Origin of the sequence: Advenella sp. S44, from assembly GCF_002810445.1 — a bacterium.
Classification (GTDB): Bacteria; Pseudomonadota; Gammaproteobacteria; order Burkholderiales; family Burkholderiaceae_B; genus Advenella.
The window spans coordinates 172,327-214,875 of record NZ_NEXS01000008.1 but is presented as its reverse complement, the minus strand read 5'-3'; the positions used below and the strand labels follow the sequence as shown (position 1 = coordinate 214,875).

37 protein-coding genes, 1 tRNA gene and 1 rRNA gene (1 of these 39 only partly in view) are annotated in these 42,549 nt (G+C 55.1%); 23 read left to right on the top strand and 16 right to left on the bottom strand.

The genetic code is table 11. From position 1 onward, the window contains the following. The first annotated feature begins 71 nt into the window (after positions 1 to 71). Both rrf and CAP48_RS13865 read left to right on the top strand, forming a co-directional pair. Positions 72 to 184 (top strand): 5S ribosomal RNA (rrf, locus tag CAP48_RS13870). A 659-nt stretch (positions 185 to 843) separates the two neighbouring features. Further along, positions 844 to 1,515 carry a cupin domain-containing protein gene (locus tag CAP48_RS13865; RefSeq protein WP_100697699.1) on the top strand — a complete coding sequence of 224 codons (672 nt, stop codon included), beginning with the start codon at positions 844 to 846 and terminating at the stop codon, positions 1,513 to 1,515. Positions 1,516 to 1,548: 33 nt separating this feature from the next. Here the strand turns inward: CAP48_RS13865 and CAP48_RS13860 are convergent, their stop codons facing one another. Continuing rightward, positions 1,549 to 1,941 carry a DMT family transporter gene (locus CAP48_RS13860; RefSeq protein ID WP_161495265.1) on the bottom strand — a complete coding sequence of 131 codons (393 nt, stop codon included), beginning with the start codon at positions 1,939 to 1,941 and terminating at the stop codon, positions 1,549 to 1,551. Positions 1,942 to 2,368: 427 nt separating this feature from the next. Continuing rightward, positions 2,369 to 2,536, bottom strand: coding sequence for a hypothetical protein (locus tag CAP48_RS20360; RefSeq protein WP_197707276.1), 168 nt, complete (start codon positions 2,534 to 2,536; stop codon positions 2,369 to 2,371). A 264-nt stretch (positions 2,537 to 2,800) separates the two neighbouring features. On the opposite strand from CAP48_RS20360, the gene CAP48_RS13850 reads away from it, so the two are divergent. Continuing rightward, entirely contained in the window at positions 2,801 to 3,766 is a 966-nt protein-coding gene (locus CAP48_RS13850) for an acyltransferase (RefSeq protein ID WP_100697695.1), read from the top strand. A 311-nt stretch (positions 3,767 to 4,077) separates the two neighbouring features. Here CAP48_RS13850 and CAP48_RS13845 read toward each other — a convergent pair whose 3' ends face one another. The 5 genes from CAP48_RS13845 to CAP48_RS13825 form a co-directional block, all read right to left on the bottom strand. Continuing rightward, entirely contained in the window at positions 4,078 to 5,361 is a 1,284-nt protein-coding gene (locus tag CAP48_RS13845) for an amino acid deaminase (protein ID WP_100697693.1), read from the bottom strand. Positions 5,362 to 5,403: 42 nt separating this feature from the next. After that, entirely contained in the window at positions 5,404 to 5,907 is a 504-nt protein-coding gene (locus CAP48_RS13840; protein WP_100697691.1) for a T6SS immunity protein Tdi1 domain-containing protein, read from the bottom strand. A gap of 67 nt (positions 5,908 to 5,974) precedes the next feature. Further along, positions 5,975 to 6,448, bottom strand: a complete 474-nt coding sequence (locus CAP48_RS13835; protein WP_100697689.1) for a TM2 domain-containing protein — start codon at positions 6,446 to 6,448, stop codon at positions 5,975 to 5,977. A 317-nt stretch (positions 6,449 to 6,765) separates the two neighbouring features. Continuing rightward, a complete protein-coding gene (locus CAP48_RS13830) occupies positions 6,766 to 8,019 on the bottom strand; it encodes a D-amino acid dehydrogenase (protein ID WP_100697687.1) in 1,254 nt (417 codons plus the stop codon). A gap of 81 nt (positions 8,020 to 8,100) precedes the next feature. Beyond that, positions 8,101 to 8,955: a ferritin-like domain-containing protein gene (locus tag CAP48_RS13825; protein ID WP_100697685.1), complete on the bottom strand. Its 855-nt coding sequence runs from the start codon at positions 8,953 to 8,955 to the stop codon at positions 8,101 to 8,103. A gap of 93 nt (positions 8,956 to 9,048) precedes the next feature. Here CAP48_RS13825 and CAP48_RS13820 point away from each other — a divergent pair, with 93 nt between their 5' ends. From CAP48_RS13820 to CAP48_RS13800, 5 genes are all read left to right on the top strand, one after another. Beyond that, positions 9,049 to 10,017, top strand: a complete 969-nt coding sequence (locus CAP48_RS13820) for a D-2-hydroxyacid dehydrogenase (RefSeq protein WP_100697683.1) — start codon at positions 9,049 to 9,051, stop codon at positions 10,015 to 10,017. Positions 10,018 to 10,154: 137 nt separating this feature from the next. Continuing rightward, on the top strand, positions 10,155 to 11,768 hold the full coding sequence (locus CAP48_RS13815; protein ID WP_100697681.1) for a GMC family oxidoreductase: 1,614 nt from the start codon (positions 10,155 to 10,157) through the stop codon (positions 11,766 to 11,768). A 561-nt stretch (positions 11,769 to 12,329) separates the two neighbouring features. Then, on the top strand, positions 12,330 to 13,124 hold the full coding sequence (locus CAP48_RS13810) for a phosphoadenylyl-sulfate reductase (RefSeq protein ID WP_369806358.1): 795 nt from the start codon (positions 12,330 to 12,332) through the stop codon (positions 13,122 to 13,124). Between the two features lie 55 nt (positions 13,125 to 13,179). After that, on the top strand, positions 13,180 to 14,130 hold the full coding sequence (gene cysD / locus CAP48_RS13805) for a sulfate adenylyltransferase subunit CysD (RefSeq protein ID WP_100697677.1): 951 nt from the start codon (positions 13,180 to 13,182) through the stop codon (positions 14,128 to 14,130). A gap of 18 nt (positions 14,131 to 14,148) precedes the next feature. Continuing rightward, complete coding sequence (locus CAP48_RS13800) at positions 14,149 to 15,459, top strand: sulfate adenylyltransferase subunit 1 (RefSeq protein ID WP_100697675.1); 1,311 nt, start codon at positions 14,149 to 14,151, stop codon at positions 15,457 to 15,459. A 235-nt stretch (positions 15,460 to 15,694) separates the two neighbouring features. On the opposite strand, the gene CAP48_RS13795 is transcribed toward CAP48_RS13800, so the two are convergent. From CAP48_RS13795 to CAP48_RS13775, 5 genes are all read right to left on the bottom strand, one after another. Further along, on the bottom strand, positions 15,695 to 16,777 hold the full coding sequence (locus tag CAP48_RS13795) for a sulfate/molybdate ABC transporter ATP-binding protein (protein WP_100697730.1): 1,083 nt from the start codon (positions 16,775 to 16,777) through the stop codon (positions 15,695 to 15,697). A gap of 97 nt (positions 16,778 to 16,874) precedes the next feature. Further along, positions 16,875 to 17,789: a sulfate ABC transporter permease subunit CysW gene (gene cysW / locus CAP48_RS13790; RefSeq protein ID WP_100697673.1), complete on the bottom strand. Its 915-nt coding sequence runs from the start codon at positions 17,787 to 17,789 to the stop codon at positions 16,875 to 16,877. Between the two features lie 10 nt (positions 17,790 to 17,799). Beyond that, entirely contained in the window at positions 17,800 to 18,636 is an 837-nt protein-coding gene (gene cysT, locus CAP48_RS13785) for a sulfate ABC transporter permease subunit CysT (protein ID WP_100697671.1), read from the bottom strand. A 25-nt stretch (positions 18,637 to 18,661) separates the two neighbouring features. Continuing rightward, entirely contained in the window at positions 18,662 to 19,678 is a 1,017-nt protein-coding gene (locus CAP48_RS13780; protein WP_100697669.1) for a sulfate ABC transporter substrate-binding protein, read from the bottom strand. A gap of 332 nt (positions 19,679 to 20,010) precedes the next feature. Beyond that, the gene (locus CAP48_RS13775) at positions 20,011 to 21,585 is read right to left on the bottom strand and encodes a TerC family protein (RefSeq protein WP_100697667.1); all 1,575 of its coding nucleotides are present in this window, start codon (positions 21,583 to 21,585) and stop codon (positions 20,011 to 20,013) included. Positions 21,586 to 21,791: 206 nt separating this feature from the next. On the opposite strand from CAP48_RS13775, the gene CAP48_RS13770 reads away from it, so the two are divergent. Beyond that, positions 21,792 to 23,597, top strand: coding sequence for an ABC transporter ATP-binding protein/permease (locus tag CAP48_RS13770; protein ID WP_100697665.1), 1,806 nt, complete (start codon positions 21,792 to 21,794; stop codon positions 23,595 to 23,597). An 11-nt stretch (positions 23,598 to 23,608) separates the two neighbouring features. Then, positions 23,609 to 24,082 carry a GNAT family N-acetyltransferase gene (locus tag CAP48_RS13765; protein WP_242444490.1) on the top strand — a complete coding sequence of 158 codons (474 nt, stop codon included), beginning with the start codon at positions 23,609 to 23,611 and terminating at the stop codon, positions 24,080 to 24,082. Positions 24,083 to 24,238: 156 nt separating this feature from the next. Here CAP48_RS13765 and CAP48_RS13760 read toward each other — a convergent pair whose 3' ends face one another. Continuing rightward, the gene (locus CAP48_RS13760; RefSeq protein ID WP_100697661.1) at positions 24,239 to 24,628 is read right to left on the bottom strand and encodes a SirB2 family protein; all 390 of its coding nucleotides are present in this window, start codon (positions 24,626 to 24,628) and stop codon (positions 24,239 to 24,241) included. Between the two features lie 220 nt (positions 24,629 to 24,848). Between CAP48_RS13760 and CAP48_RS20490 the strand changes: the two genes are divergently transcribed. The 8 genes from CAP48_RS20490 to CAP48_RS13725 all read left to right on the top strand — a co-directional run bounded on the left by CAP48_RS20490 (position 24,849) and on the right by CAP48_RS13725 (position 32,273). Then, the gene (locus CAP48_RS20490; protein WP_242444497.1) at positions 24,849 to 25,163 is read left to right on the top strand and encodes a TSUP family transporter; all 315 of its coding nucleotides are present in this window, start codon (positions 24,849 to 24,851) and stop codon (positions 25,161 to 25,163) included. After that, positions 25,048 to 25,617, top strand: a complete 570-nt coding sequence (locus CAP48_RS13755; protein WP_369806356.1) for a TSUP family transporter — start codon at positions 25,048 to 25,050, stop codon at positions 25,615 to 25,617. Before CAP48_RS20490 ends, CAP48_RS13755 begins: the two co-directional genes overlap by 116 nt. Positions 25,618 to 25,778: 161 nt before the next feature. Next, the gene (gene rnr / locus CAP48_RS13750; RefSeq protein ID WP_100697659.1) at positions 25,779 to 28,232 is read left to right on the top strand and encodes a ribonuclease R; all 2,454 of its coding nucleotides are present in this window, start codon (positions 25,779 to 25,781) and stop codon (positions 28,230 to 28,232) included. Positions 28,233 to 28,333: 101 nt separating this feature from the next. After that, positions 28,334 to 29,068, top strand: a complete 735-nt coding sequence (gene rlmB, locus CAP48_RS13745) for a 23S rRNA (guanosine(2251)-2'-O)-methyltransferase RlmB (RefSeq protein WP_100697657.1) — start codon at positions 28,334 to 28,336, stop codon at positions 29,066 to 29,068. Positions 29,069 to 29,087: 19 nt separating this feature from the next. Further along, positions 29,088 to 30,332 (top strand): cystathionine gamma-synthase family protein, encoded by a 1,245-nt coding sequence (locus tag CAP48_RS13740; protein WP_100697655.1) that lies wholly within the window; start codon positions 29,088 to 29,090, stop codon positions 30,330 to 30,332. A gap of 196 nt (positions 30,333 to 30,528) precedes the next feature. Continuing rightward, positions 30,529 to 30,801: an HU family DNA-binding protein gene (locus CAP48_RS13735; RefSeq protein WP_014751147.1), complete on the top strand. Its 273-nt coding sequence runs from the start codon at positions 30,529 to 30,531 to the stop codon at positions 30,799 to 30,801. 401 nt (positions 30,802 to 31,202) lie between these two features. Continuing rightward, on the top strand, positions 31,203 to 32,141 hold the full coding sequence (locus CAP48_RS13730) for a DUF808 domain-containing protein (protein WP_100697653.1): 939 nt from the start codon (positions 31,203 to 31,205) through the stop codon (positions 32,139 to 32,141). 56 nt (positions 32,142 to 32,197) lie between these two features. Beyond that, a tRNA-Val gene (locus CAP48_RS13725) sits at positions 32,198 to 32,273 on the top strand. A 287-nt stretch (positions 32,274 to 32,560) separates the two neighbouring features. Here CAP48_RS13725 and CAP48_RS13720 read toward each other — a convergent pair. Together CAP48_RS13720 and CAP48_RS13715 are read right to left on the bottom strand one after the other, a co-directional pair. Further along, on the bottom strand, positions 32,561 to 32,785 hold the full coding sequence (locus CAP48_RS13720; RefSeq protein WP_100697651.1) for a hypothetical protein: 225 nt from the start codon (positions 32,783 to 32,785) through the stop codon (positions 32,561 to 32,563). A 120-nt stretch (positions 32,786 to 32,905) separates the two neighbouring features. After that, on the bottom strand, positions 32,906 to 33,232 hold the full coding sequence (locus tag CAP48_RS13715) for a hypothetical protein (RefSeq protein WP_100697649.1): 327 nt from the start codon (positions 33,230 to 33,232) through the stop codon (positions 32,906 to 32,908). Between the two features lie 431 nt (positions 33,233 to 33,663). On the opposite strand from CAP48_RS13715, the gene CAP48_RS13710 reads away from it, so the two are divergent. The 5 genes from CAP48_RS13710 (at position 33,664) to CAP48_RS13690 (ending at position 41,879) form a co-directional block, all read left to right on the top strand. Beyond that, complete coding sequence (locus CAP48_RS13710; RefSeq protein WP_100697647.1) at positions 33,664 to 34,800, top strand: exonuclease SbcCD subunit D; 1,137 nt, start codon at positions 33,664 to 33,666, stop codon at positions 34,798 to 34,800. Then, positions 34,801 to 37,860 carry an SbcC/MukB-like Walker B domain-containing protein gene (locus tag CAP48_RS13705; protein WP_100697645.1) on the top strand — a complete coding sequence of 1,020 codons (3,060 nt, stop codon included), beginning with the start codon at positions 34,801 to 34,803 and terminating at the stop codon, positions 37,858 to 37,860. A gap of 279 nt (positions 37,861 to 38,139) precedes the next feature. Beyond that, complete coding sequence (locus tag CAP48_RS13700; RefSeq protein ID WP_100697643.1) at positions 38,140 to 38,826, top strand: response regulator transcription factor; 687 nt, start codon at positions 38,140 to 38,142, stop codon at positions 38,824 to 38,826. 66 nt (positions 38,827 to 38,892) lie between these two features. After that, a complete protein-coding gene (locus CAP48_RS13695) occupies positions 38,893 to 39,999 on the top strand; it encodes a HAMP domain-containing sensor histidine kinase (protein ID WP_100697641.1) in 1,107 nt (368 codons plus the stop codon). After that, positions 39,999 to 41,879, top strand: a complete 1,881-nt coding sequence (locus CAP48_RS13690; RefSeq protein ID WP_100697639.1) for a potassium transporter Kup — start codon at positions 39,999 to 40,001, stop codon at positions 41,877 to 41,879. Before CAP48_RS13695 ends, CAP48_RS13690 begins: the two co-directional genes overlap by 1 nt. Before the next feature lie 407 nt (positions 41,880 to 42,286). Here CAP48_RS13690 and CAP48_RS13685 read toward each other — a convergent pair whose 3' ends face one another. Beyond that, on the bottom strand, positions 42,287 to 42,549 hold the end of the coding sequence (locus tag CAP48_RS13685) for an argininosuccinate synthase (protein ID WP_100697637.1). 958 nt of this gene lie beyond the right edge of the window; 263 of the gene's 1,221 nt are visible here — the last part of the coding sequence; the start codon falls outside the window, past its right edge — the gene reads right to left on this strand; its stop codon occupies positions 42,287 to 42,289.

Below are 42,549 nucleotides of genomic sequence, written 5' to 3'. Positions count from 1 at the left end.
CAACTAGCTTGTGCTTCTTCCAAATTGCTAACGCATAGCAACCAGCTAGCGCTAAGCCATACCAGCTTACGCTTGACGACCATAGCAAGGTGGACCCACTCCTTCCCTTCCCGAACAGGATAGTGAAACGCCTTTGCGCCGATGATAGTGGATGGACATCTGTGAAAGTAGGTCATCGTCAGGCTTTTTATTCCTTCAAACGCCCCGCAATGTCGCCATTGCGGGGCGTTTGTGCGTTGGTCTCCAATTCGCGGTAGACCGCATGCTTGTAGACCGCATATCGTAAGCATCCGGTAAAACCACCTTGCGAGCTCTTATCAAGGATGCCAGGATAGCGTCCACGAATATAAGCGGACACGATGACAAACGAATAATTCTTATTAAACGCATTCGGCGCGCTTACTCAGCGACCTTCAAGGCTGGTTCCTCTTGAATGTAAGCGGTAAATCCGAGATCATAGGGGCTTCAGCAAATTCTTGGTGGACTAATTCATCCCAGACGGTGGAGTAAATGCGTCCTGACGAGTTTGGTGCTCAAAAAGCGCAGCGTGATCGCCGCAAAGTTCAGTCGGCAATTTAAAGTAGATCTTCAATCAGTGCCACAAGCGCGGCGTTTCAGTAACAGCATTGGCTCGCCAATACGATTTGCATCGCAACTGACTTCGTGGGCCTGCTCCTGTAATACAGAACAGAAAACGTAGAGCCGAGAAGGTAGAGCCGAAATCACAGGGCCGGAAGTATGAGTTATTTGCCGGCTATTACTTTTGCCGGGCCCATCAGGGCCGGGCTGTTCCGTCTCTGATCTTGTCGGACTTTTTTTCATGACTATTTTTTGACTTTCACTATGTTGATCCATTCCGATTTTTCACAGCGGGCAGCGTTGCGGTCACAACACTACCATTGGATTGCCTCGCCGCAGCCCGGTGTGGAGCGTGTGATGCTCGATCGTATCGGTCAAGAAAAAGCCCGTGCAACCAGCATCGTTCGCTATGCGCCGGCATCCCGTTTTCCTGGGCATCAACATCCGGGGGGTGAAGAAATTCTGGTGCTCTTCGGAACGTTTTCGGACGAGGGCGGTGATTACCCGGCTGGCTGGTACTTGCGTAATCCGCCCGGATCCCGCCATCAGCCTTTTACCAATGAGGGCGCCACTATATTTGTGAAGCTGCGACAAATGCTCGAAGGTGAGCACCGCAGCGTGCGTATCAACACACATGAACCGTCCGCGTGGATCCGGCACAGTGAGGGAGCGTCTTGCCCCTTGTTCACCGACGAACGTGAACGGGTGTCGCTTGAGAAGCCAGACGCCGGCGCACGGCTCTTCAGTCATTTCGTTGACGGGGCGGAAATGCTTGTGCTCGAAGGAAGCCTGCACGAGACCGTGCATGAGTATGGGCAGGGCAGTTGGCTGCGTTTGCCACCAGGCGAGCATCCTGAATTTGTCGCTGGTCCGGACGGTGCACTCTTCTATCTGAAAACGGGGCATCTCGGGAAATACCTGACCGGGGCGCGATAGTCCGTTTCGGGGCAATCGTTTTATTTATACCGATTATTTTATAGAATTGACAGACCGGCTATTGTGTGAAAAATGAAGCAAGCCGTTAGCGATCGAGATACACAGGACGATTAACATGCCGCCGAAGGGGGTGGAAGGCCCGGGTACTTCATGCAAGAAAACGAACGCGATAAGCGCAGCAAAAATGGGCTCGCTCAGTTCAAGAATTTGCACTTGTGATGGGCTAAGGTACTCGATGGCTTTGGTGTTGCAGTAAAACCCAAAGATGGTTGGAAATATCGCCAATCCAGGCAGGCATCCAATGACTGCATAATTTAATTCAAAAGCGGTGGGTTGTTCCATCACGACAGGTAGAACCAGAAATACACTTCCATATACCAGCATTTGCCGGGTAAGGGCTAAACCGCCTTCCAATTTAAAAACCATAGCGAAGTGCATTAACCTCTATCAAGTAAAGAGCGTATGCGTATGTTGCGCCGCTCATGCGAGCGCGGCTTGGCCCGGGCGCGCAGCCAGCCCGCCAGTGGGTGCAAAAACGTACGACCCGATGAAAGGCAAGGATGGCAGGGACAAACGCTGTCTGATGCAGCCATGCGGTGTTGCGTGCAAGCGGGTGCGTTGAACATAGCATAGACCCTGACAAAGGTCGTCCAGCATCGCTGACTGTTGGTCTGGTGCGCCCGCGACCTGGAATGACAGTGTGTGAATGACGGCACGCTGCGCATTGCGGCAACACACCCTGTGGTCGTCAATGACTCGTGCTGGCACTTGCTAAACAATGTGCTTTGCATTTCATGACGATTAAGCCCTTAGTAACGCGTGTCTTTTGGCTTTTTCCCATTAGGCCCGTCGTTCATTTTTCCGGCAAAATCAGGACGCTCCTGGTGGTGAAGAACTCGGCGGCGTCGATTGCCTGCTGGTTATATTCAGGCGCTTGTTTATAGAGCAATAGCTGCGAGCCTGTATAACCCACAGCTAACATTAATAAGAAAAACAAGAGTAGAGATTTCAATACTTTCATGGCGTTGACTTCACGACTATGATCGAACCAATTCAATCCCGTTTCACATACATGGTACTTCGATCACTTTGGTTTGTATTCCTTGCCGTTGTTTTGACTGACCGCAAACGCGGCTGCTCGTTGTGGTACTACGCCCATAATTGGCCGTCAGTGGCTCACCAGGCCGCTAACGCTTTCGGTTACATTCGACAGCAATTGGTAGGCATCCCTCATGACATGAAGGCCATGGATCGTTACAATGTCCGATTCAACAGAGGATGATACATGCAGCGTAACGCGGGAACAGATGGCCTGAAAATAGCATTGGCAATGATGGTGGTCGCTCTGCATGCGTCGTTGTTTACCGAAACCGCCGAGTATCTTAATTACATATTCGTAAACGGACTGCTGCGCATTGCCGTGCCGATTTTCTTTATCATCAATGGTTTTTATTTCTATCCTCTGATCGCGCGAAATCGTTCTTTTGGCAGTTGGGCCAAACGCCTGGCTGTGTTGTATGGCATCTGGATGTTGCTGTATTTGCCTTTCTACTGGCCAGTCCATTGGGAACTGGCCCGCGATCAGATCGGGCTGCTGGAAAAGCTGGTGTTTGGCTATCACCACCTGTGGTATCTGGTCGGCACCCTGGGCGCCGGGGCGGTATTGTATTTAATGCGCAGGCGTAGTGATAAACATATTCTTGTTGCCGCCGTCGCGCTCTTTGTGGCGGGCTACGTGCTGCAGGCACTCGGCAATTATGCGCCCATCGAAGAGGGGCTGGCGGGATACCTGTTGAATTCGGGCTGGATTTTTCGCAACTTTCTTTTCTTTGGTTTTCCCCTGTTTGCCATAGGCTACCAGATTGCCAAACACCGCTTGCACAAATTGCCGCGTCGGGATCCGCAATTGCTGGGCGCGATATTGGTGGCAGCCCTGTTGCTGGTACTGGAGAGCTCTGTCCATTATTTTCTGCATCCGGCCAAGGCGGGCGTGGATATGTATCTGTCGCTGCTGTTGCTTTGTCCGCTCATTTTTATTTTCTTTCACAGCCGCTCGGCAAGATTAAATACCGACTTTCTTTCCAAACTTTCGACTGCCATTTACCTGACCCATGTATTCTTTATCAATATTTTGCTAAACACAGGCTGGATGGAGCAGGGTACGCCATTGTTTGTCATGGTGATGTTTACCAGTACCATCGTGTCGGCTGTGCTGGTCTGGTCAGATCGCAAATGGAATATTTTGTTCTGAGCCAAATGTCGCGCTCGCCAATGGCATTTGTGATGTGCGGCTAATCTCTGAGCACCAACGCTTTTGCTCGTAGCACCTTGACGAGTTGCAGATGCCACCCACAACGCGAATGATGGCGGTGGCCGCAGCGACGCGGGAGTTACCGGATTAACTTGACAGCCGGCGACGTATCCGCCGCGCGCTGACGTATCGCAGCTGCTGCACGCCCAATGCCTGGCCCGCAACAACGACTGCGCGGAGTGGTTCGCCCGGCAACACTTCACCGCGAGCTAGTCGGTGAGCGGCGTGCAACGGGAGAATCGCGGCAGCATTCAAAAGCGGGTAGTAATGTAGGATAGCGCCTGGCCGTTTTCATCGATAATGGGCATCCATTTCCACTTATCGAATGTCGTGCAGGGATGGGAGATGCCCAAAATTACCCTGTCGCCCACAACCGGCGCAGGGCTGGTGGCATCAAAATGTAAATAGGCGTGCTGGTCGTTGAGCGCGGCAATCTGCCAGCTCGGTTGCGGCACGCTGCGAGCCTGCTCGCCTATCGGTGCGTAGCCAGTGACAAACGGCAGGGTCAGGTCATAGGAAATGTCCCGTTTACCGCAAGTGAGTAGTGCCAGCCCCGGCTCGGGTACCGATTGCACCATGGTCCACACTTCGAGGCCGGGCAGTAAACTTTCCTGCAGGCCTTCGCGCTCTTGAACTTTAGCCAGATGACGGTGATAGACACCATGATCGTGTGTAATATAGCATCCCGAACGAAGGACGCCGCGCACGGGCCGGCCCAGCTCGATTTTAAGACCGGGCACGACCAGATCAAAAATGGCCGAGCCGCCGGCCGAGATAATAATCTCCTCGGTATCAAACAGCTGTTGTTGATCGCAGGCGCGTGCGACTGCTTCGCAACGGCCCATGAGCGCGTCAACGGCAGGCTTGTCCTTTTCTGTATCAGTCGCCAGGTTGCCTTCATAGCATTCGATGCCACCCAGCGCAAGTATGGGTGATTGATGTATGCAGCGGGCCAGCGCCAGTGCCTGTTCAAATTGGCGACAGCCTGTGCGCTGGCCTGCGATACCAATTTCCAGCAAGCATTCAAAACGTAGGCTTTGTTGTTGATTGTTGTCCCTGTAACGTCTGGCCCAGGCTTCAATATAACGGACCTGTTCAATGGAATCGACCAGAAACCAGATCCGCAGGTCGGGATGCGTTTGCAATAGCGACTGCAATTGGTGCAGATCGGCATCACAAATAACCTGATTGGCAATAATAATACGCTTTGCACCGGCCCGGATCCCGGTCCGGGCCTGAAACACGGTAGCAAAGGTCAGTCCCCAGGCGCCGGCGGCAAGTTGTAGTTCAAACAGTTCAGGTGACATGGTGGTTTTGCCATGTGGTGCCAGGCTGACTCCCTTGTCCCGCGCAAAACGCTGCATCCATTGCACGTTGTGTTCCAGGGCGGACTGATTGAGCACCGCCAACGGGAAGGCAAAGGCGTTTTCGTAGACGTTAAGCCGGGCTGCGGCAAAGGTGTTGTGCTCGGTCGTGCCAAGTTCCGCCGGAAAATGCTTTAGTGTGCAAGCCTGGAACGCAAGGGAATCGCTCATTTTTGTCCTGCTTAAATTGACTGCAACGTTTGGTGTTGAATTTTATTCAGATTTTTGACTGTCGTTATTGCTATCCGACGGTAAACCAGGTTCATCGGCGGCGTCGTCAGGGATCTCGATCTGGCTCAGTTTTTGCCAGAGTGCACCCATTTCATCAAAATACTGGTAAATATCCACGGGCGTGAGTTCGTCAGTGTCGTACGACCCTCCCAGGACCGGCGGTGTGGCAAGTGCAAAAACGGCATTGTCAGGTAACTGCGTTTCCAGCAACGGTGCCATTACCAGCAGCGAAAAGTAGTCGGTAATGAATTCGGGATCGGCAAGCACGGCGCGAAATTCGTCAAAGTCAGCGGCAATGTGCTCCAGTTCACCGTCGTTGGTGTCCAGAAACAGAATATGACCGGTTTCAGGCTCAAGTAAAAAGCAGTCGGCCGTTTTGGTGACAAGCAGAATTTCGACCTGGGCGGGCAGCAGCCATTGCCAGTGATTCAGCAGCCGCGGCTGATTAAGATTATCAGTGGCTATGGTCAGGTCATTCAGATTCACGGGCGCTCCTTGCGTCGTTCAGGCGGGCAGAAGGGCCGGGCCGTCTGCACCCTTGCCGCGTGGGTTGTTATGACGATTGAATGCGCAGACGGTATTCTTCGTCGTTCATAAAAATGTATCTTACCGCATCAATCAGGCCCAGAAAGACTGAGAGCGGCAACCAGATGAAACTGATGATCAGATACAGTAATCCCATCCCGATCTGGCCGTTGTAGAAGCGGTGTGCACCCAGCCAGCCCAGGAAAATCGCCAGAAAAATGGCGATTTTGCGGGAACTGGCCTGGCGCGTCAGTTCTTCATCCTTGTTCTTGTATATCCAGATGCACACGATGGCCGTCACAACCAGGGCAACCAGGATTTTGACGGGATGCCGCGAGACGTATTCCGAAACGGTGTAATACAGATCGGAAAAGTTATAAATGACCAGACCGGTGATGTCATGCAGCCACACAGCCAGGGCGGTGAACACGCCTTCGCCGAAGGTCAGGCCGATCAGGACAATGATAAAGACGATAATGGGCAGGAGGATTCTCTGGAGCATGGCGGCAGGTCTCGGTGGGCTTAAAGCGAGCGTCAGGCATTTGCGTTACAAGATCGGTTGACGGACGCGGGTTATTCGGGCAATAAATCTGGGTCAGTAAATCTAAAATGAGCGTAATATTTGTATCAGATTACCGTCAAATCAGCGTTAAGTCAGTCAGCATTAAATCGGCATCAACTCAGCGTTATATTGGCATTAAATCAGCATTAAACAAATGTACGACAAATACGATATAGTCGCATAAAAACAAGGCCGAGCCACGGCGGTTGGGCGCCCGGTTGCTTCATTTCGTTTCGGGAGCCCTCTGTGCCGCGTGCTCAGGCATCGGCCAGCGTAAACACGTTTTTACCAAATGGCAGAGCCTGGCCGCGCAGCAAATGGCTGATCACGCTGGCTGACCCGGGCGCCAGGGTAAAGCCCAGGGCGCCCTGGCCAATATTGAGCCACAGGTTACCATAGCGGGTAGCATCAATAATGGGTTTGCCTTTAGGCGTTGCCGGACGCAGTCCGGCCCAGAGCGTGGCCAGATCATAATTGCCCGCATCGGGAAACAGATTGCGTGCTTCCTGCTTCAGCGCATCGATACGCGCCGTATCAATGCGACGGTTTAAGCCCACCATGTCGGCCATGCCGGCGATGCGCAAGCGTTCTCCCAGCCTTGCATAAACGACCTTGCGTTCATAATCGGTAATACTGACCATCGGCGCGTCGGCGGCTTGCTCAATGGGCACGGTCAGGCTGTAGCCTTTGAGCGGACTGACCGGTACCGCAATACCCAGCGGCTTGAGCAGCGCTGTGCTCTCGCAGGCCAGTGCCACCACGATATGATCGGGGGTAAGGTGTTCTCCCGCAGTGGTTTGCACGCTTACTTTGCGATTGCTGTCGGCCACAAGGCGGCTGACGGTGGTATTGAACCGGAAGGCGACGCCGCGCTGCTGCAAAATGTTTTTCAGGGCAACGGCAAGCTGGAAGCAGTCTGCACTTTCTTCGCTTTCGGTAAAGATACCGCCGCTCAGATGATCGCGCATACGTTGCAGCGCCGGCTCCAGCGAAATACATTCTTCGACCGACATGGCGCGTTGTTCGCAACCCAGTGAACGTTGATAGTCCAGTTGTTCGACGGCATGATCAAAAGAATTACGACTGCGATGCACCACCAGCTTGCCCGCCCGTTTATGATCAAAGGAGATGGCCTCCTGTTGCATCATTTCATGATACAGGTCACGGCTCAGAAAGGACAGGGCAAGCAATTGGCGCGTTGTCTGGTTGCTTTGAGCCGCATTGCAGGCTTTGACAAAACGCATGTTCCAGCACAGGGTGGCGGGGTCCAGGCTGGGACGAAAACGCAGGGGCGAGTTGCGATCCAGCAACCATTTGGGTACGTGACTCATGACGCCCGGACCGGCCAGAGGCGCAACATAACTGTATGACAGTTGTGCCCCGTTGGCAAAACTGGTCTCCAGCGCAACATCGTTGTTTCTCTCGACCACAGTGACGTTGAATCCGTCCCGGTTGAGATAATAAGCAGTTGTCAGCCCAATGATGCCGGCCCCAAGTACCAGAACGTCCATAATATTTCCGTTAGTATGAAAAGGCATTGGTTCTATTGCCAGGTTCCGGATCAAGCCGGCCTGTGAAGACCAATAGTGCAATTATAAGGAATTGAGCCAATCAATATCGGTCTGGGTGAATCCGGCCGCCATTCTGGCCTGCACATTAAAGGGCCCGCGAGGCTTACTGACGCGATAGATATCGATCAGCGTCGCATAAGCGGCAACGGGATCCTGGTTTTGCTGCTCGCAGCAGTACAGGTACCAGCGATTGCCGGTTTTGACATGTCCGATTTCATCGCGCAGGATAATATCCAGAATCTCAACGCCGCGGTTGTCTTTGGCTGCGCGCAGCTTGTTCTGGATGGCCGGGGATACATCCAGGCCGCGCGCCTCCAGCGTGCGCGGCACCAGTGCAAGCCGGGCCAGAATGTCGTTGGCGGTTTTTTCCGCCATATCCCATAAGCCATTATGGGCTGCAAAGTCGCCATACTGATAGCCCGACGCAGCCAGGTGCCCTCGCACGAGGGAAAAGTGATAGGCCTCTTCGCGAGCCACTTGCAGCCAGTCGTAGTAGAAATCGTCGGGCATGCCGGGAAAGCGCCAAATAATATCCAGTGCCAGGTTGATGGCATTGAATTCAATATGGGCAATGGCGTGCAAGAGTGCGGCTTTTCCCTGTTGCGTCTGTGTCGAGCGTACCGATACCTCGCGCGGGTCTACCAATTGTGGCCGTTGCGGACGCCCCGGCAGCGGCTGCGTGGCGTGCAGGACCAGGTCGGCGCAGAGGGGCAGCGTCGCTACCATGCGGTCAACAGCCGCGATTTTTTTACACGGATCGGGCTCGGCCAGGGCATCCAGTGCCGCCTGACGAAGCGATGGCGGCACGGAAGACGTGTCAGGAGAGGGAGTGACGGCAGAGGAGGTGGCCGCAGGCGGCGTGACAGGAGAGGTCATCTTCAGTTTACAAACAACGGGTTTACCAAGACCTCTATTTTAGTCACTGGCAGGCGGTGGTATAGTCGTGTTTTCACTTTCACAGGAAAACTCATGTCTTCGATAGCACGTATCGTTTTTCTTGACCGGGCCACGCTGCCAGACTTTATTACGCTCAAGGCATTCGAGTTCGGCCACGAAGTGGTTGCCTATGACCAGACCGCGCCGGCTGAGGTGGCCGACCGAATCCGTGACGCAACAATCGTTATCACCAACAAGGTGCCGGTATCGGCCCGGGACGTGGCGCAGGCCGGTGCCCTCAAACTGGTGGCCGTGGCCGCTACCGGAACCAATATCATCGACATCAAGGCATGCCGCGAAAAAGGCATTGTGGTATCCAATATTCGTAACTATGCCGTTAACACCGTGCCCGAGCATACCCTGGCGCTGATTTTTGCCTTGCGTCGCAGTTTGGTACCTTATCATCTTTCGGTCGGCCAGGGACGCTGGGCGCAAAGCGGCCAGTTTTGCTATTTTGACTATCCGGTCAGCGATCTGGCCAATAGCACCATCGGGATTTTCGGTTCGGGCACGTTGGGAACCGCCGTAGCCAAGCGTGCCCAGGCGCTGGGCATGAATGTGCTGTTCGCGGCCCGCAAGGGGGAAACGGCAGTCAGGCAGACCCACACGCCATTTGATGAGGTGATCGAGCAGGCCGATATCCTCACCTTGCATCTGCCCTTGACGCCGGCGACCCATCATATGATCGGCGCCGCCGAGCTGGCGCGTATGAAGCCGACTGCGATCCTGATCAATACGGCCAGGGGCGGTCTGGTAGACGAAGCCGCGCTGGCAGACGCGCTGGAAAACAAAAAGATCGGCGGCGCAGGTTTTGATGTGGTCACCCAGGAGCCCATGCCCGATACGCACCCGTTCATGCGCCTGATGAATCGATCCGACTTTATCCTGACGCCGCATGTGGCCTGGGCCAGCCGCCAGGCGATCCAGGCACTGTCAGACCAATTGGTGGACAACATCAATGCGTTCATGCGAAATGATATTCGTAACCAAGTCGGATCCTGATGCAACCGTGTCGGGTGCTGACAGCGAATGGCGCTGAATAGGTAGAAATACGCGTTGTCATAACGCCGGTTTTTTTCAATAATGATTACTAGGCGGACATATCCGGATAACAAATAATAATAAGCAGAGTGGGGAGCATGGCAGAAACAACAACGCTGTATGGAGACTTTGACTACATCATTGCGGGTGCCGGTTCGGCTGGCTGCCTGCTGGCCAACCGCCTGTCTGCCGATCCCGCATGCAAGGTCCTGCTTCTGGAGGCCGGCGGCGATGACAAATGGCGCTGGTTGCATATACCCGTAGGCTATCTGTATTGCATCGGCAATCCCAATACCGACTGGTGCTTCACCACGCACCCAGACGCCGGGCTCAACGGCCGCAGTATTGCCTATCCGCGCGGACGCGTGCTGGGCGGCAGTTCGGCCATCAACGGCATGATCTACATGCGTGGGCAAACAGAAGATTACGATGGCTGGCGCAACGCCGGCAACCCGGGCTGGGGCTGGAGCGATGTGCTGCCCCTGTTTAAGAAATTCGAGCATCATTATGCAGGTGAGACCGAATTTCATGGTGCCGGCGGCGAGCTGCGTGTCGAACAGCAACGTTTGCGTTGGGATATCCTTGATGCCTTTCGGCAGGCTGCCGAGCAGGCAGGTATTGCGCAAATTGAAGATTTCAATTGTGGCAATAATGAAGGCTCGTCCTATTTCCAGGTAACGCAGAAAAAAGGCGTGCGTTTCAGTGCCTCCACGGCGTTCTTGCGCCCGGTCCGGGAGCGCAGCAATTTAACGGTTATCACAAATGCAATGATCGACCGGATCAACTTTACAGGCCGTATCGCCCAGGGTTTGCGCTTTCGGCATAACGATCATTTTTTTCATGCCAATGCCAAACGGGAAGTCATCCTTAGCGCGGGCGCTGTCGGTTCTGTACAGATTCTTCAGCGCTCGGGCGTGGGCGCCGGCGATCTGTTGAAGGCACTGGGCATTCCGCTGATTCATCATTTGCCTGGGGTAGGCCGCAATTTACAGGACCATTTGCAATTGCGCATGATATACAAGGTGAATAATGTGCGCACGCTTAACACTATGATGCAGTCGTGGCTTGCCAAAGCGGCAATGGGGCTGCAGTACGCTTTCATGAAAAAGGGCCCGCTGACAATGGCGCCGTCGCAACTGGGTATTTTCGCCCGATCCTCGGCAAGGCAGGCACGCGCCAACGTGGAGTACCATGTACAGCCACTGTCGCTTGAAAAATTCGGCGACGGTCTGCATCCGTTCCCGGCCTTCACGGCTTCCGTTTGCAATATCCGGCCCACCAGTCGCGGCATGGTGAAAATTGTGTCGCCATCGCTGGAAGACCGGCCCGATATCCTGTGCAATTACCTGAGCACCGACGACGATGTTCAGGTTGCACTAGAGAGTATTCGGCTGACACGACGTATTGCCGAGCAGGCTGCACTGGAAAAATACTCACCGCAGGAGTTTCGGCCAGGCCCCCTGGCCAAGTCCGACGACGACCTGATACGGGCGGCCAGCGATATCGGAACGACGATATTTCATCCGGTGGGCACCTGCAAAATGGGAAACGACGACATGGCCGTGGTTGATGCCGCGTTGCGCGTGCATGGGATAGACCGGTTGCGCGTTATCGATGCCTCTGTCATGCCCACCATCACGTCGGGCAACACTAACGCCCCGACCATGCTGATCGCGGAAAAAGGCGCGCAATTGATATTGGCGTCTGGCTGAAAGGCGCAGCAGGCACGGCAGATCCGCAGTGGCTTCACCGTGTAAAGCAGGCATCCGAAGTGGTGCAGAAAAGCCGGTATTTCAGGTCTTGCGGCAAAACCGGCATCAGAAGCGAAGCAGTATAGCGGGCATCCCAAATTGTGCAGCAAGGCTGGTATCCCGTGTCGTGCAACAAAACCGGCATCAGAAATCGGGCAGAGTACCGCACACCGATTTTATGCTTGGCATCCTGATGGCAGCGGTGAGCTCACCCGAGTTTGCGCCGGCGTGGGCAGCCGTGAATCCGGTGTCGTTATATCGTTTTTCTATATTGACATGTCCGGCTGAAATAACAAACAGCTGTGATTTGTTGCGCGTGCTTCAGTCATAATGTCGCAGTCCGACATCAATGCGCCGTTCTTACACGTTGGGCGGCCAGGGCGCATGTCGGTTTATATCCGCCGTCTATTAATAAAGACATATTTCTTCGTTCTTAATCCTGTAGTGAGCCGATAAGATTAAGCCTTCAGTGAAGTAGGCCAGCCCGGATGTCGGGAGCTGGCCTGAGCAAGGGACGAATTCATTATGGCTTTTCAGTCTGCGTCAACGCAAGCGGCCCCGGTTTTTGAGCGCCCGATCTTGTGGTCGCCGCCAACCCGCGCGATCGCGCCGATCGCGCTGGAAGAAAAAAGCCGCCAGTTACGCGAGCGTTTGCTTGCCATTGCAAAACAGCATCAGCGCTCGCGACTGGCCTCCAGTCTGTCGGCGGAAGATATGGTTATCACAGATGTGATACTACGAGATGTACAAACAACACAGCAGGATATTTGCACGCATATCGATATTTTCACGCTGGAAACCGGTAGGCTGCCCACAGAAACCCTCGCGCTGCTCGATCAGATCCAGACACGCTACGGATCTGGTCTGGCTGTTTACACACCCGATCAGCAAGCCGTGCAGGCGTATATCGAGCAGAACGGGTTAAACGGCTTTTATGAAAGTCTCAAGGCGCGCAAGCAGTGTTGTGATATACGCAAGGTCGCGCCACTGGCGGCCGCGCTAGCCGACGCTGATGCCTGGATTACCGGGCAGCGTCGCGAACAGTCGGTCACGCGCAGCGCACTGGATTTGCATGAACGGGATACCGCCCGGGGAATCAGCAAATATAACCCCTTATTCGACTGGTCTGAACAGGACGTCTGGGCCTATATAGAGCGCTACTCCGTACCCGTGAACGCGCTGCACTACCAGGGTTATCCGAGTATTGGCTGCGACCCCTGTACCAAGGCGGTCCGTGCCGGCGAAGATCCGCGCGCCGGCCGCTGGTGGTGGGAAAACCAGGATAGCCGCGAATGTGGTCTGCACGTTCACAACTGACATTATTCCATCTGTCGCATCGACACAAATACATCATCAGGAAAACTTATTGACTATGGACACCTTATCCGGTTCGATCAATTCACATCCGGCCCAGCTGCACACGGGGCATCTGAAGCGGCTGGAAGCCGAATCCATTTATATTATCCGGGAGGTCTATGCGCAAAGCCGGTCGCCCGCGTTGCTGTTTTCGGGCGGCAAGGATTCGGTCGTGTTGCTGCATTTGGCACGCAAGGCATTTCGCCTGGGAAACCGACCTTCGTCATTGCCGTTTGCGTTGGTGCATATTGATACCGGTCATAACTATCCGGAAGTCATTCGCTTTCGCGATGAACTGGTTGCAGAGCACGGATTTAAACTGGTGGTGGGACACGTCGAAGACTCCATTCGCAAGGGAACGGTCAAGCTGCGCCGCGCAACCGATTCGCGCAACGCCGCGCAGGCAGTCACCCTGCTTGAAACGATCGAGGCGCATGGCTTTGATGCACTCATGGGCGGCGCGCGCCGCGATGAAGAAAAAGCACGGGCCAAGGAGCGCATTTTTTCTTTCCGTGATGAGTTTGGCCAATGGGATCCGAAGGCGCAGCGCCCCGAGCTGTGGGAACTGTATAACGCCCGTGTTCACCCCGGGGAGCAGATTCGCGTGTTTCCCATTTCCAACTGGACCGAATTGGACATCTGGCAGTACATCGAACAGGAGAATCTTGCTTTGCCCGACATTTATTACGCTCACGCGCGGCAAATCGTGCGCCGTCAGGGCCTGCTGGTTCCGGTCACGCCTTTGACGCCCATGCAGGAGGATGAGCACAGCGAGGTGGTAAGCGTGCGCTTTCGGACTGTCGGTGATATCAGTTGTACCTGCCCGGTAGCCAGTATCGCGGCAACGCCGGCGGACATTATCCGGGAGACGGCTATCGCCGAAATTACCGAAAGGGGCGCCACACGCATGGATGACCAGGTAAGCGAAGCGTCCATGGAAAAGCGCAAGAAAGAAGGCTATTTCTGAACATTCAGGAACAATATGATGACAACTGAAAAAACAAACGGACTTTTGCGCTTTATTACCGCTGGCTCGGTCGATGATGGAAAAAGCACACTTATCGGACGGCTGCTGTTTGACAGTAAGGCGGTGCTTAGCGATCAGCTGCTGGCGGTACGCAATGCCAAACACAAGCGCACGGCGGGCGAGCAGATTGATTTTTCGCTGCTGACTGACGGGCTTGAAGCGGAGCGGGAGCAGGGCATCACGATTGATGTGGCTTATCGCTATTTTTCGACGGCCAGCCGCAAGTTCATAATCGCCGATACGCCGGGACACGAACAATACACCCGAAATATGGTCACTGGCGCTTCCACTGCCGATGCCGCCGTTGTCCTGATTGATCCGGTGCGTGCGCTGGATGCCCAGGACAATGTGAGCTTGCTTGACCAGACCCGTCGGCACAGCGCCTTGTTGCGTCTGCTGGGGATCCGCCATATTGTGGTCGCCGTTAACAAAATGGATCTGATCGGTTTCGACCAGAGCCGGTTCGACAAGATTTGCGCTGCCTATGCACAACTGGCCACACAACTGGGCCTGGGTCACGTTCACTATATACCAGTGTCGGCACTGGGCGGGGATAATGTGGTCGTGCGCAGTGACCGCATGCCCTGGTATCAGGGGCAGCCGCTGCTGTCAATCTTGGAGTCGATAGAGCTGGCTCAGCCTGGTGAAAACGATGCTGCGAGCCTGCGGTTTCCGGTGCAACTGGTGGTGCGTCAGGACGGAGACCAGGCAGATGATTTTCGCGGCTATATGGGAAAAGTGGCCGGCGGCCAACTGTATGTTGGCCAGCGCCTTCGGGTGTTGCCAAGCAACCAGACCGGTATTGTGAAGGAAATTCTGGGCCCCGACGGTGACGTTGAAACCGCGGTGCCGGGCGATGTTCTGACAATCAGCCTGGATCGGGATATCGACGTGTCGCGCGGCGATATTTTTGTGGCAGCAGACGCGCAGATTGAGCCGACGCGGGATATTCAGGCCGATATCTGCTGGTTTGATGCTGATCCGCTGGAACTGAAACGCAAGTATCTATTGCGTCACACCTTTGCCAGCATACCGGTCAGAATCAGCCAGATCAATAAAGTGCTCGATGTCAGGACGCTGCTGAGCGAGACGGGGAGTGATCAATTGCGCCTGAACGATATCGGGCAGGTGCAGCTCCGGCTGCAAAAGCCGCTGGTCAGCGACAGTTATGATGTCAACAGCGTCACCGGTTCGTTTATCCTGATTGATGAGGTAAGCAACAATACGGTGGCCGCCGGGATCATCAAGGCTGTGCCGGCGACGACATAACGTTCTTCGCCGATTTGCGTGTACGAACCGGCCGCTGCCTGAAGCGGCCGGTGTTTTATGCAGTGGTCGACCGACGTATCAAGCAACGGTCGGCATATCAAGCAACGATGGACGTAATACGCAGCGGTTGGCGAATCGCGACCGACTGTCCTCTCTGAACAGTGGCTGGCAATCCGTAACATGCAGCAGTCGGCGTATCGAGCCGCAGCCGCCGCACCCTGCAGCGGCCACCGCATCACGCAGCGGCCGGTTCCTTGCTGCGGGCGAAAACGGCCATCTTGCGAGGTTTGACGTAAACCGTGTCGCCCAGGTTCAGCCCAAGCCGCCGATAACGTTCGCGCGTCATGACAACGTCGATAGGGTCTGCAGATCCGGCCCGGCCCAGCTCCAGTCGCACGACCGGCCCGACAGCGTGAACATGTTCTATGGTGCCACGCTCCAGTGCATTACTGGCATCCTGGGTCAGTTCGATATCGTGAGGGCGGATATATGCGGTCACTTCATCATTGGCCGTTCCATGAAGATTGTCCGGTGTCAGCGGCTGCATATAATTGCCACGAGTAAATTGTTCGTTCTGGATCCGGCCATGGAACAAATTGACGTCGCCCAGAAATTGGGTAACAAACGCGCTTGCGGGGTGTTCATAGATCTGGTCCGGTGTGCCGATCTGCTCGATATGTCCATGATTCATGACAACGACGCGATCTGCCACTTCCAGCGCTTCTTCCTGGTCATGCGTCACAAAAATGCTGGTCAAGTGGATTTCGTCATGCAGCTGGCGCAGCCAGCGCCGCAGATCCTTGCGCACCTGCGCATCCAGCGCACCAAACGGTTCGTCCAGTAGCAACACCTGCGGCTCCACGGCCAGCGAGCGGGCCAGCGCGATTCGCTGACGCTGGCCGCCCGATAATTGGCTGGGATAGGCGTCGGCCAGCCAGTCAAGCTGCACCATTTTCAGCAGACGGTGTACTTTGTCATGAATTTGCGCCTTCGATGGCCGGATGCGCCTTGGCTTGACCGTCAGGCCGAAAGCAATATTGTCGAACACCGTCATATGGCGGAACAGGGCGTAATGCTGGAATACAAAACCAATTCCACGTTCAGTGACGTGCTTGTCGGTTGCATCTACGCCTTCAAACAGCAACTGGCCTGAGTCGGGTTGTTCCAGGCCGGCGACAATCTTGAGTAACGTGGTTTTGCCGCAGCCTGATGGGCCCAGCAATGCCAGCAATTGACCACTCTGGATCTGCAGGTTGATGTCCGCCAGTGCGGTAAAGTCACCAAATTTCTTTGTGATATGACGAACTTCAATACTCACAATACGTTCCTTTTTCTGATTGCGGTTGTCGTTGCCGCTGCATATTGATTGATCCGGCAATGGCAACGCAAGTGAACGCCGGCGCCGGTGTCCTGTCTCAGCCCGGATTCATCGCGGCGCGAGCGCCGATCTGCGGATCGGCGGTCCGAGATTTCAGTGGGTCGCTGCTGCGCCGCAGCGATTGCTGGTGTGAGCGATACTGACGCCACTCGATGAAAGACTTCAGGACCAAGGTCACGACTGCCAGTAGCGCAAGCACTGATGCGCATACAAACGCCCCGGCAATATTGAATTCGTTATAAAGAATTTCCACATGCAGCGGGATCGTGTTCGTGACGCCGCGAATGTGGCCCGAAATGACGCTGACTGCGCCAAATTCCCCCATGGCCCGGGCGTTGGTCAAAATGACGCCATACAACAGGCCCCATTTGATGTTCGGCAAAGTCACATGCCATAATGTCTGCAAACCACTTGCGCCCAGTACCAGCGCCGCCTGTTCCTCGTCAGCGCCTTGCGACTGCATCAGTGGAATAAGCTCGCGGGCAACGAAAGGGAAGGTGACAAAAGTGGTAGCCAGCACAATGCCTGGGACGGCAAAAATAATTTTCAGATCATGGGCGTCCAGCCATATCCCCAGCGCGGTCTGGTTGCCAAAGAGCAGCAGGTACATCAGTCCGGCCACAACGGGCGAAACCGAGAAAGGCAGGTCAATGAGCGTAATCAAAAAGCTTTTGCCGCGGAAATTGAAGCGGGCAATGGCCCAGGCGGCGGCGACACCAAAAATGACATTCAAGGGGACAGCAATGGTGGCGGTCAGTATCGTCAGGAAAATGGCAGACCGCGCGTCGGGCTCACTCAATGTCTGCCGGTAAAATGCCCAGCCTTTGCTGAACGCTTCTGTAAAGACCAGGAACATGGGCAGGGCGATAAACAGGCCGATAAAGACAAGCGTAATTGCTGTTAGCAGATAACGCAGCCATGATTTTTCGGTGCGGGTAAAATTTGTGTTCATGTTTGCGTCTTCAGTTCATGCCGTTACGCTTGTTATTCCAGCGCTGGATCAGATTGATCAGCAGCAGGACCAGAAAGGAAATCATCAGCATCAGCACGGCGAGCGCTGTGGCGCCTGCGTAATCAGACTGCTCCAGTTTGGCGGTAATCAGCAAGGGTGTAATTTCCGAGACCAGGGGAATGTTACCCGCAATGAAAATCACTGAACCATATTCACCAGCGGCCCGGGCAAAGGCCATGGCCGCGCCGGTGAGCAGGGCCGGCGCGATGGCCGGGAAAATAACCCGGGCAAAAATTTGCCAGCGGCTGGCACCAAGGCAGGTAGCCGCATCTTCCAGTTCCGGCTCCAGATCTTCCAGGACAGGCTGTACGGTGCGCACGATGAAGGGAAGACTGATAAAAATCAGGGCAATAACAATGCCGGTTGGCGTGTAGGCTACCCGGATGCCCAGTGAGGCCAGCAAGCTGCCCAGCATGCCATTGGGCGCATACAGCGTGGTCAGCGCAATGCCGGCAACCGCAGTGGGCAGGGCAAAGGGCAGATCGATGAACGCGTCAACGATTTTTTTGCCCGGGAACGTATATCTGACCAGCACCCAGGCAGTGACCAGGCCAAAGACCACGTTAATCAGCACGGCAATCAGCGACGAGCCGAAGGTCACGTACAGCGAGTGGATCACCCGTTCGCTCCAGATCGCATTGATAAAGCCGCCAACGCCCAGTTGCGCAGTCCAGCCGAACAGAACCGCAAACGGAATCATGACGACCAGACTGAGCCAGAGAAGCGTAATGCCCAGCGTCATACCAAAGCCGGGCAGGACTGAATATTGTTTTTGAAGAAGCGTCATTGCAGCATTAGAGTAATAATGGACATTATTTCTTCAGATAAATCTGATCAAAAATGGCACCATCGGCAAAGTGCTTTTGGTTGACCGCGTCCCAGCCGCCCAACTGACCAATTGAGATGGTTTTCAGTGGGGGAAAAAGTTTGCCGGCTTCGTCGGCCAGGCTCGCATCAGTCGGGCGGTAGAAGTTCTTGATCGCGATGCGCTGGGCTTGGGGGGTATACAGGAAATTCAAATAGGCCTTGGCCACCTCACGGGTCCCGCGCTTGTCGACGACCTTGTCTACGAGAGCTACGGGCGGCTCGGCCAGTACCGAAAGCGACGGTACGACAATATCAAACTGACCCTGGCCCAGTTCGCGTTGCGCCAGGAATGCCTCGTTTTCCCAGGCCAGCAAGACGTCACCTATCTGCCTCTGCACAAACGTCAAGGTGGATCCTCGGGCGCCTGAATCCAGTACGGGGACGTGGCTGTATAGCTCCTTCAGATACTGTTTTGCCGATGCGTCTGTCGCGCCGGGCTGCGCCTTGGCCCAGGCATAGGCGGCCAGATAGTTCCAGCGCGCGCCCCCAGAGGTCTTGGGATTGGGCGTGATAACTTGAACGTCAGGCTTGATCAAGTCGCCCCAGTCTTTGATGCCTTTGGGATTGTCCTTGCGCACCAGAAACACAATGGTCGAGGTAAAGGGGGTGCTATTGTGAGGAAATTGTTTTTCCCAGTCTGCATTGATACGCTTGCTCTTGCGAGCGATGGTATTGATATCGATGGCCAGCGCCAGGGTGACCACATCAGCGTCCAGTCCGTTGTCCACGGAACGCGCCTGGGACCCGGAGCCGCCGTGCGACTGCTTGATGATCAGCCTGTCGCCGGTTTTCTCTTGCCATTGCCTGGCAAAAGCAGCATCAATTTCCTGATACAGCTCCCGAGTGGGATCATAGGACACATTCAGCAAGGTGATGTCCTTCGCATACGTCGCATGACACAGGCCGGTGAGCGCAAGGGCAGCAATGGAAAGAGTGCGAAGCAGTTTTGAACGTGGAATCATGGGCGGGCCTGTATCTATCGGGATTAAGAGAGCGCAATATTGCAAGTGGGTTCAGTGTAGAGAACCGGGCCGCCGCGGTGAACGATTAAATTCTGATAATGATATGCGTCTGAACAATATAAAGGACGCCGCAATAAATAAATTGCGCGCAACGAATGCAGGACAAATCCTGCGGCCACTCCAGACAAGGCGCGTCTCCTGAGTTTATTTCATTTGTGATGGGAGATGAGCGCGCAAAAAGTTAAGGCCCGCAGCAGCGGGCCTGGTATATCGGGTAATAAGTTTATAAAACAATTGGCTAACGTCGACAGCCACCGCGGCCTGTACCAAGCCTAGGCATCGAGCATTTCCTCGGGATCTCTTTCACGATGCTGCTCCACGCTGACCTGGCCAATGCGCCGGCCGTCCAGAGCCACCACCTTGAATATGGTTTTGATTGGACCACGGTCCAGCTCGAAGACATCGCCCGGTTCGGCAAGCCGGTCAAACTGCCGCAACAGATAACCGGCCAGTGTGGCTGTTTCTTCATTGTCGTCGTATAGGCCATCGATGTTCAGGATCTGTTCCAGATGACGCAGGTCGGCTGCACCGTCGATCATCCAGCGACCCTCTCCCAGTTCCACAATATCGGGCGTTTCATCTTCATCGGGGAACTCCCCGGCAATGGCTTCGAACACATCCATGGGGGTGACCAGGCCCTCGATCGCGCCGAACTCGTCAGTAATAACCACCAGCTGGCCACGGCTTTCCTTAAGCGTTTGTATCAGCGTCAGGATATTGATGGATTCGGGCACAACCAGCGGCTTGCGCAGTTTTTTGACGTTGATCCGGCGTTCGGTCAGGATGTCTGCAATCAGGTCGCGTGCCCGTCCGACGCCGATGATCTCGTCCAGCGCCCCGCGACAAATCGGAAAGAAGGTATGGGGCGTGTTGATGATTTCATCACGTATTTTTTCAATATCATCGTCGATATTGATCCATGAAATATCCGAACGGGGTGTCATGATCGAATGGATGCTGCGATCGGCAAGCGTGAGCACGCCGCTGACCATATAGCGTTCTTCGTCTTCGAATACCACAGGCAATTCGGCTTCCATGCTGGGGTTTTCCATATGCGCTTCGTCGGGTGGACGTTTGCCCAGCATGCGCAGAATCCCTTCGGCCGTGCGCTCACGCATGGGGCGGGTGGCTTCTGAGCGCTTGAGGCTGTGGCGCGCGATCTGGTTGAATATTTCGATCATGACCGAGAAGCCAATAGCGGCGTACAAATATCCCTTAGGCACTTTGGCGCCAAACCCTTCTGCCAGCAGCGAAAAGCCAATCATCAGCAGAAAGCCCAGACACAGCACCACCACAGTCGGATGTTGGTTGACAAAACTGGTCAAAGGCTTGGACGCCACCAGCATGACGGCCATTGCAATGATCACCGCGGCAAACATGACGGGCAGGTGATCGACCATACCGACGGCGGTAATAATAGAATCGAGAGAAAAAATGGCGTCCAGGGCGATAATCTGAGTGACGATCACGCCAAAGCTGGCATACACGCGCGGGCCGGAGGAGGGCCGGGCTTTGCCTTCAAGCCGTTCGTGCAATTCCAGCGTGCCCTTAAAGAGCAGGAAAAAGCCGCCGGCAATCAGAATCAGGTCACGCCCGGAGAACGACAGCGTGTATATGGAAAACAGCGGCGCTGTCAGTTTAATGAGCCACGACATGACCGATAGCAACAGCAGTCGCATGATCAGCGCAAGCGCCAGTCCCGTAATGCGAGCTTTGTCACGTTGCCTGGGTGGGAGTTTATCTACCAGGATGGCAATAAAGACAAGGTTGTCTATGCCTAGCACCAGTTCCAATACAATCAGCGTGATCAAGCCTACCCATATATTTGGGTCAAGCAACAGCTCCATTAAGGGGCTCCAGTTATTGAGATCCTTAAATAGTAGCAGATAAAATCTGCAGGGTTTCGGGCCGCTGCCAGCGTGACAATTATTACATTAATGTACTGACAGATTGACAGTATCCCCGCCAGTTAAGGTAAAGTGACTCTTTTTTGCAGAATGCTGCGCTCAATGGTTGCGCACTGTGGTGCACGAACCAGGATACAGGAGTGTGAATGGACTGGGGTCAGGAATTAAGAGACAGCGCCTTCTGGCTTATACAGGCGTACGTTATTTCGTTTTTGGCTATTGTTGTGGCCGGCTGGCTGCTGACCCGCTATACCCATTGGGGCCGACAATTCTGGAAGCTGGCCGGCGATTATTTCAACCCCCGGCGCTCTATACGACCCATTCTCATGTTCAGCGTCATTTTGCTGCTCAGCCTGTCGGGCGTGCGTGTCAGCGTGCTATTTTCCAATTGGTATAACAGCATGTATACCGCGCTGCAGAAGCTGGATGAGCCCAATTTCTGGATACAGATGGGGGTGTTTACCATCCTGGCGGCCATTCATATTGTGCGATCCCTGGTCACCTTTTATCTGCAGCAGGCGTTTACCATCAACTGGCGCGAATCGCTCAATAACGTCTTCCTGACCAAATGGCTTACGCATACCAGCTACTACCGTTCCCATTACCTGAGCACGCCGGCCGATAACCCGGATCAGCGGATTCAGCAGGACATTACCAGTTTTGTGACGGTGTCGCTGGATCTTTGCCTGGGCGTGGTCAGTTCGCTGGTCTCGGCTGTGGCCTTTACTATTATCCTGTGGACGCTATCCGGCGATATCACGCTGGCGGGCGTCACCATTCCGCGCGGGATGGTCTTTGCCCTGTTTATCTATATCCTAATCGCCACCGTGTTTGCGTTTCGCATTGGGCGCCCGCTCATCCTGCTGAACTTTCTTGACGAAAAGTTCAACGCGGATTATCGGTATTCCCTGGTGCGCGTCAGAGAGTACGCCGAGAGCATTGCGTTCTACAAAGGCGAAAGGATTGAAATGGGCAAGCTGATGGGCCGTTTTCGGCAGATTATCAGCAATGTATGGGCGATTGTGCATCGCAGCGTCAAATTCCAGGGGTTTAACTTTTTTGTTTCGCAGACGGCGGTCATTTTTCCGTTTATTATTCAGGCGCCGCGGTTTTTTTCTGAGCAGATTACGCTTGGCGCGATGACCCAGAGTGCCCAGGCCTTTGGCACGCTGCATGATAATTTGTCGTTCTTTCGTAACGCCTACGATACCTTCGCTGGTTACCGCGCCACGCTGAACCGTTTGCACGGTTTTCTGACCAATATTGAAAACGCCGATTCTCTGCCATTGCCTGACGTCAAGCAAGAGGGAGAAACCGTCCTGCTGGAGGGCGTGAGCATTCGCACGCCGCTGGGTCAGGAACTGGTCAACGATCTTGATATGCGCGTGGAAAAAGGCCAGTCATGGCTATTGCAGGGCCCCTCGGGTTCAGGCAAAACCACTATTTTGCGTGCGGTAGCAGGCCTTTGGCCGTACTCCAGCGGCAGGATTGTCCGTCCGCAAGACGATATTCTGTTCCTGTCGCAAAAACCTTATGTACCGGAAGGAACGCTGCTCGAAGCGCTTTATTATCCGCATGCCGTGCCTGCGGATGGCCTGGAAAAAGGTCGCCAGGCGCTGCTGGATGTCCATCTGGCTCACCTGCAGCCGCGAATAGAGGAAACGGTTAGCTGGTCGCATACGTTGTCCCTGGGTGAGCAGCAGCGGGTTGCCTTTGCCCGTTTGCTGCTGGCCGCGCCTTGCGCTGCATTCATTGATGAAGCCACTTCGGCCATGGACGAGGGCCTGGAAGACGCCATGTACCGCCTGGTTCACGAGCGGTTGCCCGATCTGAAACTGATCAGTGTCGGCCATCGCAGTACGCTGATCCCTCAGCACACGCATCTGCTGCACTTGAATGGTGATGGCACTTGGTACAGTAAGCCGATAGACACGGCGCCGGCGCAGTCCTGATTTTGGAGCTAATGATGACATCGCAAGAACACAATGAGCCAAAAGAGGTCCCCGATGCAGGAACCCCTGTCCTGCGGGTCGGCAATTGGGATTTACTCAGCGATCATGCGTACATTATCCGCCACGAAGTGTTCGTGATCGAGCAGCAGGTGCCCCCGGAGCTGGAAATGGACGAGATGGATGTGCAATGCATTCACGCCGTTGCCTATGATGCGAACCAGACGCCTGTTGCCACTGGACGGTTGCTGCCCGACGGGCATATCGGCCGCATGGCGGTGCGCAAAATGGCAAGAGGCACCGGCCTTGGCGGGCAGGTGCTACAGCGGCTGATCCAGGCCGCGCGCGAGCGGGGCGACGCAGAGGTGGTTCTGAGCGCCCAGGTTCACGCGCTGGGGTTTTATGCGCGTTACGGTTTCGTGGCTGAAGGCGATGTTTACATGGATGCAGGTATCCCGCATCGTACGATGAGCCTGCAATTAGGCTAGACCGCCTTCACGATCCAGAAGGGCCGCCGGCCGCTCATGCCGGCCCTGTCTTCGTTATCCAATCCACGCCAGCCAATTCAAGCACTGCGTCCATTCACTGCTCTGAACGTGTGACTTTCAAGGCTGCCTATCGGTTTTGCAATTGTCTGGATCGGCTCAGGTGCCCAGCGTGGCACTGAACCAGGACCAGGGACTATGCCGGATGGCTGCACCCATGATATAGGCAAACGTTAGCACGGCAAGCACGGCGTACACGGCTCGCTGTCGCGCAGTGGGTGCGCGTTTGATGGCCATTGTACCCAGCACGATATACAGTACCAGTCCGATCAGCTTGGCTACAACGAACGGCTGCATGCCGATAAAAAATACCAGGTAGAGGCCACAGGCCACCAGCAAGGTATCAATGACATGGGGGGCGATGCGAACGAAGGGTCGGGTCAGCAGCCCCGAACCCGAGATCGCCCAGCCTGCGCGCAAGATAAAAAACAACAGACTCAGAACGGCGAGTGTCATGTGAGAATGTTTGACCATCATATAACCGGACATACGGCAAGTTCCTGGTAAATGCCTGGCTTGAAGCAGGCAAGTTGAAAAAAACGGCAGGCAGGCGGGCAACACGGTGCTCGCCGGCGCGTCCCGTCAAAAGTGTTGCGCACATTTTACATTGGATGAGCGCGTTTTCCGGTATAGTTTCAGACGCCGGCCTGATCATGTTCCATCCCCGCCAGTCCGGTGTGTACGAACAAGGGTGGACGGGATATGCAAGATGGAAGTAGAGCTGGGCTGGAATGTTGTTCTCATTCTGTTTTTTGTGGCCATGCTGGCTGGTTTTGTCGATGCGCTGGCCGGAGGCGGCGGGCTTATCGTCATCCCGGTCATGATGCTCATGGGTTTTCCTGTCCTTAATGTGTTGGCTACCAACAAGCTGCAAGGCAGTATTGGCACCCTTCACTTCTTCGTTGACAATGATGCGCAGGGGCGTCATCAATTTACGCCAGTTGCGTGTGGCCGCCCTCATGTCGTTTGCCGGTGCGTGTCTTGGCACCGCACTGATCCAGATGATCGACCCCAGTGTGCTTGATTTCCTGGTCCCCATTGTGCTGCTGGCCATTGGCCTGTATTTTTTGTTTACGCCATCGGCCGGTCAAACCGAAAGGGCGGCGCGTGTTGGTCAAAAGCCTTTTGACTTCGGCGTCGTGCCGGCTATTGGCTTTTATGACGGTTTTTTTGGTCCGGGCACTGGTTCCTTCTTTTCCCTGGCCAATATCACGCTACGCGGCATGCACATCGTCAAGGCCTCGGGAGCAGCACGACTTTTTAACTTTGCCAGCAATGTGGCCTCGGTAGCGGTTTTCGTCGTGGGCGGACAAGTCCTGTGGCTTGTGGGGGCGGTCATGATCTGCGGCCAGGTCGTGGGTTCGGTGTCCGGTTCGCTGGTCGCCGTCAAACACGGTTCCCGCCTGATCCGCCCGCTGATTGTGGTGGTCTGTTTTGTCATGGTCATCCGATTCCTGATGCAGCGCTTCTGGGCGTGATACAGCGGCAGACAGCGATGTTGCGATTGTTTTGTGTTATCGGTCATTGACCGGTATTTGCACAAAGACGCCGGATTAATGTAATAGAATGGTGATAACCTAAAGCGCAACGCCCCCACGCGGGCCGGTGTGCAAATCTTCCAATTTTAAAGAAACTACGCATGGCAACGAGAAAAAAATCAGCTAATACCCAGCAGTCGTCGCTGCCGCTGCCCGAGCCCCGTCAGGATTATGATCCGGACGTCCCTTCGCGGGAAAATATCCTCAATTTGCTGCGTGGCGCCGACAAGCCTTTAGCGCTGCAGCAGCTTATCAATCACTTCAATCTGACCCGGCAAGCGGGTGTCGACGGCCTGGAAAAACGCCTGACCGCGATGCAGCGTGACGGGCAGCTAGACAATACGGCACAAGGCTGGCAGGTCACGACCAAGCCCAAAGACTACGTGATTGGTCGTGTTCAGGGACATCGTGATGGCTTTGGCTTTCTGATTCCGGAAGATGGCGGTCAGGATCTGTTTTTGTCTGCGCGCGAAATGCTGAAAGTGCTGCACGGAGATCGGGTGCAGGTCAAGCCTACCGGAGAGTATCGCGGCAAGCCCGAGGGCACGATTGTCGAGGTGCTGGAACGAAGCACAAACCGGCTCGTCGGTCGCCTGCTGCAGGAGCAGGGCATTTATGTGGTTGCGCCCGAAGATCAGCGCATCAAGCACGATATCCTGGTGCCCGCATCGGATATTGGCGGCGCCCAGCACGGGCAGGTTGTCACGGTCGAGATCGTGCAGCAGCCAACCCGTCATACCCAGCCGCTAGGACGCATTATTGAAGTGCTTGGCGAAATCGACGACCCGGGTATGGAAATTGAAATCGCGGTACGCAAATTTGACGTGCCCGTGGGCTTTTCCGAGGCGACACTGGCCCAGGCCGACGCACTGCCTGAGACTGTGACGCAGCGGGACATGAATGGCCGCGTGGATTTGCGCGATGTGCCGTTTATCACGATTGACGGAGAGGACGCGCGCGATTTTGACGATGCCGTGTACTGTGAGCCGGTCAATATGGGTACCGAACAACGGCGTCGCAAGGGATGGCGCCTGCTGGTGGCGATTGCCGATGTCAGTCATTATGTTCAGCCTGAAGATGCGCTCGATACCGATGCGCTGGCGCGTGGCACCAGTGTGTATTTTCCACGGCGAGTGATCCCCATGCTGCCCGAGAAACTATCCAACGGCTTATGTTCGCTCAATCCGCAGGTCGACAGGCTGGTACTGGTATGCGACATGGTGATCCCGGCCACCGGCGCAAAGGCGGGCACGGTGGCTGCCTATCAGTTCTACAACGCCGTCATCCATTCGCATGAACGCACGACCTATACCCAGATCTGGACCTCGCTGCAGCAGATTGACGGACCGACGGCGCGTGCGCTCAAGCACGTCTTGCCGCATATCCAGGACCTTTACACGCTGTATCAACTGCTCGAGAGCACCCGCAAGCGACGCGGCGCGATGGATTTTGACACGATCGAAACCAAAATCATCAGCAACGAGCTTGGCAAGATCGAGCAGATCGTCCCGCACGTGCGCAACGATGCCCATAAGCTGATCGAAGAATGCATGCTTGCCGCCAATACCTGCGCGGCTGAATTTATGAAGGCTAACAAGCGTCATGGCCTGTATCGCGTGCACGAAGGCCCGACACCGGAAAAACTGAAAAACCTGCGCGAGTATCTGCGCACACTGGGCCTGTCCCTGGGCGGCGGCGATGAACCCAGCGGCAAGGACTATGCCGCATTGCTGGATTCGGCGCGGCCCCGTCCCGACTTTCAAATTGTCCAGTCGATGGCGCTGCGTTCCATGCAGCAGGCCATCTATAGTCCCGACGATGCCGGTCACTTTGGCCTGGCTTACCCTAGCTATACGCACTTTACGTCACCGATCCGGCGTTATCCAGACCTGTTGACCCATCGGGTTATCAAGGCAATCCTGGCCAAGCGCGCCTACGTTCCTGAAACGGCGGGCGTCGCCTGGGTGGAAGGCGAATCGCGCCAGCAGCATGAGCATGCGCTGTGGGAGAAACTGGGCGTTGTCCTGTCGGCCTATGAACGTCGTGCCGACGACGCCTCGCGCGATGTTGAAGCCTGGCTCAAATGCTGGTTTGTGCGCGAACATGTGGGCGAAGTCTACAGCGGCAAGGTGACGGGGGTCACTTCCTTTGGCCTGTTCATTACACTGGATACGCTTTATGTCGAAGGCCTGGTGCACGTGTCCGAGCTGGGCACCGATTATTTCCAGTTCAACGAAAGCCTGAACGAATTGCGCGGCGAACGTACCGGCAAGAAATACCGACTGACAGACAGCGTGCAGGTGCAGGTCACCCGTGTGGACCTGGAGGCGCGGCGCATTGAGTTTGCCTTGGTCAAAGGCATCACCTACGATTCATTGCGAAAAGAAGCCCGACGCCAGGATACACCGCCGCGACAACCCAAACGGGCGGCCAAGCCAAAGCCTGCCGGGGTCAAGAGCCGCGAACAGCAGGCCAACGAGCAACGTGCTGCGGCAAAAAAAGCCGGCAAAAAGGCGGTCAAGTCCGCCGGCAAAAAAACGTCCCGCCGTCGCTGACCGATTACGGTATCAGCGACCCGGACATCATGCGCCCGATGTGGCAGTCCCCTTGAGGATAAGGCGTCGGGCGGATCGTATATACAGTTCAGGAACCTATTATGTCTAGCCGTCAGATCCTGGCAGGATTCCATGCCGTGACCGCAAGAATGCGTCATGCGTCCGATTCCATCCGGGAAATTTATATTGAAGCCTCGCGCAGTGACAAGCGAATGCAAAGCCTGGTCGATCTGGCCAAGCAACATGAAATCAAAGTGATACCGGTTGCGCCGGACCGACTCGAAGGCTTGGCCAGGGGCGTGCGCCATCAGGGCGTGGTCGCCGTCGCAGATCCCAAACAGCTGGCTGTGACGGTAGATGATGTGCTTGATGTGATTACCGAACCGGCGCATTTGCTGATACTGGATGGTGTCACCGATCCGCACAACCTGGGTGCTTGCCTGCGCACGGCCGATGCGGCCGGCGTGCACGCCGTGATCGCGCCCAAGGACCGCGCCGTCGGGCTCAATGCGACGGTACAGCGGGTCGCCTGCGGCGCTGCCGACACAGTGCCTTACATTATGGTGACGAATCTGGCCAGAACCATGCGCGCGCTCAAGCAGCGGGATATCTGGCTGGTGGGGACCGATGATGAGGCCGGCACCGATATGCATGGCGTTGATGCCAGGCAGGCGGTGGCATGGGTAATGGGTGCGGAAGGTGAAGGTCTCAGACGGTTGACCCGTGAAACGTGCGATCAACTGGTCCGGATCCCGATGTTGGGCTCGGTCGAGAGCCTGAATGTAAGTGTTGCCAGTGCGGTCTGTCTGTTTGAGACGGTTCGTCAGAGAAAGTAATTTTTATCAGAGATGCAATATGAAGGATAAACAGCTGACCACAAGTGTTTTGCATGCCGACAGGCGTGACCGGATAGAGCACGGCGCTATCCACAAGCCCATTCACGTTTCGACCGAGTACGCCTATGATGACGCGCGCGAGCTGGCGGCGGTGTTTCAGGGCAAGCCGGGCTACACCTATGCGCGTCAGGGCACACCGACGACGGCGGCACTCGAAAATAAAATCACCTTACTGGAGCAGGGCAAGGCAACCGTCACGTTTGCCACCGGCATGGCCGCGCTCAGTGCCATATTCCTGACGCTATTGCGCAAGGGCGACCACCTGATATCCAGCAGCTACATCTTTGGCAACACCAATAGCTTGCTGGGAACGCTAACGCAATTCGGGATCGATATCACATTTGTCGATCCTTCCGATGCAGGCAGCGTCAAGTCGGCCATCCGGCCGGAAACCCGCATGGTATTTGTGGAAACGATTGCTAACCCGGGCACCCAGATCGCCGATCTGGAGAGCATCGGGCTGCTGTGTCGCAACCACAATCTCGTGTATGTTGTTGACAACACGCTGACTACGCCGTATCTGCTTAAAGGTCGCGATGTACATGCCGCCTTGGTTATGAACTCCTTATCCAAATATATTTGCGGCCATGGAAACGCCCTGGGCGGTGCTGTCACCAACACTGGCCTGTATGATTGGTCGACATTTGCAAATATTTACGATGATTACAAGAAGGGCAGTCCTGACAGTTGGGGGTTGACGCAGATCAAGAAGAAAGGGCTGCGCGATATGGGTGGTACCTTGTCCGCCGAGGCGGCCCATAAAATCGCCGTTGGCACTGAAACCCTTGCCTTGCGGATGAATCAGGCGTGTTCCAATGCCTGGGCGCTGGCCAAATTCCTGCAATCTCATCCCGGCATTGCCAGCGTGCGTTATCCCGGGCTGGCTGATCATCCGCAGCATGAACGGGCCACCAGGCTTTTCGGCGGCCGTTACGGCGCGCTGCTGGGCGTGGAGTTGATCGACAGAATCGACTGTTTTGATTTTCTGAATCTGCTGGAGGTTGTTATACTGGCAACGCATTTGGGAGACTCGCGAACCCTTTCGCTGCCCGTGGCGCATACCATTTATTATGAAATGGGTGCAGAGCGCCGCGCGCAAATGGGGATAGGCGACAACCTGTTGCGGATCTCGGTAGGCATTGAGGATGAAGCGGATCTGATCAACGATTTTGCGCAGGCGCTGGATCGTTGCATGGAAAAGTAGCCCACGCCTAATCGGATTTTTCACGGTACCGGGGTGTATGAAAAAAAACACAATATTTCAGTTTTGATTGAAATTTGTTAAAAAGCTAATAGATATGCGGCTGTTGCTAGGTTTTTTTCTTGACAGCCATTGATTTAGAGGCGATTATATTCCGGATGAATTAACCATCATAATTTACTCACTTGGGGTTGTCTGAATGAACAAAACAGAACTCGTTGAATACATCGCTACCAAAGCAGATATCTCTAAAGCTGCTGCAGGTCGCTCTCTTGACGCCGTTATCGCTGCTGTTAAACAACAGCTGAAAAAAGGCGGTACCGTGACACTGGTTGGCTTCGGCACTTTTGCCGTTTCCACTCGCGCTGCTCGTACTGGTCGTAATCCACGTACTGGCGAAGCCATCAAAATCAAGAAAGCCAAAGTGCCTAAGTTCCGTCCAGGCAAGGCACTGAAAGATGCTGTCAACTAATTCTTATTAGACAGCTGATCGCCGTTGTTTTACGACAGCAGGTCGGTCATCACCATACAAAAAGCCGGTTGCTTGAAGAAGCGGCCGGCTTTTTGTATGTGCGCGGTCGCGGCCTAATTGTCAATTCAAGCGCGCCAGCGTCAGTAGCGCTGGAGTGGATTTAGGTCGTGCTGGGCCGAGTATGAGTAGCGCACGAGCGAATATGAGTCGTGCAGGAGCGGGTTTCGGCACGGCGGGAGCGGATGTGGCAGTCCGGCAATGGCAAAACGACGATTCGTCAAAAAATGTCTTTATTATTTTTATCAGTCTCAAGTATGATTCGCTTAGATTGCATTGGCAATGTCGAGCGATATCAGGCAATGGCATGAGCATCGGCTTCGCAAGCTTCAATGGGGAACGTAATGGCCGCAGCAAGCTTATTGGCGTTACTGGACGATATTGCAAGTGTGCTGGACGATGTGGCGCTGATGAGCAAGGCAGCGGTCAAAGGATCCGCCGCGACATTCGATGATGTTGCCGTCTTGGGTAAAGCCGCAATGAAAAAAACCTCGGGCGTGCTGGGCGATGACCTGGCATTGAATGCACAACAGGTCACCGGCGTTAATCCGGATCGGGAGTTACCAGTAGTTTGGGCGGTCGCCAAAGGATCGCTGATCAATAAAGTGATTCTCGTGCCGGCAGCACTGCTGATCAGCTATTTCATCCCGTGGCTGATTCTGCCCTTGCTCATGCTCGGTGGCGCGTTTCTCGCGTATGAAGGCGCAGAGAAGGTGATGCATATGTTTTTTCACAAGGACGACCAAACAGCAACGGCATCGGACAGGCCGGTTGTGATTAACGAAAAAACGAAAATAAGCGGTGCGATTCGAACCGATTTTATTCTGTCTGCGGAAATTATTGTCATCTCGCTGGGCGTGGTCTCCAGCGAACCCATTCTGACCCAGGTGATCATTCTCAGTGCGATTGCCGTGCTACTTACCGTCTTTGTATACGGACTGGTTGCCGGTATTGTCAAGCTTGACGATCTTGGCCTTTATCTGTCGGGTTGCGCAAGCAACATGGCCAAAAGCGCAGGGCAGGGCATTATCTGGCTCGCTCCGTATTTAATGAAACTGCTGTCCATTGTTGGAACGCTCGCGATGTTCCTGGTAGGCGGCAGTATCATCCTGCACGGCATTCCTGGTGCCGAGCATTGGCTACAGTCGGTGTTGCCTGGAAACGGTAAGGGCATCCTGGCTTTTGTCATTACGTTGCTAGCTCATTTTGTCGTCGGGCTGATCGTGGGACAGATTATTGTGGCTGTGATGTCGCTTTTCCACAAAAAAGAGTATGTGGTGTAAAAAATACTTGCTTTCTCTTTCGGACATCCTTATAATCTAATGCTTAGTTGATCGACGGGTGCTTAGCTCAGTTGGTAGAGCGGCGCCCTTACAAGGCGTAGGTCACAGGTTCGACCCCTGTAGCACCCACCAATCCGAAGGTCAATGATCAATACGCATCAAGGGTTTACGAGTTTATCGTAAGCCCTTTTTTGTGTCTGTTCCGTATGGAGCGCGCACCTGCGAGTGCACGTGGCTACATCATCTATTTCAGGGAGAAAGTCCACGGGAGCGACAGAAGGTTATGCCCGGCAATGGCGGGTTCTGCCCCATAATCGGGGGATGGCGGCGTTTCTGTTGAATCTTCTTTTGTAATGGAAAAACTCAACTACCGCTTTCGCGGACGTGCCAGGTAAAAGCGCATAAGCGCCGCGCCCGCATCAGACCTCATCAAACCAGCTTTTGAGCAGTTGCAAGGACTCGGCGTCGCCGCTTTGAGTATCGGGTCCCTGAATGTCCATCACCGCATTCTGGTCTACCGCAAAAGATTGATTCGCAATTTCTTCGGCGCGAACCATGAAGGCATCACGGGCTGTTCCTGTTTTGGCAACGGCATCCAGAAAGGTGTTGAGCGATTCGCGACCGTGGTCATTGAGCTTGTACATAAATCTATCCTTGTATAAAGATAATAATGTACTTAGAGTCTAACATTAACCGACCTATCATTAACCACGTATCAATGAATCGTGTATCAATGAATCGCGTGTCGTTTAACCAGGTATCGCTTAACGGCGCGTTACGTTCTTTTGCAGGATGTTCAGCAGCGAGGTGGCTACGTTTTTCAAATCCTGGCTAAGCGGCGTGGCATCCAGTTCGAAGCGTCCAGCCTTGCGGATGTGCCGGCGCAATTGCTGCAAAAATTCGATATCGAATATGTAGGCGCTTGAATCTGGCGCGCACTGTATGGCGCAATCATGAGGATTGACATAACAGTTGCCGGTGGCGTCAATATGGGAAGCCTTATTGCTGTCTACAATGATTTTAACAGCGCGGCTGGTATTGCTTGAGGATGATAGGGAAGAGGAAGAAGAGGGTGCGGCAGAGATATTCATTGAACGCTCCTGTTTAGCTGGTTTGACCGAATGTCGGGGCAGCAAGTTGGACTAAATTCCCCCATACTGGTCTTCGTCGGAAGGCAGCAATCAATTTATATTATTGCAGTGAGTGTGCGTCTGTCAACCCATTGAGCCCTGATCAGTAAAATTGTCGGCGTATAAATGTCAGGTGATAAAGATCCAATGACGAGATAAGATAGAGCCTGGGTCCGGTTTTCAGGCGTCTTTCTGCCCTGACCCGGGCGTCGCTCGCGGCCGCTTTTCCTGCCCGGCGGGTTGTCGGGTTCGTTCGCCCGTCGTAATCGGCCCGCCATACGATTCATCCGCTGTGTGATTCATTCGCCGTGTGATCCATTCGTCGTGTGATTCGCCTGCTATATGTCGCCCGGCACCTCGGGCCATTTTTCTTTTTTGCGTTGTTGTGTTTCATGAAATTCCTCCATACCTCCGACTGGCACCTGGGTCGTTCACTATGCAATCATTCATTGCTGGATGACCAGGCCCATATTCTGCATCAAATTGCCGACTGTGCACGACAGCATCAGGTAGATGCATTGGTCATTGCCGGCGATGTGTACGATCGTGCGGTGCCTCCGGCTGCGGCAGTCAGGTTGCTCAATGAGTTTCTGAACCGCATGCACGAACTGCATATCCCGGTTGTCATTATCCCGGGAAATCATGATAGCGCCGACCGGCTCGGCTTTGCCGCCACCCCACTGAATGGGTCGGGCGTGCATATCATTGCAGACTATGAACAAATGCAGCAGCCGGTTGTTGTTCACACGCAGGCCGGGCCGCTGTATTTTCACGGTATTCCCTATACAGACCCGGAGCAGGTGCGGGTATTTGCGCAAGAGCCCATTGCCGGCTATGAACAGGCACATCGCTATCTGCTGCAGCGTATTGCCGATAACAAACCTGCCGACGGGGTCCATGTCCTGATCTGCCACTGCTTTGTTGCCGGAAGCCTGGAAAGCGAATCGGAACGTCCGCTGGCTGTCGGGGGCGCCGACCAGGTGCCAGCCGATCTGTTTGAGGGCTTTTCCTATGTCGCCCTGGGCCATCTGCACGGCCCCCAGGCATTTCGTCAAGGGCGTATCCGCTACAGCGGCTCGCCTTTGAAATACAGCTTTTCTGAAGAAAAACACAACAAGGGCGTGCTGCTCGTGCAGATCGACCATGTCGGTGTTGCCACTGCGACGGCGCTGCCGCTGCATCCATTGCATGATGTGCGCACCATTGAGGGCAAGCTGGACGAATTGATCGACGCAGCAAGTGCAGACCCAAACTCTGAAGACTATTTGCTTGCCAGACTGACAGATGATCACGCTATCCTGGACCCCGTGGGCAAGCTGCGGGCGGTGTATCCCAATCTGTTGCAGATGGAAAAGCCGCGGCTTTATCAGGACGAGAGCCAGCCGGTCATGGCCGCGACAAGACTGCGTCGCGATGAATTTTCCCTGTTCTGCGATTTTTTCGAACAGGTCAGTGGACAAACCATGACGCCGGCGCAAAGCGCAGCAGTCAAGGATGTTGTCGATTCCGTCCTGAAAAGGGAAGCGTAAATGATCCCCTTGTATTTGCGCCTGCAGGCGTTTGGCCCATTTGCCAGCGAACAGGAACTTGATTTCACGCAGTTGGGAACGCATCCGCTCTTTCTGATCAACGGCCCGACCGGCGCCGGCAAAAGTACCTTGCTTGATGCCATTTGTTTTGCCCTGTATGGGGAAACCACGGGCGATGAAAAGGATCCGCGATCGTTACGTTCTGATCTGGCCGATCCGGCGATGGTCGCGCGCGTGGTTTTCGGTTTTCGACTTGGCCCGAAGCGCTATGAGATTCAGCGCCAGCCGGCGCAACGGGTGCCCAAGTTGCGGGGGACCGGCTTTCGGGACATTGGCACAGAAGGCGTCATGCTGGATCTGACGGAGGAAACGCCAAAGGTCCTGGTCGCGAAAAAGGCTGGACAGATCACCGCCTATGTAGAAAGCCTGACCGGCCTGAAAGCCGAGCAGTTTCGCAAGGTGATGGTATCGCCACAGGGCAAGTTCCGCGAACTGTTGCTGGAAACGTCCCTGAAGCGCGAAGCGCTGTTTGCGCAGTTGTTCCAGACCGATATTTTTCGGCAGATTGAATTGCAACTGCAGGAGCGGGCAAAGGATATTCGCGCACGGCGCGAGGCCAATGAGCTACAGATAGCCGGACTGCTGGAGCAAGCAGACATCAAGGAAGAGAACCGGCTTGCCCAAGACATTGCCGATCTGGCCGATGCAGAAGCGCTGGCAAAAACGCGCCGACAGGAAACGACCGATCAGTACATGCGGGCACAGCGCAACATGGATGAGGCACAGCGAATACGAACACAATTTGAACAGCGTGACGAGCTGGCCGGGCAACTGGTGCGGCTTGAACAGCGCCAAGTCGTGATTGCCGGGCACGAAAGCGCGTTGCGCCTGGCTGCGGCAGCGGCTGATCTGCGCCAGCTTTACGATCATGCCGAGCAGACAAGCCAGCGGCTGGCCCAGACACAGAGGCGTCTTGCAGACAGTCAGTCGCGGCTTGAGGCGTTTAACCAGCAACTGGTGCTGGATAAAGCGAGTCACGCGACCCACGCCAGCGCCTATGAAGCGGTTGCCCAATTGAACATTGATCGTAGTCGCTTACAGGCGCTGTTTCCCAAGGTTCAGGCGTGGCGCCGGCAACAGCAGCGCCTGGCTGCGCTGGATACAGAGCTGGCCCAGGCCAGGCACGCGCTTGAGACCCGGACCGCCGAACAGCATGCACGACTGGAGCGTGCCGCGGGCATGAAACAAGAGCATACGGTATTGCAGGCGGCCGTGGCGGCGCTTCCCGATCTGAGCGTGGCGGTGGCGCGCAACAAGTTGCGTCTGCAGGAGCGCCGCGCGTACGACGAGATGGCCAGGCGACTGCATGCCTTGCGCGACGAACAGAGCGAGGGCATGAAGGCGCTTGAGCAGAAGAAAGAAGCGCTGCGGATCGCCCAGCGGGATCAGGATCGGCAGGAGCTGGCCTGGCATCAAAATCAGGCGGGCAGACTCGCTGCCCGGTTGCAGGAAGGGCTGCCGTGCCCGGTTTGCGGCAGCCTGTCTCATCCGGCGCCCGCGCCGGCGGATGAGCATGCAATCAGCGAACAAACGTTGCGCCACGCCAGACAACAGGCGCAGGCAGCAGGGCAGCAACTTGCCGCGCATGAAGCCCGCATGGAACAACTGGCTCGCCAGTGCAGCGAGCAGCAGGTTGAGCTGGATCGACGTGGGCAGGAACTGGGGCAGGATGCCATCGACGATCTGAAATTATTGCAGACGAAATTCAACGAACAGGAGCAGCAACTGCAGGCCAGCCAGGCGGCGCGTCGCAAGCTGGACGACGGCATGCGTGCATTGGCATTGCTGGAACAGGAGCATGGGGCAGGGGAGCAGGCGGTCGCGCAGTTGCGAGCCCGCTTGCAGGAGCTGGACGTAGCGCATGGCAGTCAGCATGCTACGTTGCAGATGCTGGAGCAGGAATTGCCGGCGAACAGCCGCGTCCAGGCGCAGCTGGAAGGGCAAATTGACGACTTGAGCAGACGGATTGAAGCCCTGACCCAGGCGCGGCAGCAGGCCGAGGAAACGGTTCGGCAATGCCAGGACCAGATTTTGGCTTTGCAATCGACCATCGCGGCGCTCGGCGAGCAACTGGCCCAGGAGACGCGGCTTCACGGTGATGCGATGCACAGTTATGAGCGTGCCCTCGAGCAGAGTGAGTTTGCCGATACGCAGGGCTGGCAGGCTGCACAACGGGACCCGGCGCAACGTGCCGACCTGCAGGGTATGATCAGCCAATACTATGAGCAGCTTCACCAGGCCAACGGCCGGTATGCCGAACTGAGCAAGGCGCTAGATGGTCGGTTGCTGCCTGATCTGGCGCAGTGCCTGTCCGAGCAACAAGCGGCCGAGGCACAGGCGCGAGAAGCCGAGCACGCCTGGCAACAAGTACGGGATCGCCTGCTTGCCCTAACCACGCTGCAGGAGCGTCTCGCAAATATCAAGACAAACAGCGCTGCGCTGGATGAAGAGTATGCTGTCTATGGCACGCTTAGTGATGTTGCATCGGGCCGGCAGGGAAGTAAAGTCAGCCTGCAGCGCTTTATTCTAAGCGTCTTGCTGGATGATGTGTTGATTGGCGCATCAGTGCGCCTGCGTAAAATGAGCCGTGGACGCTATCAGTTGATCCGTCGCGAACACGCCGGCCGTGGCGCGTCGGGGCTGGATCTGGACGTCATGGACGAATACACTGGACAGCAGCGCGCCGTCGCGACACTTTCAGGCGGCGAGTCTTTCATGGCAGCGCTGGCGCTGGCGCTGGGTTTGTCCGATGTTGTACAGGCTTATGCCGGCGGTATTCGACTAGAGACGTTGTTCATTGACGAGGGGTTCGGCAGTCTGGATGCCGAGTCGCTTGAACTGGCTATACGAACACTCATTGATCTGCAGGCAGGCGGGCGTACTATTGGTATTATCTCTCACGTCAGCGAACTCAGGGAGCAGATGGCATTGCGGGTCGATGTGTTGCCGGATGTGGCGGGCAGCCGTCTTCGCGTGCAGGCGCCGGGTATCAGCCATTAACCCGTGTTGCAAAGCAGCATGGCAGGCATGGCCGGCTTATGGGGGCAGGAGCCAGCGCAAGCAAGCCAGCATCGGGCCTATCGCTCGGTGCTGGCCGTGCGGCGGCAGTCTGTGTGACAGGTGCGAGCGGTTCACTTGTCGCGGGTGCACAAAAAAAATTAAAGGATTACGGTGAAATTGAGTAGAATAATGGTCTGGTTCAAATTTAAGTGCTTGAAATTTCAGATTTTTGTAAGAAATCCGGCTACCGTGGGCCATTAAACTACAGGCAAGATCAACATGCGAATTTTAGTAATCGAAGATGACAATATCCTGGGTTCTGCATTGCAGGAATTTCTGCGCGAGCAGGGCTTTGCAGTCGATTGGGTATCCAACGGGAGTCAGGTCTTTGGCGCTGTATCGGGCCAGGTATACCAATTGCTTATCCTTGACCTGAATCTGCCGGATATGAACGGGCTGGAAGTACTCAAGCAACTGCGGGCGCAGGGCCACCAGGAGGCGACACTTATTCTGACTGCCCGGGACGACGTCGAAGACCGGGTTGCCGGCCTGGATGCCGGTGCCGACGATTACGTGACCAAGCCGTTTGAATTGTCCGAGCTGGCGGCGCGGGTGCGATCCTTTGCGCGACGTCAGTCCGGGCAGTCCAGTCCTGTCATCGAAGTGGGGCCGCTGCAGTTCGATACAGTTGGGCGCGAAGTTCGCGTGCACGGCGAGCGACTTGCCCTGTCGGTGCGTGAATTGTCTGTGCTTGAAATGCTGATGGCGCGCCCGGGACGGGTCGTAACCAAGCGCCAGATCGTCAATTCACTATCGGCCTGGGATGCCGACTTCAGCGAGAATGCCGTTGAAGTGTACGTGTACCGGCTGCGCAAGCGTCTGGAGGGTACAGGTACCTCAATTCAGACCGTTCGCGGATTTGGCTATCTTCTTGAAATTGATGATGCGACTGCCGCAGCAGACTGAGAACGCATTGAACCTGCCGGGGCGAGGTTCTAGAATCGCTGGCAGGACATCCTATTGTCTTATTTCATGACCAATTCCAAACAGGGTAGCGCCAGGCGCAGCAGTTCTTTTCTACAGAAAGGTTCGCTGTTTCGTCATCTGATCATCCGCCTGCTACCGGCGCTTCTGGTGCTCATTATTCTTGATTTCAGTGCGACACTGTTGATCATGCAGGATGCGCTCGACTGGGTCGTCAAGGACATTTTTATCGTCATTATCATCGGGCAATTGCTGCTGGTGGTTCTGTTTGCCTGGCTGGTTTTCTATGGCGTGCGCTCGGGGCTGCGTTCGGTCAATTTGCTGGCGGGCGAAATCGCGCAGCGTTCCGAAGAGGATCTGCAACCTATCGAACTGAGCAATGTGCCAACCGAGCTATTGCCGTTGCTGGATCGCCTCAATGATCTACTACGCAAACTGGATGAATCCCTGGTCGCGCAGCGCCGCTTTATCGGGCACGCGGCACATCAGTTTCGCACGCCGCTGGCCGGTCTGCGGCTGGAATCGGAGCTGATGCTGGCGCGTACGCTTCCTGATGATGTCAGGGAGCGTGCCGAGAGGATTAAAACGATCAGCAATCGCCTTATTCATCTGGGGCAGCAACTCCTGGTGCTGGCCAGGGCCGATCCGGGAATCCGCCCGCAGGATGTGTTTACAAAAATCAATTTGTGCGAATGGGTGCAGAACGCCGGTCTTGAATGGGTCCCCAAAACACGGCAGCATGGTGTTGACTTGTTTTTGGATGCGCCTGAGACACCGGTGTGGATAGACGGCGACGTACTGTTGCTCGAAGAGTTGCTTGGTAATTTGATCGACAATGCGCTCAAATATGCACAGGGAGCAAGCAATATCACACTGACCGTCGGTTCCAACCCGCCATCGCTGACGATCCGCGACAATGGCTGCGGCATTGACCCAGAAGATGCGGCACAAATTTTTGATGCGTTCTACCGATCGCCCGAGGCATCTACCGCAGGAACGGGCCTGGGGCTGACCATTGTGCGCGAGATTACCCGCGCGCATGGCGCCTGGTGGAGTCTGTTGAGTCGCCCGCAAATCCAGGGAACGCAGATCACGGTCATTTTTCCAGGGCCGCGTATCGGTACGCGGCTTACCCGCTCAAAGGTTGACAAATAATGTCGTCCGATTCAAAGACATCTCCTGCCGCCGGCGTGCTGCTGGGTGCGCTGGGCGTTGTGTATGGAGATATCGGGACCAGCCCACTGTACACCATTGGGGCCAGCTTAAACGGCGCTGGCGTTGGCGTGGGACAGGATTCGGTGCTCGGTATTCTTTCTATCTTGTTCTGGCTCGTCATGATCGTGGTGTCGATCAAATATGTCATTCTGGTGCTGCGTGCCGACAACAAGGGCGAAGGCGGCGTGCTTGCATTAATGGAACTGGCAATTCGCAATATCAGGCCCGGATATCGGCCTGTTTTGCTGGCGTTGGGTATATTCGGCGCCTGCCTGTTCTACGGCGACAGTGTTATTACACCTGCCATTTCCGTATTGTCGGCGCTGGAAGGCATCAGTGTCGTTTCCGACCGGCTTGATCACTGGATTCTACCATTGTCTGTCGTCATCATGATCGCATTGTTTGCGATCCAGTCTCACGGTGCGGGGCTGGTCGGCCGGCTGTTTGGGCCGATCATGTTTGTCTGGTTTCTGACGCTAGGCATGCTGGGAATCTACAATATCATTGATAATCCGGTGGTATTGCTGGCGCTCGAACCGATATATGCATGGCGCTTTATCCTGAACGATCCGTTGCACAGCTTTCTGTTGCTCGGTTATGTGGTGCTTGCCCTGACTGGCGCCGAGGCACTCTATGCCGATATGGGACATTTCGGACGTGCGGCCATCAGTCGTGCCTGGTTCTGGTTTGTCCTGCCGGCCCTGTTGCTCTGTTATTTCGGGCAGGGAGCGATGGTTGTTCAGAATCCGGCCGCAGCCAAGAACCCGTTTTTTATGTCCGTTCCGGTATGGGGGCAAATTCCCATGGTCATACTGGCCACAATGGCTACCATCATTGCTTCGCAGGCTGTGATATCGGGTGCATTTTCGGTCACACGACAGGCGGTCCAGATCGGTCTGTGGCCGCGTATGGAGATCCTGCACACCTCAAGTGAGACCGAAGGGCAAATTTACATGCCACGCGTTAACGGGCTGTTGTTCGTTGCTGTGATCGTGCTGGTGCTGGTTTTTCAAAGCTCCGAGAAGCTTGCCCACGCCTATGGTTTTGCGGTCACCGGCACGATGCTGATTACGTCGGTTCTGGCGTTCAGTGTGATGCCCGGTATGTATCGCGGTTTTCGCCGAACGCTCATTTATGCGCTGCTTTGTCTCTTTTTGATTATCGATGTGCTGCTGTTTTCCGCCAATGCCGTCAAGATAGAAGAGGGAGGCTGGCTGCCATTGCTGATTGCATTGTTCCTTTTTACGTTGATGATGACCTGGCGCAAGGGAAGGGAAAGACTCGATCGAATCGATATTGATCAGGCGCAGCAACTGAAGCCATTTCTGCGCATGTTATTACGCGATACCGTGCCGCGCGTGCCGGGCACCGCCGTTTTTATGCATTCGAATCCCCAGCGGGTGCCGTCTGCGCTATTGCATAATTTGAAACACAATAAGGTATTGCATGAGCAGCTGGTCTTTCTGTCTGTGAAAGGGGCGGATGTCCCCTTTATTTCGCCCGAGCAAAGGTTTGTGATTTCCGAGGTCGAGGACAATGCATGGCAAGTGACAGCAACCTATGGCTTCAAGCAGGAGCCCAATGTCCCTGAAGTGCTTGAGCAGGTTCAGGCCGCGCATCCGCAGATTGATCTGTCGCCGATGGTGGTGTCTTATTTCATGTCCAGGCAGACCATCATGGTGTCAAATCGTGCGCCGTTTATCAAGCGCTATCGTCGCAGACTGTTTGCCTTCATGTCGCGTAATGCAGCGCGCAGTACGCGGTTCTACAGAATCCCGCCCAATCGGGTTATTGAAATGGGCATTCAGGTGGAGTTGTAGGAAGTTGTCGTCGGGCGGCAGGGGGGGCCGGGCAATTTACTTGCCTATCCTGGAATCACCTGCTATGCAGGCCATGGGTCGGGCCGTGCGGCATGGGTAATGCACCACTGTCGCGGGCCGTCTGAATGCGTTCAGGACGATCAAGCAGGAAAGAAGCGGTTCAAAACGACTAAGTGGAAAAAGACGCATACCTGCACGTTTACAATCACAAACGAATCAAGCTGAAACGAAAAAGGACTGAGTCCTGCTCAATACAGAATTCAGTCCTTAAGCCCAATGTGAGGGGCCCGTCTAGCGTTAAGAGATCGGTCCCAAGCTTGAAGGGATCGCTTCCAAGCCCTGAAGGGTCAATTCAAAGCTTTAAAGGTCCGGTGGTTGCTCAATAACACGTAGTCACCGCTTACTAATTACTTGCGGCCAGCCGTGGTCTCGATTCGCATGCGCAGTGCGTTCAGCTTGATAAATCCGCCCGCATCGGCCTGGTCATAGGCGCCGCCGTCGTCATCGAAAGTGGCAATGGTTTTATCAAAGAGTGTGTCTTTGGAGTCGCGCGCCACTGTGTAGACATTACCCTTGTACAGTTTCAGGCGCACCCAGCCATTGACAAACTGTTGTGAGTGGTCAATTAGCACTTGCAGTGCCTTGCGTTCGGGAGACCACCAGTAGCCGT

What these genes read in the sequence shown, in the direction of transcription:
- CAP48_RS13865 (WP_100697699.1), top strand. Translation starts at nt 844, where the DNA reads ATGTTGATCCATTCCGATTTTTCACAGCGGGCAGCGTTGCGGTCACAA.
- CAP48_RS13860 (WP_161495265.1), bottom strand. Translation starts at nt 1,941, where the DNA reads ATGGTTTTTAAATTGGAAGGCGGTTTAGCCCTTACCCGGCAAATGCTG.
- CAP48_RS20360 (WP_197707276.1), bottom strand. Translation starts at nt 2,536, where the DNA reads ATGAAAGTATTGAAATCTCTACTCTTGTTTTTCTTATTAATGTTAGCT.
- CAP48_RS13850 (WP_100697695.1), top strand. Translation starts at nt 2,801, where the DNA reads ATGCAGCGTAACGCGGGAACAGATGGCCTGAAAATAGCATTGGCAATG.
- CAP48_RS13845 (WP_100697693.1), bottom strand. Translation starts at nt 5,361, where the DNA reads ATGAGCGATTCCCTTGCGTTCCAGGCTTGCACACTAAAGCATTTTCCG.
- CAP48_RS13835 (WP_100697689.1), bottom strand. Translation starts at nt 6,448, where the DNA reads ATGCTCCAGAGAATCCTCCTGCCCATTATCGTCTTTATCATTGTCCTG.
- CAP48_RS13830 (WP_100697687.1), bottom strand. Translation starts at nt 8,019, where the DNA reads ATGGACGTTCTGGTACTTGGGGCCGGCATCATTGGGCTGACAACTGCT.
- CAP48_RS13825 (WP_100697685.1), bottom strand. Translation starts at nt 8,955, where the DNA reads ATGACCTCTCCTGTCACGCCGCCTGCGGCCACCTCCTCTGCCGTCACT.
- CAP48_RS13820 (WP_100697683.1), top strand. Translation starts at nt 9,049, where the DNA reads ATGTCTTCGATAGCACGTATCGTTTTTCTTGACCGGGCCACGCTGCCA.
- CAP48_RS13815 (WP_100697681.1), top strand. Translation starts at nt 10,155, where the DNA reads ATGGCAGAAACAACAACGCTGTATGGAGACTTTGACTACATCATTGCG.
- cysD (WP_100697677.1), top strand. Translation starts at nt 13,180, where the DNA reads ATGGACACCTTATCCGGTTCGATCAATTCACATCCGGCCCAGCTGCAC.
- CAP48_RS13800 (WP_100697675.1), top strand. Translation starts at nt 14,149, where the DNA reads ATGACAACTGAAAAAACAAACGGACTTTTGCGCTTTATTACCGCTGGC.
- cysW (WP_100697673.1), bottom strand. Translation starts at nt 17,789, where the DNA reads ATGAACACAAATTTTACCCGCACCGAAAAATCATGGCTGCGTTATCTG.
- cysT (WP_100697671.1), bottom strand. Translation starts at nt 18,636, where the DNA reads ATGACGCTTCTTCAAAAACAATATTCAGTCCTGCCCGGCTTTGGTATG.
- CAP48_RS13780 (WP_100697669.1), bottom strand. Translation starts at nt 19,678, where the DNA reads ATGATTCCACGTTCAAAACTGCTTCGCACTCTTTCCATTGCTGCCCTT.
- CAP48_RS13775 (WP_100697667.1), bottom strand. Translation starts at nt 21,585, where the DNA reads ATGGAGCTGTTGCTTGACCCAAATATATGGGTAGGCTTGATCACGCTG.
- CAP48_RS13770 (WP_100697665.1), top strand. Translation starts at nt 21,792, where the DNA reads ATGGACTGGGGTCAGGAATTAAGAGACAGCGCCTTCTGGCTTATACAG.
- CAP48_RS13765 (WP_242444490.1), top strand. Translation starts at nt 23,609, where the DNA reads ATGATGACATCGCAAGAACACAATGAGCCAAAAGAGGTCCCCGATGCA.
- CAP48_RS13760 (WP_100697661.1), bottom strand. Translation starts at nt 24,628, where the DNA reads ATGTCCGGTTATATGATGGTCAAACATTCTCACATGACACTCGCCGTT.
- CAP48_RS20490 (WP_242444497.1), top strand. Translation starts at nt 24,849, where the DNA reads ATGGAAGTAGAGCTGGGCTGGAATGTTGTTCTCATTCTGTTTTTTGTG.
- CAP48_RS13755 (WP_369806356.1), top strand. Translation starts at nt 25,048, where the DNA reads ATGATGCGCAGGGGCGTCATCAATTTACGCCAGTTGCGTGTGGCCGCC.
- rnr (WP_100697659.1), top strand. Translation starts at nt 25,779, where the DNA reads ATGGCAACGAGAAAAAAATCAGCTAATACCCAGCAGTCGTCGCTGCCG.
- rlmB (WP_100697657.1), top strand. Translation starts at nt 28,334, where the DNA reads ATGTCTAGCCGTCAGATCCTGGCAGGATTCCATGCCGTGACCGCAAGA.
- CAP48_RS13740 (WP_100697655.1), top strand. Translation starts at nt 29,088, where the DNA reads ATGAAGGATAAACAGCTGACCACAAGTGTTTTGCATGCCGACAGGCGT.
- CAP48_RS13735 (WP_014751147.1), top strand. Translation starts at nt 30,529, where the DNA reads ATGAACAAAACAGAACTCGTTGAATACATCGCTACCAAAGCAGATATC.
- CAP48_RS13730 (WP_100697653.1), top strand. Translation starts at nt 31,203, where the DNA reads ATGGCCGCAGCAAGCTTATTGGCGTTACTGGACGATATTGCAAGTGTG.
- CAP48_RS13720 (WP_100697651.1), bottom strand. Translation starts at nt 32,785, where the DNA reads ATGTACAAGCTCAATGACCACGGTCGCGAATCGCTCAACACCTTTCTG.
- CAP48_RS13715 (WP_100697649.1), bottom strand. Translation starts at nt 33,232, where the DNA reads ATGAATATCTCTGCCGCACCCTCTTCTTCCTCTTCCCTATCATCCTCA.
- CAP48_RS13710 (WP_100697647.1), top strand. Translation starts at nt 33,664, where the DNA reads ATGAAATTCCTCCATACCTCCGACTGGCACCTGGGTCGTTCACTATGC.
- CAP48_RS13705 (WP_100697645.1), top strand. Translation starts at nt 34,801, where the DNA reads ATGATCCCCTTGTATTTGCGCCTGCAGGCGTTTGGCCCATTTGCCAGC.
- CAP48_RS13700 (WP_100697643.1), top strand. Translation starts at nt 38,140, where the DNA reads ATGCGAATTTTAGTAATCGAAGATGACAATATCCTGGGTTCTGCATTG.
- CAP48_RS13695 (WP_100697641.1), top strand. Translation starts at nt 38,893, where the DNA reads ATGACCAATTCCAAACAGGGTAGCGCCAGGCGCAGCAGTTCTTTTCTA.
- CAP48_RS13690 (WP_100697639.1), top strand. Translation starts at nt 39,999, where the DNA reads ATGTCGTCCGATTCAAAGACATCTCCTGCCGCCGGCGTGCTGCTGGGT.